Source organism: Pseudomonas brassicacearum subsp. brassicacearum (assembly GCF_008801605.1).
GTDB classification, from domain to species: Bacteria; Pseudomonadota; Gammaproteobacteria; order Pseudomonadales; family Pseudomonadaceae; genus Aquipseudomonas; species Aquipseudomonas brassicacearum.
Window position 1 is genome coordinate 56,880 of sequence record NZ_VZPJ01000005.1, and the last position, 57,671, is coordinate 114,550.

General features: G+C 61.8%; 51 protein-coding genes (1 of these 51 only partly in view). 19 read left to right on the plus strand and 32 right to left on the minus strand.

All coding sequences use genetic code 11. The features are described from left to right. The 6 genes from F7R20_RS13485 to F7R20_RS13510 form a co-directional block, all read right to left on the minus strand. On the minus strand, positions 1-1,281 hold the 5' portion of the coding sequence (locus F7R20_RS13485; RefSeq protein ID WP_003198145.1) for a hybrid sensor histidine kinase/response regulator. It extends 984 nt beyond the left edge of the window; 1,281 of the gene's 2,265 nt are visible here — the first part of the coding sequence; the start codon lies at positions 1,279-1,281; its stop codon lies off the left edge, out of view. Further along, complete coding sequence (locus F7R20_RS13490) at positions 1,278-1,949, minus strand: chemotaxis protein CheW (protein WP_003198143.1); 672 nt, start codon at positions 1,947-1,949, stop codon at positions 1,278-1,280. Before F7R20_RS13490 ends, F7R20_RS13485 begins: the two co-directional genes overlap by 4 nt. Continuing rightward, entirely contained in the window at positions 1,946-3,211 is a 1,266-nt protein-coding gene (locus F7R20_RS13495; RefSeq protein WP_003198140.1) for a CheR family methyltransferase, read from the minus strand. The genes F7R20_RS13490 and F7R20_RS13495 overlap by 4 nt, the downstream gene beginning before the upstream one ends. Next, on the minus strand, positions 3,208-3,744 hold the full coding sequence (locus tag F7R20_RS13500; RefSeq protein WP_003198139.1) for a chemotaxis protein CheW: 537 nt from the start codon (positions 3,742-3,744) through the stop codon (positions 3,208-3,210). Before F7R20_RS13500 ends, F7R20_RS13495 begins: the two co-directional genes overlap by 4 nt. Continuing rightward, positions 3,744-5,366 carry a methyl-accepting chemotaxis protein gene (locus F7R20_RS13505; RefSeq protein WP_003198136.1) on the minus strand — a complete coding sequence of 541 codons (1,623 nt, stop codon included), beginning with the start codon at positions 5,364-5,366 and terminating at the stop codon, positions 3,744-3,746. The genes F7R20_RS13500 and F7R20_RS13505 overlap by 1 nt, the downstream gene beginning before the upstream one ends. 235 nt (positions 5,367-5,601) lie before the next feature. Further along, on the minus strand, positions 5,602-6,312 hold the full coding sequence (locus tag F7R20_RS13510) for a tellurite resistance TerB family protein (protein ID WP_003198134.1): 711 nt from the start codon (positions 6,310-6,312) through the stop codon (positions 5,602-5,604). Positions 6,313-6,494: 182 nt separating this feature from the next. Here F7R20_RS13510 and F7R20_RS13515 point away from each other — a divergent pair, with 182 nt between their 5' ends. The 9 genes from F7R20_RS13515 (at position 6,495) to F7R20_RS13560 (ending at position 15,532) form a co-directional block, all read left to right on the plus strand. Beyond that, the gene (locus F7R20_RS13515) at positions 6,495-7,409 is read left to right on the plus strand and encodes a LysR family transcriptional regulator (protein ID WP_003198132.1); all 915 of its coding nucleotides are present in this window, start codon (positions 6,495-6,497) and stop codon (positions 7,407-7,409) included. Between the two features lie 193 nt (positions 7,410-7,602). After that, positions 7,603-9,060, plus strand: coding sequence for a gamma-aminobutyraldehyde dehydrogenase (locus F7R20_RS13525; RefSeq protein ID WP_003198130.1), 1,458 nt, complete (start codon positions 7,603-7,605; stop codon positions 9,058-9,060). Between the two features lie 90 nt (positions 9,061-9,150). After that, on the plus strand, positions 9,151-10,302 hold the full coding sequence (gene ydcS, locus F7R20_RS13530; RefSeq protein WP_003198128.1) for a putative ABC transporter substrate-binding protein YdcS: 1,152 nt from the start codon (positions 9,151-9,153) through the stop codon (positions 10,300-10,302). Between the two features lie 191 nt (positions 10,303-10,493). Beyond that, on the plus strand, positions 10,494-11,531 hold the full coding sequence (locus F7R20_RS13535; protein WP_003198125.1) for an ABC transporter ATP-binding protein: 1,038 nt from the start codon (positions 10,494-10,496) through the stop codon (positions 11,529-11,531). A gap of 1 nt (position 11,532) precedes the next feature. Then, positions 11,533-12,480 carry an ABC transporter permease gene (locus F7R20_RS13540; protein WP_003198123.1) on the plus strand — a complete coding sequence of 316 codons (948 nt, stop codon included), beginning with the start codon at positions 11,533-11,535 and terminating at the stop codon, positions 12,478-12,480. After that, positions 12,470-13,288, plus strand: a complete 819-nt coding sequence (locus tag F7R20_RS13545; RefSeq protein ID WP_003198122.1) for an ABC transporter permease — start codon at positions 12,470-12,472, stop codon at positions 13,286-13,288. Before F7R20_RS13540 ends, F7R20_RS13545 begins: the two co-directional genes overlap by 11 nt. Before the next feature lie 147 nt (positions 13,289-13,435). After that, positions 13,436-14,860 carry a gamma-aminobutyraldehyde dehydrogenase gene (locus F7R20_RS13550; RefSeq protein ID WP_003198121.1) on the plus strand — a complete coding sequence of 475 codons (1,425 nt, stop codon included), beginning with the start codon at positions 13,436-13,438 and terminating at the stop codon, positions 14,858-14,860. A 146-nt stretch (positions 14,861-15,006) separates the two neighbouring features. Then, the gene (locus tag F7R20_RS13555; protein WP_003198119.1) at positions 15,007-15,270 is read left to right on the plus strand and encodes a CopG family ribbon-helix-helix protein; all 264 of its coding nucleotides are present in this window, start codon (positions 15,007-15,009) and stop codon (positions 15,268-15,270) included. Continuing rightward, positions 15,233-15,532, plus strand: a complete 300-nt coding sequence (locus F7R20_RS13560; protein WP_003198117.1) for a type II toxin-antitoxin system RelE/ParE family toxin — start codon at positions 15,233-15,235, stop codon at positions 15,530-15,532. Before F7R20_RS13555 ends, F7R20_RS13560 begins: the two co-directional genes overlap by 38 nt. Before the next feature lie 45 nt (positions 15,533-15,577). Here F7R20_RS13560 and F7R20_RS13565 read toward each other — a convergent pair whose 3' ends face one another. After that, the gene (locus F7R20_RS13565; RefSeq protein ID WP_003198116.1) at positions 15,578-15,763 is read right to left on the minus strand and encodes a hypothetical protein; all 186 of its coding nucleotides are present in this window, start codon (positions 15,761-15,763) and stop codon (positions 15,578-15,580) included. 361 nt (positions 15,764-16,124) lie between these two features. On the opposite strand from F7R20_RS13565, the gene F7R20_RS13570 reads away from it, so the two are divergent. Beyond that, positions 16,125-17,753: a glucan biosynthesis protein D gene (locus tag F7R20_RS13570; RefSeq protein ID WP_003198114.1), complete on the plus strand. Its 1,629-nt coding sequence runs from the start codon at positions 16,125-16,127 to the stop codon at positions 17,751-17,753. Positions 17,754-17,955: 202 nt separating this feature from the next. Here F7R20_RS13570 and F7R20_RS13575 read toward each other — a convergent pair whose 3' ends face one another. The 3 genes from F7R20_RS13575 to F7R20_RS13585 all read right to left on the minus strand — a co-directional run bounded on the left by F7R20_RS13575 (position 17,956) and on the right by F7R20_RS13585 (position 21,651). Continuing rightward, entirely contained in the window at positions 17,956-19,062 is a 1,107-nt protein-coding gene (locus F7R20_RS13575) for an NADH:flavin oxidoreductase/NADH oxidase (RefSeq protein WP_003198112.1), read from the minus strand. 247 nt (positions 19,063-19,309) lie between these two features. After that, complete coding sequence (gene recJ / locus F7R20_RS13580) at positions 19,310-21,019, minus strand: single-stranded-DNA-specific exonuclease RecJ (protein WP_003198111.1); 1,710 nt, start codon at positions 21,017-21,019, stop codon at positions 19,310-19,312. 89 nt (positions 21,020-21,108) lie between these two features. After that, positions 21,109-21,651 (minus strand): YaeQ family protein, encoded by a 543-nt coding sequence (locus tag F7R20_RS13585; protein WP_003198109.1) that lies wholly within the window; start codon positions 21,649-21,651, stop codon positions 21,109-21,111. Positions 21,652-21,798: 147 nt separating this feature from the next. Here F7R20_RS13585 and F7R20_RS13590 point away from each other — a divergent pair, with 147 nt between their 5' ends. Then, a complete protein-coding gene (locus tag F7R20_RS13590; protein ID WP_003198107.1) occupies positions 21,799-22,998 on the plus strand; it encodes a CaiB/BaiF CoA transferase family protein in 1,200 nt (399 codons plus the stop codon). A 483-nt stretch (positions 22,999-23,481) separates the two neighbouring features. On the opposite strand, the gene F7R20_RS13600 is transcribed toward F7R20_RS13590, so the two are convergent. The 11 genes from F7R20_RS13600 to ffh form a co-directional block, all read right to left on the minus strand. Next, positions 23,482-23,769 carry a DUF3509 domain-containing protein gene (locus F7R20_RS13600; RefSeq protein WP_003198105.1) on the minus strand — a complete coding sequence of 96 codons (288 nt, stop codon included), beginning with the start codon at positions 23,767-23,769 and terminating at the stop codon, positions 23,482-23,484. Positions 23,770-23,953: 184 nt separating this feature from the next. Then, entirely contained in the window at positions 23,954-25,324 is a 1,371-nt protein-coding gene (locus F7R20_RS13605; protein ID WP_013692360.1) for a transporter substrate-binding domain-containing protein, read from the minus strand. Positions 25,325-25,444: 120 nt separating this feature from the next. Next, the gene (gene thrC / locus F7R20_RS13610; RefSeq protein WP_003198101.1) at positions 25,445-26,854 is read right to left on the minus strand and encodes a threonine synthase; all 1,410 of its coding nucleotides are present in this window, start codon (positions 26,852-26,854) and stop codon (positions 25,445-25,447) included. Positions 26,855-26,959: 105 nt separating this feature from the next. Then, positions 26,960-28,264 carry a homoserine dehydrogenase gene (locus tag F7R20_RS13615; RefSeq protein WP_003198098.1) on the minus strand — a complete coding sequence of 435 codons (1,305 nt, stop codon included), beginning with the start codon at positions 28,262-28,264 and terminating at the stop codon, positions 26,960-26,962. A 132-nt stretch (positions 28,265-28,396) separates the two neighbouring features. Then, entirely contained in the window at positions 28,397-29,128 is a 732-nt protein-coding gene (locus F7R20_RS13620) for a DsbC family protein (protein WP_003198095.1), read from the minus strand. A 285-nt stretch (positions 29,129-29,413) separates the two neighbouring features. Beyond that, positions 29,414-30,310: a site-specific tyrosine recombinase XerD gene (gene xerD, locus F7R20_RS13630; protein WP_003198093.1), complete on the minus strand. Its 897-nt coding sequence runs from the start codon at positions 30,308-30,310 to the stop codon at positions 29,414-29,416. 132 nt (positions 30,311-30,442) lie between these two features. Beyond that, the gene (rplS, locus tag F7R20_RS13635) at positions 30,443-30,793 is read right to left on the minus strand and encodes a 50S ribosomal protein L19 (RefSeq protein ID WP_003175895.1); all 351 of its coding nucleotides are present in this window, start codon (positions 30,791-30,793) and stop codon (positions 30,443-30,445) included. 45 nt (positions 30,794-30,838) lie between these two features. Further along, entirely contained in the window at positions 30,839-31,612 is a 774-nt protein-coding gene (gene trmD / locus F7R20_RS13640; RefSeq protein WP_170845966.1) for a tRNA (guanosine(37)-N1)-methyltransferase TrmD, read from the minus strand. Next, positions 31,594-32,130 carry a ribosome maturation factor RimM gene (gene rimM / locus F7R20_RS13645; RefSeq protein WP_003198090.1) on the minus strand — a complete coding sequence of 179 codons (537 nt, stop codon included), beginning with the start codon at positions 32,128-32,130 and terminating at the stop codon, positions 31,594-31,596. Before rimM ends, trmD begins: the two co-directional genes overlap by 19 nt. Before the next feature lie 5 nt (positions 32,131-32,135). After that, a complete protein-coding gene (gene rpsP, locus F7R20_RS13650; protein WP_003198088.1) occupies positions 32,136-32,387 on the minus strand; it encodes a 30S ribosomal protein S16 in 252 nt (83 codons plus the stop codon). Between the two features lie 251 nt (positions 32,388-32,638). Beyond that, entirely contained in the window at positions 32,639-34,015 is a 1,377-nt protein-coding gene (gene ffh, locus F7R20_RS13655) for a signal recognition particle protein (protein WP_003198085.1), read from the minus strand. A gap of 206 nt (positions 34,016-34,221) precedes the next feature. On the opposite strand from ffh, the gene F7R20_RS13660 reads away from it, so the two are divergent. The 8 genes from F7R20_RS13660 (at position 34,222) to cmoB (ending at position 43,602) form a co-directional block, all read left to right on the plus strand. Beyond that, complete coding sequence (locus F7R20_RS13660; RefSeq protein WP_003198083.1) at positions 34,222-35,034, plus strand: cytochrome C assembly family protein; 813 nt, start codon at positions 34,222-34,224, stop codon at positions 35,032-35,034. A 12-nt stretch (positions 35,035-35,046) separates the two neighbouring features. Then, positions 35,047-36,288 (plus strand): HlyC/CorC family transporter, encoded by a 1,242-nt coding sequence (locus tag F7R20_RS13665; protein WP_003198082.1) that lies wholly within the window; start codon positions 35,047-35,049, stop codon positions 36,286-36,288. A 315-nt stretch (positions 36,289-36,603) separates the two neighbouring features. After that, positions 36,604-37,917 carry an MFS transporter gene (locus F7R20_RS13675; protein WP_003198081.1) on the plus strand — a complete coding sequence of 438 codons (1,314 nt, stop codon included), beginning with the start codon at positions 36,604-36,606 and terminating at the stop codon, positions 37,915-37,917. Between the two features lie 208 nt (positions 37,918-38,125). Continuing rightward, complete coding sequence (gene lon / locus F7R20_RS13680; RefSeq protein ID WP_003198079.1) at positions 38,126-40,540, plus strand: endopeptidase La; 2,415 nt, start codon at positions 38,126-38,128, stop codon at positions 40,538-40,540. A gap of 216 nt (positions 40,541-40,756) precedes the next feature. Then, complete coding sequence (locus F7R20_RS13685) at positions 40,757-41,149, plus strand: protease inhibitor I42 family protein (RefSeq protein WP_003198077.1); 393 nt, start codon at positions 40,757-40,759, stop codon at positions 41,147-41,149. A 2-nt stretch (positions 41,150-41,151) separates the two neighbouring features. Beyond that, positions 41,152-41,787, plus strand: coding sequence for a lysoplasmalogenase (locus tag F7R20_RS13690; protein WP_003198074.1), 636 nt, complete (start codon positions 41,152-41,154; stop codon positions 41,785-41,787). A 118-nt stretch (positions 41,788-41,905) separates the two neighbouring features. Beyond that, positions 41,906-42,649, plus strand: a complete 744-nt coding sequence (gene cmoA / locus F7R20_RS13695) for a carboxy-S-adenosyl-L-methionine synthase CmoA (protein ID WP_003198073.1) — start codon at positions 41,906-41,908, stop codon at positions 42,647-42,649. Further along, the gene (gene cmoB, locus F7R20_RS13700) at positions 42,646-43,602 is read left to right on the plus strand and encodes a tRNA 5-methoxyuridine(34)/uridine 5-oxyacetic acid(34) synthase CmoB (protein ID WP_003198070.1); all 957 of its coding nucleotides are present in this window, start codon (positions 42,646-42,648) and stop codon (positions 43,600-43,602) included. Before cmoA ends, cmoB begins: the two co-directional genes overlap by 4 nt. 186 nt (positions 43,603-43,788) lie before the next feature. Here cmoB and tadA read toward each other — a convergent pair whose 3' ends face one another. From tadA to treP, 11 genes are all read right to left on the minus strand, one after another. After that, the gene (gene tadA / locus F7R20_RS13705; RefSeq protein WP_003198069.1) at positions 43,789-44,286 is read right to left on the minus strand and encodes a tRNA adenosine(34) deaminase TadA; all 498 of its coding nucleotides are present in this window, start codon (positions 44,284-44,286) and stop codon (positions 43,789-43,791) included. Beyond that, a complete protein-coding gene (locus F7R20_RS13710; RefSeq protein WP_003198067.1) occupies positions 44,286-45,662 on the minus strand; it encodes a multicopper oxidase family protein in 1,377 nt (458 codons plus the stop codon). The genes tadA and F7R20_RS13710 overlap by 1 nt, the downstream gene beginning before the upstream one ends. Positions 45,663-45,885: 223 nt before the next feature. After that, complete coding sequence (locus F7R20_RS13715; RefSeq protein ID WP_003198065.1) at positions 45,886-46,704, minus strand: helix-turn-helix transcriptional regulator; 819 nt, start codon at positions 46,702-46,704, stop codon at positions 45,886-45,888. A gap of 5 nt (positions 46,705-46,709) precedes the next feature. Beyond that, the gene (locus F7R20_RS13720) at positions 46,710-47,249 is read right to left on the minus strand and encodes a kinase inhibitor (RefSeq protein WP_003198062.1); all 540 of its coding nucleotides are present in this window, start codon (positions 47,247-47,249) and stop codon (positions 46,710-46,712) included. A 135-nt stretch (positions 47,250-47,384) separates the two neighbouring features. Beyond that, the gene (locus tag F7R20_RS13725; protein ID WP_003198061.1) at positions 47,385-47,780 is read right to left on the minus strand and encodes a DUF6632 domain-containing protein; all 396 of its coding nucleotides are present in this window, start codon (positions 47,778-47,780) and stop codon (positions 47,385-47,387) included. A 124-nt stretch (positions 47,781-47,904) separates the two neighbouring features. Further along, the gene (locus F7R20_RS13730; RefSeq protein WP_003198059.1) at positions 47,905-49,890 is read right to left on the minus strand and encodes a tetratricopeptide repeat protein; all 1,986 of its coding nucleotides are present in this window, start codon (positions 49,888-49,890) and stop codon (positions 47,905-47,907) included. Between the two features lie 285 nt (positions 49,891-50,175). Continuing rightward, the gene (locus F7R20_RS13735; RefSeq protein ID WP_003198057.1) at positions 50,176-50,463 is read right to left on the minus strand and encodes a PTS transporter subunit EIIB; all 288 of its coding nucleotides are present in this window, start codon (positions 50,461-50,463) and stop codon (positions 50,176-50,178) included. A gap of 2 nt (positions 50,464-50,465) precedes the next feature. Beyond that, a complete protein-coding gene (gene ptsP, locus F7R20_RS13740; RefSeq protein ID WP_003198055.1) occupies positions 50,466-53,000 on the minus strand; it encodes a phosphoenolpyruvate--protein phosphotransferase in 2,535 nt (844 codons plus the stop codon). A 74-nt stretch (positions 53,001-53,074) separates the two neighbouring features. Then, entirely contained in the window at positions 53,075-54,298 is a 1,224-nt protein-coding gene (locus tag F7R20_RS13745; protein ID WP_003198053.1) for a maltoporin, read from the minus strand. 143 nt (positions 54,299-54,441) lie between these two features. Then, a complete protein-coding gene (gene treC / locus F7R20_RS13750) occupies positions 54,442-56,088 on the minus strand; it encodes an alpha,alpha-phosphotrehalase (protein WP_003198052.1) in 1,647 nt (548 codons plus the stop codon). 72 nt (positions 56,089-56,160) lie between these two features. After that, positions 56,161-57,603 carry a PTS system trehalose-specific EIIBC component gene (gene treP / locus F7R20_RS13755; protein ID WP_003198050.1) on the minus strand — a complete coding sequence of 481 codons (1,443 nt, stop codon included), beginning with the start codon at positions 57,601-57,603 and terminating at the stop codon, positions 56,161-56,163. Between the last annotated feature and the right edge of the window lie 68 nt (positions 57,604-57,671).

The window sequence follows — 57,671 nt, forward strand, 5'->3', positions numbered from 1 at the left end:
GCGCAGGCTGAAACCGGGCAGGAACAGGAAGGTCAGCAGTTCCTCCTCGCTGAGGCTGGCGGCGGTTTGCTCAGGGGAAAGGCCACGCTCGACGATGCTGCGGCGTACCCGATCCAGGTCCACCCCGGCGCCGTCGTCCGCCAGCTCCAGCACCAACAGGCCAGCCTGATGGGAAGCCCGCAGGCGGATCAGGCCTTCGGCGGGCTTGCCGGCCAGTATTCGTTGCTCCGGGGATTCGATGCCATGGTCCACGGCATTGCGCAGCAAATGCGTCAGCGGCGCTTCGAGCTTTTCCAGCACATCGCGGTCGACCTGGGTCTTCTCGCCTTCAATCTCCAGGCGCACCTGTTTGCCCAGGCTGCGGCCCAGGTCACGGACCATGCGTGCCTGACCCGAAAGCACATCGGCGAACGGGCGCATGCGACAGGCCAGCGCCGTGTCATACAGCACCTGCGCCCGCTGACTGGCCTGCCAGGCGAATTCATCCAGCTCGGCGGTTTTCTGCGCCAGCAATTGCTGGGTTTCGGCGAGCAAACGGCGAGCATCGCCAAGGGCTTCCTGGGCTTGCAGGCTCAGGGCATGGTCCTTGAGGTGCACGTTCAGCTCTTCAAGGGCGCGCAAACCGCTGCTTTGCTGGCGCTTGAGCCGCTGCATCGTCGCCAGCCAGGGCTTGAGGCGCTGGGTCTCCACCAGGGACTTGCTCGACAGATCGAGCAAGCTGTTGAGGCGTTCGGCCGTGACCCGCAAGACCCGCTCGCCGCCTTCGGTGACCCGTTTGCGCTTGGGGGCCGGCTCCGTTGCCGGGAGCGGTTCCACTTCCGGCAGCTCGATGCGTAGCGGCTCGACCGGTGTCTCGACGCTTGGTAAGACCACTGCCGGGGCCTGTGGCGCGTTGGGATCAAGCAGACGCCCCATCAACGCCACATAGGCGTCGATGTCCGGGGCGCCGACGCTGTTGCCCGGGGTGGCGATGCGCGTCAGCAGGTCAGTACCTTGCAGCAAGGCATCGATGTGTTCAGCGCCCAGCACCAGGCGCCGCTCCTGGGCGCTGACCAGGCAATCTTCCATCACATGGGCCACGCTAACCCCGGCGTCCACCCCGACTATGCGTGCCGCACCCTTGAGGGAATGCGCCGCGCGCATGCACGACTCCAGGTAATCGGCCTGGGTCGGATCGCGCTCCAGGGCCAGCAGGCCGGCACTCAACACCTGGACCTGGGCTTCGGCTTCCAGGCTGAACAGCTCCAGCAACGAGGCGTCGCGCATCTGATCAGGGGTCATGACAGGCTCCGAGCCACGGCGGACAGCAGTTGTTCTTCATCCAGCCAGCGCAGGCTGCGGCCCTTGAAGGGCAGCACACCACGGGTGTACTTGCCCGTCGATTGCGAAGCGCTCGCCAGGATGCGCTCATCGATGGCGTGGATGCCGTCCACCTCATCCACCGGCACCACCACCGGCCCGCCCTTGGCCGCGACAATCAACATGCGCGGCATCACCCGTGCGCCGGAAACCACCGCCGCGCCGGGCTCCAGGTCCAACAGCTCCACCAGCGACAGGCAGGCCACCAGCGCCCCGCGTACATTCGCCACGCCCAACAAGGCCCGCGAGCGCTGGTGGGGCAAGGAATGGATCGGCTGCAACGGCGCCACTTCCACCAGGCTGCGCGTCGTCAGGCCCAGCCATTCCTCGCCGAGGCGGAACATCAGCAGCGAGCGCGTGACCACATCGGTGTCCGCGGGGGCAAGGGACAGATCCCGCTGATCCTGCGGCAAGGCATAACGGTCGAGCAGCCGGGTGGCGGCCGCCGAATACACCGAGCAATTGCGGCAATGGATATGCTCGACCAGCAAAGGACAGGATTTGTCGCCATGCACCCCGATGCGATTCCAGCAGTCGTCGATAGCCTGGGCATCGTCATGGGTGACGGTATAAGAAGCCGAACCGCTCATCGTTTGTGCTCACTGTCTGCCGCGCGCCCGCTACGGGCGGCGCGTTCCTGCAATCGACGGGCTCCGGCCGCGTCTCCCTGGGAAGCCAGCAGCGCCGCCAGATGCACCAGGGCCTCGGCGTGTTGCGGTTCAAGATAAAGCGCCTTGCGATAAAAACCCTGGGCTTCAAGCGCGCTGCCAGCCATGTCGCTGAGCAGGCCCAACCAATAGAACACCTGGGCGTTTGGCGCGTGGCTGCGCAAGTAGGCTTCGCAAGCCACGCGGGCCTCGGCGCTTTTACCACCGTTGGCCAGGGCAGCGATATTGGCCAGCAAGGTCGCGGCGTCGCTGCTTTTGGGCTCGACAATCGGCGTCACGCTCGCCGCAAACGGTCGCGGCCGAATCACCGGCGCAACGACACGGGGCGGAGGCTGACGAACCGGCAGCGGGGTCGGCATCAAGGCCGGTAACGGTTGCGGCTCGGGTGCCCCCTGGCGGCTGAAGGCGAACGATTGGGCGACCCCGATCGAGCGCATGCCCAGTCGGCCGAGCAAGCTGCCCTCGGCGGGGCCGATAAACAGCACACCGTCCTGATGGGTCAGGCGCTTGAGCACCTCGAACACCTGCTGCTGGGTCGGCTGGTCGAAATAGATCAACAGGTTGCGACAGAACACAAAGTCGTAAGGTGCCTCGTTCGCCAACAAAGCCGGATCCAGCAGGTTGCCCACTTGCAAACGCACCTGTTCGCGCACCCGCTCGCTGAGGCGGTAGCCCTCGTCTTCGGCGTCGAAGTAACGCTCGCGAAAACCCAGCTCCGCGCCACGGAAGGAATTCCTGCCGTAACGCGCTTCCTTGGCCCGCGCCACCGACAGCGGGCTGACGTCCAGGCCGTCCACCTTGAACTGATGTGGCCCCAGGCCTGCGTCGAGCAAGGCCATGGCAATCGAATAAGGTTCTTCGCCGGTGGAACACGGCAAGCTGAGGATACGCAGCGCGCGCAGGTGCTTGATCTCGGCCAGGCGCTTGACGGCCAGCCTGGCGAGGGTCGCGAAGGATTCGGGGTAGCGGAAGAACCAGGTCTCCGGGACGATCACCGCTTCGATCAGCGCTTGCTGCTCCTGGGCCGAATGCTGCAGGCCTTGCCAGTACTCATCGGCGGTTCGCCCGGGCACGGCAATGATGCGTTGGCGCACGGCCCGCTCAATGATCGCGGTGCCGACGGAGGTCACATCCAGGCCGATGCGCTCCTTGAGAAAATCGAAAAAACGCTGGTCGTTGTTCATGGTGTTGCCTCGAGGTCGTCGAGGTTCAGCGGCGGCGCAGGAAACAGCAGCGCCCGAACGGATTCATCGAGCAGGTCATTGACCCGCACCCATTGCAGCAACCCGTGGGCATCTTCGCGCACCGGGCCGAGGTACGGCGCCTGCCGGTTGTCCAGACCATAGGGTTTGAAATCGGCCGGGTCACAGCGCACGGTGTCGGTCGCCTGTTCCAGGATCAGGCCCAGCACCTGTCCCGTTTGTTGCGCGTCGCCCTGATAGCGCACCAGCACCAGTCGCGTACTGGTCCGGGCCTGTGCGCTCTGGCCAAAGGTCAAGGCGCACAGGTCGATCACCGGCACCACCGTGCCACGCCAGGCAAACACCCCCGCCACCCAGGACGGCGCCCGGGCAATCGGCTTGAGGGGCAGGCGCGGCAGCACTTCCACCACATCGATGGCCTGCAGGGCGTAACGTTCGTTGCCGATGCAGAACACCAGGAACAACGACTGGCGGGCCGTCGGTGCGGCGCCACGCCGGGTCTCGAGTTCGCCCATCAGACTTTGAAACGCGAGACGCCGCTGCGCAGCCCTACGGCTACCTGGCTCAGCTCGTCGATGGCGGAACTGGCCTGGCGCAGGGAATCCACGGTCTGGCTGCTGGCATCGCCCAGTTGCACCAAGGCGTGGTTGATCTGCTCGGCACCGGTGGCCTGGGCCTGCATGCCTTCGTTGACCATCAACACCCGCGGCGCCAGGGCCTGGACCTGATGGATGATCTGCGACAGTTGCTCACCCACCTGTTGCACTTCGGCCATGCCTCGACGCACTTCTTCGGAAAACTTGTCCATGCCCATCACCCCGGCCGATACCGCGGACTGGATCTCGCGCACCATCTGCTCGATGTCATAGGTCGCTACGGCGGTCTGGTCAGCCAAGCGTCGTACTTCAGTGGCGACAACGGCGAAACCACGACCGTACTCGCCGGCCTTTTCGGCCTCGATGGCCGCGTTGAGGGACAACAGGTTGGTCTGGTCGGCCACTTTGACGATGGTCACCACCACCTGGTTGATGTTGCCGGCCTTCTCGTTGAGGATCGCCAGCTTGGCGTTCACCAGGTCGGCGGCGCCCATCACCGAATGCATGGTTTCCTCCATGCGCGCCAGGCCTTGCTGACCGGAGCCGGCGGCCACCGAAGCCTGATCGGCGGCGGTGGACACTTCGGTCATGGTGCGCACCAGGTCTCGGGAGGTGGCGGCGATTTCCCGGGACGTCGCGCCGATCTCGGTGGTGGTGGCGGCGGTTTCGGTGGCCGTGGCCTGTTGCTGGCGCGAGGTGGCGGCGATCTCGGTCACCGAGGTGGTGACCTGCACGGAGGAGCGTTGGGCCTGGGACACCAGTGAGGTCAGCTCGGCCATCATGTCGTTGAAGCCGGTTTCCACTGCACCGAATTCGTCTTTGCGCGCCAGGTTCAGGCGCCCGCTCAGGTCGCCGCTGCGCATGATCTCGAGGATCTCGACGATGCGGTTCATCGGTCCCATGATCGCCCGCATCAACAGCAGGCCACAGAGTACGGCGACGATCAACGCGACCAGGAACGACAGGCCCATGGCGACCTTGGCCGCCGTTACCGCATCGCCGATGGTCTGGGTGGCGTTTTCCGCCAGCTCACGATTGCGCTCGATGATGTGATTCAAATGCCCGCGGCCGCCGATCCATTCTGGCGTCAGCTCTTTGTCCAAAGCCTGCCGCGCCCCTTCGTAGTCCTTGCGCTGGTACAAGTCCAGGACCTTTGCCATAGCCTGGTTGAACGCCAGGTGATTGGCCTCGAACTCGTCGAAAGAGGCTTGGTCGGCGGGGTTCTGGATCAGTTTTTGATAGTTCTGCATCTCTTCGCGCAGGTGCTGCTCGAAGCCCTGGTAGCGGGCCTTATCCTCAGCGGTGATTTCCCGGTTGCCCGAAAGGCCGACGATTTGTTGGGTCAAGACGTAGCTGTCAACCCAGCCACCGCGAATCATGGAGCTGTAATACACCCCTGGCACCGCATCGACCCGGACGTTTTCTTCACTGTCCTCGATCTTCAACAACCGTGAATACGAGACAACCACCATCAACAGCATGATGGCGATGATCACCGCAAAACTCGCCAGGATGCGTTGGCGCAATGTCCAATTCTTCACGGTAAAACCTCGGGCATTTGAAATGCTGGGGAGTATAGCCGAGGGCGGCACCGGGCCTGTATGGCGGTGTGAGGGGATTTTTGACGAAGGCGAGGCTCGTAGTTTTCTCAAGATGAGCAATGCCCCCGTGGGAGCGAGCTTGCTCGCGATAGCGGCGTGTCAGACCACGCGGCTGTGACTGACCGAACCCCATCGCGAGCAAGCTCGCTCCCACAGGGAATGAGGTGGGACTGATCTATACAGTCGCCTGGCGCACCTGTTTCTCCAACTCCACCTTCAGCCCCGGCTCCAGCTTGAGTTGGCGCGCCAGTTCATCGAGGTAGGACTTCTCCATGAAGTTTTCCTCGTCCACCAGCATCACGCTGGCGATGTACATTTCCGCCGCCATTTCCGGGGTGCTGGCAGCGCGGGCGACGTCGGTGGGGTCCAGGGGCTTGTTGAGTTCGGCGTGCAGCCAGTGTTGCAGTTCCTGGTCGTTGTCGAGCTTGGTGAATTCGCCTTCGATCAACTGCCGCTCGCGCTCGTCCACATGGCCGTCGGCCTTGGCCGCCGCCACCAGCGCCTTGAGGATCGCCTGGCTGTGCTGCTCGACCTGCGCCGGGGGCACGCGGTCGAGGGTCTGCGGTTCGGTTTTCGGCGCGGTGCCTTGCTGGGCCTGCCAATTGCCGTAGGCCTTGTAGGCGATCACGCCCAAGGCCGCGAGACCACCATAGGCCAGGGCCTTGCCACCGAAGCTGCGGGCTTTCTTGTTGCCCAGCAACAGGCCCATGGCCCCGGCGGCCAGAGCGCCGCCGCCCGCACCGGAAAGCATCCCGCCAAGGTTGCCGGAGCCGCCGAGCAAACCGCCCAGACCGCCGGAGGACTTGCCTTGGGACCCGCCAGCCTTGTTCTGCAACATTTCCTGGCCGGACTTGAGAAGCTGATCGAGCAATCCACGGGTGTTCATTTGTTGTCTCCACATTTCGGGTCAACGTAAGGCCACCAGCCTAGATCGAAAGTGCCCCGGCGCCGTTGGCGAGATTGCTTCCAGATGTTGCCTGGCTCATTCCAAGACACACTCCCCTTCCATTCAAAAAAAACGATATACACTCCAGTACATCGATAAAACCGCCCACCGGATATTCGACCATGATGACCCTGCGCCAGATCCGCCATTTCATCGCCGTGGCCGAAACCGGCTCCATCTCTGCCGCTGCGCAAACGGCGTTCATTTCCCAGTCGACCTTGACCCTGGCCATCCAGCAACTGGAGCAGGAAATCGGCGTCAGCCTGTTCAACCGCCACGCCAAGGGCATGACCCTGACCCATCAGGGTCATCAATTCCTGCGCCAGGCCCATTTGATCCTGGCCACCGTCGACAACGCCAAGCGCAGCCTGCAACAGAGCACCGACCAGGTCGCCGGCCAGGTCACCATCGGCGTCACCAGCCTGGTCGCCGGCTATTACCTGGCGGACCTGCTGACCCGTTTCCAGCGCGCCTATCCCAACGTGGAGATCCGGGTGATGGAGGACGAGCGGCCGTATATCGAGCATTTGCTGGTCAGCGGCGAAATCGACGTCGGGGTGTTGATCCTGTCCAACCTGGAAGACCGCCACGCCTTGCAGACCGAAGTGCTGACGCATTCACCACACCGTTTGTGGCTGCCAGCGCAGCACCCGCTGCTGGAACACGACAGCATCAACCTGGCCGACGTGGCCCGCGAGCCGCTGATCCAGCTGAACGTCGATGAAATGGACCGCAACGCCCAGCGCCTGTGGCGCGGTGCCGGTCTGCAACCCAGGGTCACCCTGCGCACCGCCTCGACCGAAGCGGTGCGCAGCCTGGTGGCGGCAGGCTTGGGGGTGTCGATCCAGCCGGACATGACCTACCGCCCTTGGTCGCTGGAAGGCGACATCATCGAAGCGCGACCGATTGCCGACCTCAACCAGACCCTCGACGTCGGCCTGGCCTGGCGCCGGGGCACGGCGCGACCGGCGTCGGTCGACCCGTTCCTGGCCGTCGCCCGGGAACAACCCCATGGCGGACGAAAGCCATCTATTTAATCGAATACAGCCTTGAGTATTTCGAATTTGTCGGCCTCGGATCTGAGCACTAATCTGACTGCACGCCTCTTTCCTGTGGGAGCGAGCTTGCTCGCGATAGCGGTGGGTCAGGCAACATAGATTCGACTGACAAACCGCTATCGCGAGCAAGCTCGCTCCCACAGGTTCTTTGTTTCAACTGAGACCTATAAAAATGGCTGGTACGCAAACCCCGTTGTGCACCGCGTTGCTGATCGACGGGGAACTGGTTCCCGGTGAAGGCATTGTCGAGCCGATCCTCAACCCGGCCACTGGCGAAGTGGTGGCTCACATCGCCGAGGCCAGTACCGAGCAGGTCGAAGCCGCGATCCTCGCCGCCCACCAGGCCTTCGACGGCTGGTCGCGCACCACGCCGCAACAACGCTCTAACCTGCTGCTGGACATCGCCAGCGCCATCGAAAAGAACGCCGATGAGCTGGCCCGCCTCGAATCCCTGAACTGCGGCAAGCCGCTGCACCTGGCGCGCCAGGACGACCTCAGTGCGACGGTGGATGTATTCCGTTTCTTCGCTGGCGCCGTGCGCTGCCAGACCGGCCAGCTCAGTGGCGAATACCTGCCCGGCTACACCAGCATGGTGCGCCGCGACCCGATTGGCGTGGTGGCGTCCATTGCACCGTGGAATTACCCGATCATGATGGCCGCGTGGAAAATCGCCCCGGCCCTGGCTGCCGGTAATACGCTGGTGTTCAAGCCGTCGGAACACACACCGCTGTCGATCCTGGCCCTGGCGCCGACACTGGCCCAGATCCTGCCACGGGGCGTGATCAACATCCTCTGCGGGGGCGGCGAAGGTGTGGGCAGCCATCTGGTCAGCCATCCCAAAGTGCGCATGGTCTCGTTGACCGGCGATATCGTCACCGGGCAGAAGATCCTCCAGGCAGCGGCGAAAACCCTCAAGCGCACGCACCTGGAACTGGGCGGCAAGGCGCCGGTGATCGTGTGCAACGACGCCGACATCCAGGCCGTGGTCGAAGGCGTGCGCACCTATGGTTATTACAACGCCGGGCAGGATTGCACGGCGGCGTGTCGGATCTACGCCCAAGGCGCGATTCACGACCGCCTGGTGGCCGAACTCGGCGCGGCGGTCAGCAGCCTGCGCTTTGCCGGCAAGCGCGACGCCGACAATGAGATCGGCCCGCTGATCAGCACCCGCCAGCGCGACCGGGTCGCCAGTTTTGTCGAGCGCGCCCTCGGCCAGCCACACATCGAACGCATTACCGGCGCGGCGGTGCATTCCGGCGCCGGTTTCTACTACCAACCCACGCTGCTGGCCGGCTGCAAGCAAAGCGATGAAATCGTCCAGCGCGAAGTGTTCGGCCCGGTCGTCACCGTGACCCGCTTCGACGAACTCAGCCAGGCGGTGGACTGGGCCAACGATTCCGAATACGGCCTGGCTTCTTCGGTATGGACCCAGAACCTCGACAAGGCCATGCAAGTGGCGGCGCGGCTGCAATACGGCTGCACCTGGATCAACAGCCATTTCATGCTGGTCAGCGAAATGCCCCACGGCGGCCTGAAACGTTCGGGCTACGGCAAAGACCTATCCAGCGATTCGCTCCAGGACTACAGCGTGGTGCGCCACATCATGGCCCGCCACGGCCAGCATCTGTAGATAACAGCACTACTCTAATAACAGGCCATCCATGGCGCTTCACCCTGTTCGAACACTGCCCCGACCATAATTAAAGCAAGAGGGATTTCCATGTACGCGCACAAGACCGTATTGCTCAGTGCAATCACCACGGCGCTGCTGACCAGCGTCAGCCTCCAGGCCGCCGAACCGCTCAAGGCCGTTGGCGCCGGTGAGGGCCAACTGGATATCGTCGCCTGGCCGGGTTACATCGAACGCGGCGAAAGCGACAAGGCCTACGATTGGGTCACCGGTTTCGAGAAGGAAACCGGTTGCAAGGTCAATGTGAAAACTGCCGCTACGTCCGACGAAATGGTCAGCCTGATGACCAAGGGCGGCTACGACCTGGTCACCGCCTCGGGCGACGCCTCGTTGCGGCTGATTGCCGGCAAGCGCGTGCAGCCGATCAACACCGCGCTGATCCCCAACTGGAAAAACCTCGACCCGCGCCTCAAGGATGCACCGTGGTACGTGGTCAACCAGCAGACCTACGGCACCCCGTACCAGTGGGGCCCGAACGTGCTGATGTACAACACCGACGTGTTCAAGCAGGCGCCCGCCAGTTGGAGCGTGCTGTTCAGCGCCCAGAACCTGCCCGACGGCAAGCCGAACAAAGGCCGCGTGCAAGCCTACGATGGCCCGATCTACATCGCCGACGCGGCGCTCTACCTCAAGACCGCCAAGCCTGAGCTGGGCATCAAGGACCCATACCAACTCGACGAAGCCCAGTACAAGGCCGTGTTGGAATTGCTGCGGGCCCAGCAGCCGCTGATCCACCGCTACTGGCACGACACCACCGTGCAGATGAGCGATTTCAAGAACGAAGGCGTGGTGGCCTCTGGCGCCTGGCCATATCAGGTCAACGGCCTGATGAACGAGAAGCAACCGATCGCCTCGACCATTCCGAAAGAAGGCGCCACCGGGTGGGCCGACACCACGATGTTGCACGCCGAGGCCAAGCACCCCAACTGCGCGTACAAGTGGATGGACTGGTCGCTGCAACCGAAAGTCCAGGGTGACGTGGCGGCGTGGTTCGGCTCGTTGCCGGCGGTGCCCGCGGCGTGCAAGGGCAGCGAACTGCTGGGCGCCGAAGGCTGCAAGACCAACGGTTTCGATCAGTTCGACAAGATCGCCTTCTGGAAAACCCCACAGGCCGAGGGCGGCAAGTTCGTGCCGTACAGCCGCTGGACCCAGGACTACATTGCGATCATGGGCGGGCGCTAAGCCCAATCAGTCGGTGTAGTTCACTGTGTGGGAGCAAGGCTTGCCTGCGATGAAGATGATGCGGTCTCCCGGGGAACCGAGGCGCCTGTATCGCGAGCAAGCTTTGCTCCCATAGCGTTGCTCTCACAGGTCTGGTGCACGGCAACCCACCCACGATCCAATAGAAGTCGCACTTTTTGGAGCCCCGCACCATGACGCTTGCAGTCCAATTCACCCAGGTATCCCGTCAGTTCGGCGATGTGAAGGCCGTTGACCGGGTTTGCATCGACATCCAGGACGGCGAGTTCTTTTCCATGCTGGGCCCGTCCGGTTCGGGCAAGACCACCTGCCTGCGACTGATCGCCGGGTTCGAACAACCCAGTGCCGGCTCGATCCGCATCCACGGCGAAGAGGCCACCGGGCTTGCGCCGTACCAACGGGACGTCAACACGGTGTTCCAGGATTACGCCCTCTTCCCCCATATGAACGTGCGCGACAACGTGGCCTACGGTCTGAAAGTCAAAGGCGTCGCCAAGGCCGAGCGCATCCAGCGCGCTGACGAAGCGCTGGAGATGGTTGCCCTGGGCGGCTACGGCGAACGCAAGCCGGTGCAGCTCTCCGGCGGCCAGCGCCAACGCGTGGCCTTGGCCCGCGCGCTGGTCAATCGCCCGCGGGTGTTGCTGCTCGATGAACCCTTGGGCGCCCTCGACCTGAAGCTGCGTGAGCAAATGCAGGGCGAATTGAAGAAGCTGCAACGCCAGTTGGGCATCACCTTCATTTTCGTCACCCACGACCAGACCGAAGCGCTGTCGATGTCCGACCGCGTGGCGGTGTTCAACAAGGGCCGCATCGAACAAGTCGATACCCCACGCAACCTGTACATGAAACCGGCGACCACCTTCGTCGCCGAATTCGTCGGCACCTCCAACGTGATCCGTGGCGAGCTGGCCCGGGAACTGAGCGGTTATCCACAACCGTTCTCGATTCGCCCGGAACACGTGCGTTTCGCCGAAGGTCCGTTGGCCAGTGGTGAGATCGAAGTCCACGGCCTGCTGCACGACATTCAGTACCAGGGCAGCGCCACACGCTACGAGTTGAAACTTGCCAACGGCCAGACCCTGAACCTCAGCCAGGCCAACACCCAGTGGCTCGACAACACAGCCCAGCACCAGACCGGCCAGCACCTGAGCGTACGCTGGGCGCGGGAGGCGATGGTCGCGCTGCACGACACTGTCAGTGGCGAGGTGTGAGATGAACACCCTGGCCATCGCTCAAACGCCCACACCCGGTTCACCGTTGCGACGATTTTCCAACCTGCTGTACCGGCGCCCCAACCTGTACCTGTCGATGTTGCTGGTGCCACCGCTGATCTGGTTCGGCGCGATCTACCTGGGCTCGCTGCTGACCTTGCTGTGGCAGGGTTTCTACACCTTCGACGACTTCACCATGGCGGTCACGCCGGACCTGACCCTGGCGAATTTCGCGGCGCTGTTCCAACCGTCGAACTTCGACATCATTTTGCGCACCCTGGGCATGGCGATAGCGGTGTCCATCGCCAGCGCCATCGTCGCGTTCCCGATTGCCTACTACATGGCGCGCTACACCAGTGGCAAGACCAAGGCGTTTTTCTACATCGCGGTGATGCTGCCGATGTGGGCCAGCTATATCGTCAAGGCCTATGCCTGGACGCTGCTGCTGGCCAAGGGTGGCGTGGCGCAGTGGTTCGTCCAGCACCTGGGCCTGGGGCCGGTGTTGCAGTTCGTGCTGGGAATCCCGGGCGTGGGTGGCAGCACCTTGTCCACCTCACACCTGGGGCGTTTTCTGGTATTCGTCTACATCTGGCTGCCGTTCATGATCCTGCCGATCCAGGCGTCCCTGGAGCGCCTGCCGCCATCGTTGCTGCAAGCCTCGGCAGACCTGGGCGCCAGGCCACACCAGACGTTCATGCAGGTGATCCTGCCGCTGTCGATCCCCGGCATCGCCGCCGGCTCGATCTTCACCTTCTCGCTGACCCTGGGGGATTTCATCGTGCCGCAACTGGTGGGCCCGCCGGGCTACTTCGTCGGCAGCATGGTCTACGCCCAGCAAGGCGCCATCGGCAACATGCCCATGGCCGCGGCGTTCACCCTGGTGCCCATCGTGCTGATCGCCATCTACCTGTCTATCGTCAAGCGCCTGGGGGCTTTCGATGCACTCTGACTCTCAAGACCGGGCCTCGTGGGGCTTGCGGATCGCGGCGTGGGGCGGGCTGGTGTTCCTGCATTTCCCGATCCTGATCATCTTCCTCTACGCCTTCAATACCGAGGACGCCGCGTTCAGCTTCCCGCCCAAGGGCCTGACCCTGAAGTGGTTCAGCGTCGCCTTCGCGCGCCCGGATGTGCTGGAGGCGATCAAGCTGTCGTTGCAGGTCGCAGCCATCGCCACGCTGATCGCCATGGTGCTTGGCACGCTGGCCTCGGCGGCGCTGTACCGGCGCGATTTCTTCGGCAAGCAAGGCATTTCGCTGATGCTGATCCTGCCGATTGCCTTGCCGGGCATCATCACCGGCATTGCGCTGCTGGCGACCTTCAAGACCCTGGGCATCGAGCCCGGCATGTTCACCATCATCGTCGGCCATGCCACTTTTTGCGTGGTGATCGTCTACAACAACGTCATCGCCCGCCTGCGCCGTACCTCCCACAGCCTGATCGAGGCTTCGATGGACCTGGGGGCCGACGGTTGGCAGACCTTTCGCTACATCATCTTGCCCAACCTCGGCTCGGCGTTGCTGGCCGGCGGAATGCTGGCGTTTGCGCTGTCATTCGACGAGATCATCGTCACCACCTTCACCGCCGGCCACGAACGCACGCTGCCGCTGTGGCTGCTCAACCAACTCAGCCGCCCTCGCGATGTACCAGTGACCAACGTGGTGGCAATGCTGGTGATGATGGTCACGATGTTGCCGATATTGGGCGCGTATTACCTGACCCGAGGCGGAGAGAGCGTGGCCGGTAGCGGCGGGAAGTAGAAGGGCTTTTTGTGGGAGCGAGCTTGCTCGCGATGACTGACAAATATTCAACACAGATGTCGACTGTAAGACCGTTATCGCGAGCAAGCTCGCTCCCACAGGGATCGGTTCCAGCAGACACAAGACTGCTTCGATGAGGACAATGCTATGCAAACCAAACTGCTGATCAACGGCCACCTGGTGAACGGCGAAGGCCCTGGCCAAGCGGTGTTCAACCCGGCGCTGGGCCGGGTGCTGGTGGAAATCAATGAAGCCAGCGAGGCCCAGGTCGATGCCGCCGTGCGCGCCGCCGACACCGCCTTCGAGTCTTGGTCGCAAGTGCCGCCCAAGGACCGTTCGCTGTTGCTGCTCAAGCTGGCCGATGCCATCGAAGCCCACGGCGAGGAACTGGCGAAGCTGGAGTCGGACAACTGCGGCAAACCCTTGAGCGCCGCACTGAATGACGAGATCCCGGCGATTGCTGACGTGTTCCGTTTCTTTGCCGGCGCCAGCCGCTGCATGAGTGGTTCGGCGGGCGGTGAATACCTGCCGGGGCATACCTCGATGATCCGCCGCGACCCGGTGGGCGTCATCGCCTCCATCGCGCCGTGGAACTACCCGTTGATGATGGTCGCCTGGAAAATCGCCCCGGCCCTGGCCGCCGGTAATACCGTGGTGCTCAAGCCATCGGAGCAGACTCCGCTGACCGCGCTGCGCCTGGCAGAACTGGCGTCGGAAATTTTCCCAGCTGGCGTGCTCAACGTGATATTCGGTCGTGGGCAAACCGTCGGCAACCCGCTGGTCACCCACCCGAAAGTGCGCATGGTGTCGCTGACCGGCTCCATCGCCACCGGCTCGAACATCATTTCCAGCACGTCCGACAGCGTCAAGCGCATGCACATGGAGCTGGGCGGCAAGGCCCCGGTGATCATTTTCGACGACGCCGACATTGACGCGGCCGTGGAAGGCATCCGTACCTTCGGTTTCTACAACGCCGGCCAGGACTGCACCGCAGCCTGCCGCATCTATGCCCAGCAAGGCATCTACGACCAGTTCGTCGAGAAGCTCGGCGCCGCGGTGGGCAGTATCAAGTACGGCCCGCAAACCGCGCCAGACACCGAGATGGGCCCACTGATCACCGCCCAGCACCGCGACCGCGTGGCCGGTTTTGTCGAACGGGCCATTGCCCAGCCGCATATTCGCCTGATCACCGGCGGCAAGGCCGTGGACGGCAACGGGTTCTTCTTCGAGCCGACGGTGTTGGCCGACGCCCAGCAGGATGACGAAATCGTCCGTCGGGAAGTCTTCGGGCCTGTGGTGTCCGTCACGCCGTTCCTCGACGAGGCACAAGTGCTGGCGTGGGCCAACGATTCGGACTACGGCCTGGCCTCATCGGTATGGACCGCCGACATCGGCCGAGCCCATCGTCTGTCGGCACGCCTGCAATATGGCTGCACCTGGGTGAATACCCACTTCATGCTCGTCAGCGAAATGCCCCATGGCGGTCAGAAACGTTCCGGCTATGGCAAGGACATGTCCATGTATGGACTGGAGGATTACACGGTAGTGCGGCATGTGATGTTCAAGCATTGACGACAAGACAACCTTGGCAACACATGCCTGCGCTTGCCCTGCGTTCGTCCTGCTAAGGTTTTCGTCGATCGGTGCACGCTCGCCGGTTGACGGAAATCCTGGCAGCACCTAGGGTGTCTACAACGTATACACCCTGGAGATCAGCCATGGCCTCGCCCGTTTTGTCCTTTCGTGTGGAAGAAGGTCTGGCCCAACAGCTGGACTTGCTGGCTGCCGCCACCGACCGCGACCGTCAGTATCACCTCAAGCGTGCATTGGTCCGATATGTGGAGGCCGAATCCTGGCATCTGCAAGCCATCAGCGAAGGCATAGCCGATGCCGACGCTGGAAACCTGACCGATCTGGACGCCGTGAAGGCTAAGTGGGCAAAACGTGCCGAGCATCGTACTGACCGACAAAGCACAGAGTGACCTCGACTCGATCCACGAACATTACCAAAGCGCCATCGGTGCAGAAGGCGCCGATGATGTCATCAGCGCCATCCTGGAGACACTGCGCCAACTGCAACGCTTTCCCGGCTCGGGGCGTCCGTCAGTCGCTCCTGATATTCGAGAGCTGGTACTGACGCGCTACCCATTCGTAGCCCCCTACCGGCTCAAGCATGGACAACTGCAGGTCCTGCGGATACTGCACCAGCGCACCGAACGCCTCCAGGACTGGTCGGTGGAGTGATGTAGGCCGGTGCTCCCCGCCCCGACCGCTCACCTGCGCCACGCTTCAAAACCGCGAAACACTGCGCATCGCATCCACCAGATAGCGCATGGCGATGCGGTCGTTTTCCGACAACTCCCGATAGCGCTCTACCAGTCTCAATTCTTCCAGGCTGAGCCGGCGTGTCCTGCGCGGGTTGGTCAGGCCTGGAAAGATCCCCAGCATTTCGGTAATGCCCTGTATTTTTGTCATGAGTTGTCCTTCTTTACGTCGAGGTTGACCTGATAGCGCCGTCTGAATCCGGGCCAGATCGCCTATCACGCTAAAGAATAGGGAGGATTCAAAGCGTGAAAAGGGAGTTTTAGAGTAATTAGTCAAAAAAAGTCGGAATCGACATAAAAAAAGAAATAACTGTAAGAAAATTTGACCAAGCCACGCTTTCCTTTCTCTCAAAGCCCTTATTTCCCCTATGATTTTGCCCCTCGGTGAACCGATCCAGCTCTCAGGCATCTGTTTTAACGTTCGTCGCGTTTGGCCAATGGCATGTCCGAACTCCCTTATCAGTCTCTGTTGCCAGGATCGGCTCGGGACTGTTTCGAGAAAGGTTGTATTTATGCACCGCAGGAATCTGCTCAAGGCCTCCATGGCCTTCGCCGCCTACACTGGGCTATCGGCCTCCGGACTCATGGCCGCACGCGCCTGGGCCGCCGATCAGACCGCCGACGGCGAAGCCCGTCCTTTCGACTTCAACGGTTTGAAAGATCAAGCCCGGCGGCTGGCCGAGAGCCGCTATGTCGACACCAAGCAAGTCCTGCCAGAAACCTTGGCCCAGATGTCGCCGTTGCAGTTCAACGCCATCCAGTACGACGTCAACCACTCGCTGTGGAATGACCTCGACGGGCGGCAACTGGACGCGCAGTTCTTCCATGTCGGCATGGGCTTCAAGCAGCCGGTGCGCATGTACAGCCTCGATCCGAAGACGCGTATGGCCCGTGAGGTGCACTTCCGCCCGGAACTGTTCAACTATCAGAAAACCACGGTCAACACCGCGCAATTGAAGGGTGACCTGGGTTTCGCCGGCTTCCGCGTCTTCAAGGCGCCGGAGCTGGACCGGCACGACATCGTTTCGTTTCTGGGGGCCAGCTACTTCCGCGCCGTGGATGCCAGCGGCCAGTACGGGCTATCGGCCCGCGGCCTGGCCATCGACACCTATGCGAAGAAGCGTGAGGAGTTCCCGGACTTCACCAAGTTCTGGTTCGAAACCCCGGAAAAGAACAGCACCCGGTTCGTGGTCTATGCCCTGCTCGACTCCCCCAGCGCCACCGGTGCCTATCGGTTTGACATCGATTGCCAGCCGACCCGGGTGGTGATGGAGATCGACGCGCACATCAATGCCCGTACCGCAATCGAGCAGCTGGGTATCGCGCCCATGACCAGTATGTTCAGCTGTGGCACCGTCGAACGGCGCATGTGCGACACCATTCACCCGCAAATCCACGATTCCGACCGGCTGGCCATGTGGCGCGGCAATGGCGAATGGGTGTGCCGTCCGTTGAACAACCCCGCCACCCTGCAATTCAACGCCTTCGCCGACAAGGACCCGAAAGGTTTCGGCCTGGTACAGACCGACCACGACTTTGCCAGCTACCAGGACACCGTGGACTGGTACAGCAAGCGCCCAAGCCTGTGGGTCGAACCGACGACGGCCTGGGGCGAAGGCTCGGTCGACCTGCTGGAGATTCCTACCACCGGCGAAACCCTGGACAACATTGTCGCGTTCTGGACGCCGAAAAAACCGGTGGCCGCCGGCGACTCGCTGAACTATGGCTACAAGCTCTACTGGAGCGCGCTGCCGCCAGTCAGCACGGACCTGGCCCACGTCGACGCCACCCGCTCAGGCATGGGCGGTTTCATCGAAGGCTGGGCCCCGGGCGAGCATTACCCGACCGTCTGGGCCCGTCGTTTTGCCGTGGACTTCAGCGGCGGCGGCCTCGACCAACTGCCGCCGGGCACCGGCATCGAACCGGTGGTGACCTGTTCCCACGGTGAAGTGAAAGACTTCAACGTGCTGGTGATGGATGCAATCAAGGGCTACCGCATCACCTTCGACTGGTACCCGACCGACGACAGTGTGGAGCCGGTGCAGATGCGCCTGTTCATTCGCACCAAGGACCGCACCTTGAGCGAGACCTGGTTGTACCAGTACTTCCCGCCAGCGCCGGATAAGCGCAAATATCCCTGAGCCCTGCTGCGTCAGGGATGACGCCTTCGCGAGCAGGCTCGCTCCCACATTGAGCCTTGTTGTGAACGCTATCCACGCCACACAACAGATCCACTGTGGGAGCGAGCCTGCTCGCGATGAGGCCGGTACAAGCACCAATTTTTTTCAAACAAACAAAAAGCCCCGGCCAATGACGACCGGGGCTTTTTGTTTTACCAAGCACTCAATCGCGCAAATCCGACTCATGAATCGGCTGGTCCCGATGCGTTGCCCGCTGGTACTGCGCCGGCCACGTGGCCTTGCGGCCGCCCAGGTCATCATCGGCATGCAGGGCCCAGTACGGATCGCGCAACAATTCGCGCGCCAGGAAGATGATATCGGCCTGGCAGGTGCGCAGGATGTGTTCGGCCTGGGCCGGTTCGGTGATCATGCCGACGGTGCCGGTGGCGATTTCCGACTCCTTGCGCACCCGCTCGGCAAAGCGTGTCTGGTAACCCGGGCCGGTGGGAATTTCCGCATTGGCCGCCGTGCCACCTGATGACACGTCGATCAAATCCACCCCCAGGGCCCTGAATCGCCGCGCCAGCTCCACGGTTTCGTCCGGGTTCCACCCGTCCTCGACCCAATCGGTGGCGGAAACGCGAACGAACACCGGCAGTTCTTCAGGCCATACGGCCCGCACCGCTTCGGTGACTTGCAGCACCAGGCGGATGCGATTCTCGAACGAGCCGCCGTATTGATCGCGGCGCTGATTGCTCAACGGCGAGAGGAATTGATGCAGCAGATAACCATGGGCAGCGTGAACCTCGACCACTTTGAAGCCGGCCGTGAGGGCGCGCTTGGCCGAATCCACGAAGGCCTGGATCACATCGGCGATCTGCCCTTCGTCCAACTGCACCGGCGGGGTGTGTTGCGGGTCGAAGGCAATCGGCGACGGGCCGACCGGAACCCAGCCGCCGTCCGCCGGTTTTACGCTGCCATGCTTGCCCAGCCAGGGTCGCCAGGTGCTGGCCTTGCGTCCGGCATGGGCCAGTTGTATGCCCGGCACGGCCCCTTGGGCGGTGATGAACCGGGTGATGCGTTGCAAGGGTTCGATCTGTTCATCATTCCACAGCCCCAGGTCCTGGGCGGTGATGCGACCGTCGGCGGTGACGGCGGTGGCTTCGGTGAACACCAGGCCGGCACCGCCCACGGCACGGCTGCCCAAGTGCACCAGGTGCCAATCGTTGGCCAGGCCATCGGTGCTCGAATACTGGCACATCGGCGATACCGCGATGCGATTGGGCAGGGTCAATTGGCGAAGGGTATAGGGTTCCAGCAGCAGACTCATGGGGCACCTCTCGAATCAGTGGGCAGGCTCCAGGGTTCTGTTTGAAAAGTCGACGAGTGACAAAAGGTGCAACACCCGCCCCCGCGGGCAAAAAATTCGACAAGACGTCACAAGGGCTATCAAGCAGTGCTTAGAGCCTAGTCGACAACCCGCAAGGACGGAGGGTTCAGAACTTAAAAACCGACGGTGTGGCGCACTGCAGTTCACTTAAGGCGACCCTCGCCACAAAGGCCGATCGGCGTATCGGCTACCGCGGCTCGATATGGGCAATCATCAACTGCACCGTTTCCTGGCCGCGGAACTCGTTGAGGTCGAGCTTGTAGGCCAGTTCCACCCAGCGCACGGTAGGGTTGGGCCAGATCTCGCGGTCGATGCCAAAGGCGATGCCATCGAGCTTCACCGAGCCGCACTCGCTCTTGAGGATGACCTTCAGGTGCCGTTCGCCCACCACGCGCTGTTCGACCAACTGGAACAGGCCGTGGAACATCGGCTCAGGAAAATGCTGGCCCCAGGGGCCGGCGTGGCGCAGTGCCCGGGCCAGCTCCAGGTGGAACTCCTCCACCGCCAGGGTGCCATCCGACAACAGCCGGCCGGTCAGGTCTTCTTCGCGCAACTGCCGGCGCACTTCCGCATCGAACGCTTCGGCGAACAACGGAAAATTAGCCTCCGGCAGCGTCAGCCCCGCCGCCATGGCGTGACCACCGTACTTGCTGATCAGGGTGGGATGCTGCGCCGCCACCACGCTCAGCGCATCGCGAATGTGAAAGCCCGGCACCGAGCGACCCGAGCCCTTGAGCAAACCGTCCCCGGCATCGGCAAAAGCAATGGTCGGACGGAAATAGCGCTCTTTCATTCGCGAGGCGAGAATGCCGATGACTCCCTGGTGCCACTGCGGATCGAACAGGCACAAACCGAATGGCATCGACTCCACCGGCAGGTCCTTGAGCTGGGCCAGGGCTTCGCGCTGCATGCCCTGCTCGATGGACTTGCGGTCCTGGTTCATGCCGTCCAGTTGCGCCGCCATCTCCCGCGCCAGGGCCGGATCGTTGGTGAGCAGGCATTCGATGCCCAGGCTCATGTCGTCCAGGCGCCCTGCCGCATTCAGACGCGGCCCGAGGATAAAACCAAGGTCGGTGGAGGTAATCCGTGACGCATCGCGCTTGGCCACTTCCAGAATAGCCTTGATGCCGGGCCGGGCACGTCCGGCGCGAATCCGTTCCAGGCCCTGGTGCACCAGGATCCGGTTATTCGCGTCCAGGGGCACCACGTCGGCCACGCTGCCCAGGGCCACCAGGTCGAGCAATTCGCCGATGTTCGGCTGAGGTGTGCTGGCATACCACCCCAGGCTGCGCAGACGCGCCCGCAGGGCCATCAGCACATAAAAAATGACGCCGACACCGGCCAAGGCCTTGCTCGGAAACTCGCAGCCCGGCTGGTTCGGATTGACAATGGCATCGGCTGCCGGCAGCTCGAGGCCGGGCAAGTGGTGGTCGGTGACCAGCACCTGAAGTCCCGCCGCTTTCGCCGCCGCCACGCCTTCCACGCTGGAAATACCGTTATCCACAGTGATCAGCAACTGCGGTTCGCGAGCCAGGGCGACTTCGACGATTTCCGGGGTCAGCCCGTAGCCATATTCGAAGCGATTGGGCACCAGGTAATCGACATGGGCCGCACCGAGCAGGCGCAGCCCGAGCATGCCCACGGTGCTGGCGGTCGCGCCATCGGCATCGAAGTCGCCCACGATCAGGATGCGCTGGCGTTGCTCCAGCGCCGTCACCAGCAGATCCACCGCGGCGTCGATCCCCTTGAGCTGCTGGAAGGGAATCAAGCGCGCCAGACTCTTGTCCAGTTCAGCCTCGGACTGCACGCCACGCGCTGCGTACAGGCGGGTCAACAGGGGCGGCAGGTCACCGAGGAATGGCAGGGTGTCGGGCAGTTGGCGGGGTTCTATGCGCATGGGGTGACAAAGTTTTCTCTGGAAATCGTGAAGATTGTGGCAAGGAGAGCTCGCTCCCACAATGGCTCATTCAATACCGGGTCAATGGCTCAACCACGCTCGCCCAGCAACCATTGCAGCTGGACTTCATGCTGGCCACGGTCGTCGGTCACGAAAATCGTGCCCTCGCTGATCATCACATCCCACTTGATCACCCGGGGCATGTCCTGGGCCAGGGTTTCTAGCACTTCCTGGGGCACCGCGGCGATGTTGACGTTTTTCAGGTTCTTGACCGCCGGGATCACCTTGCCTTCCCAGACCCGCAGGCTGCCGTAAGCCAGCAGGCTGGTGCGCTCGGTCCGGCGCGAGCACCAGGTCAGGCGATCGGCATCCGGCTGGCCGACTTCGATCCAGTGCAGCACACGGTCATCCAGGCTTTTTTCCCACAGCGCAGGCTCGTCGACGTCTGACAGACCACGACCAAACGCCAGCAGCTCGTTGTACCAGAACGCGTAAGCCAGCAGGCGCACAGTCATGCGCTCTTCGGTTTCCGAAGGGTGGCGGGCGATGGTCTGCTTCACATTCTCATACACATTGCGGTCGAGATCGGTGAGGTTCAGTTCAAACTTGTAAGTCGTGGACGGCTGGGCCATGAACGGGCTTCTTGATACGAGGAAAGGCGGCAAGTCTAACCGATGACGCGGGCAATCCACGAATTGCCGACCATCAACCTGCGGCGACTGACCTTGGCCTATGATAAAACGCTCTATTCGTTCTGCCTTTGTCCTACAGGATCTGTCATGTCGCTTACTGCCAAACCCCTTGCCGGTGTCAAAGTCATCGAACTCGGCACCTTGATCGCCGGGCCCTTCGCCTCGCGCATCTGCGGTGAATTCGGTGCCGAAGTCATCAAGGTCGAATCGCCCGACGGCGGCGACCCCCTGCGCAAGTGGCGCAAGCTGTACGAAGGCACCTCGCTGTGGTGGTTCGTCCAGGCTCGCAACAAGAAGTCCCTGACCTTGAACCTCAAGCACCCTGAAGGCCTGGCGATCCTGAAAAAACTGATTGGCGAAGCCGATATCCTGATCGAGAATTTCCGCCCCGGCGTACTGGAAAAGCTCGGCCTGGGCTGGGATGTATTGCACGCACTGAACCCGAAACTGGTGATGGTGCGGCTTTCGGGCTTCGGCCAGACCGGGCCGATGAAAGATCAACCGGGGTTTGGTGCGGTGGGCGAGTCCATGGGCGGCCTGCGCTACATCACCGGCTTCGAAGACCGCCCGCCGGTGCGCACCGGGATTTCCATCGGCGACTCCATCGCCGCGCTCTGGGGCGTGATCGGCGCATTGATGGCCCTACGTCACCGCGAGATCAATGGCGGAACCGGGCAAGTGGTGGACGTGGCCTTGTACGAGGCGATTTTCGCCATGATGGAAAGCATGGTGCCGGAGTTCGACGTGTTCGGCTTCATCCGCGAGCGCACCGGCAATATCATGCCCGGCATCACCCCCTCGTCCATCCACACCAGCGCTGACGGCAAGCACGTGCAGATTGGGGCCAACGGCGACGCGATCTTCAAGCGCTTCATGCAGATCATCGGCCGTGACGACCTGGCCAATGACCCACAACTGGCCAGCAACGATGGCCGTGACAGCCGACGTGACGAGCTGTACGGCGTCATCGATCGCTGGGTCAACTCGCTGCCGCTCGACAGCGTTATCGACCAACTGAACCAGGCCGGAGTGCCGGCCAGTCGGATCTTCAGCGCCGAGGATATGTTCAGCGACCCGCAGTTCCTGGCCCGTGAAATGTTCCTGCAGGCCAAGTTGCCCGACGGCAAGGCATTCAAGATGCCGGGGATCGTACCGAAGCTCTCCGACACCCCGGGCACCTCCGAATGGGTCGGGCCGGCGCTGGGTGAACACAACGCACAAGTGCTCGGCGAACTTGGCTACGATGCACAGCAGATCGCCAAGCTGCGCAGTGACGGGGCCATTTGACACACCGCAACGGGCAGTCACTGAAGATCAAACTGTGGGAGCGAGCTTGCTCGCGATAGCGTCCGTTCAATCGATTTGATGCTGACTGACACACCGCAATCGCGAGCAAGCTCGCTCCCACATTAAGCTTGGCTTCATCCGGGAGAATCAGGCCGGCTGTCGGGCCGCCTCGCGAGCAAGCTTTGCTCCCACAGGTCCTGCTCAAACAGATCTGATGGGTGTACGACCGGGAGAACCAGGCCGGCTGTCAGGCCGCCTCGCGAGCAAGCTTTGCTCCCACAACGGCGCCAACACCTGACAAACCACGCTAAAACCACAAAAGCCAGGCAAAAAGAAACCCCGAGAAGTGGGGAGACGACTCGGGGTTAAACGTGACCACTCATGGTCCGTACAACAAGCGACAAGCACCGGAGCACAATGCTCGCTCTTGTTGGTAAAGAGTCTGACTCATCAGGACGTAGGAAGGTTCCCACAAAACCCCAGTCAATTCGCCCCGACCATGACCTTGTCGCGCGCCAGATTGCGCAGCGCCGCAATCACACAGGGCTCCAGGCGCCCCTCGGCAATCAGCACATCGCGATGCAGGCCATCGACCACATCCGTCAACTGACGCTTGTCGGTCAATTGGGCCTGATTGAACACTCGCTCGACCATGATGGCCCCGGAGGCATTCTTCAGCGTCACCAGGCATTCGCCCTTGGCGCCGGAGGGAGTCAGCGTGACCTGATACGGGCTCAAAGCCTCACCCAGCAATAGGCTGATACTTTCCATTCGCTCACCCTTCAATAGTCCGAAAACAACTGCATGTTCACAGTAAGTGACCGTGAGCCGCAGCAGAAAGTTCGTCAGCGCACCGAACCGGCACGCCTTCAACCTGTTCAACCGAGCATGCGCGCCCAATATGACAGGCAAACAACAGCCTTTTCTTGAAACCTTGGCGTGGTGACGGTCGGCGTCAGGCCATCAACTTGTCGCAACGGCGCCACCGACGCCCGGCATCGGTCCAGCCCCCCAGAATGCCGCGTAACTGCCCGTCGGCTCCATAAAAGGGTACCGACCAATGATAGATTTCCCGCAAGCCGCTGCTGAACATCAATTGCCGGTCGACGAACCGAGACTGGCCGGTGCGCAATTGCTCCATCACCTCCCCATGGAGCAACTCGGCGGTGGCCGGTGGGAATGCCGCCGAATCTGTCAGCCGCGTGCCCCGCAGCTTTTCGAAGCGGGTCGCAAACTGGTCCTCGTAGCTTTTGTTGCACATGATCAGGCGCCCTTCCAGATCCCGGATGAAAATCGGGTCGGGAATGGCATCCATCAAGGCCCGCTGGAGCATCAACTGGTCCTTGAGGATCGCCTCGGCCTTGAGGCGCTGATCGATCTGTATCTGCAGGCGGCGGTTCCATAGCAGGGACAGGAGGCCGAACACCACGACCACGACCACGCACCAGTAACCCCAGCGGGACACCCGCTCCCAGATCGATGGCGCCTGGACGGGTGTGATACCGGCCACCCATTTGGAACGCAGCGCGCGCATGTCCTTGGCCGGGAAGGCTTCCAGCGCTTTATTCAAGATACCCAGCAGCACGGTCAGGTCTTGGCGTACCGCGAGGTAATCGGGTTCCCACTTGCCCTCCAGGCCCCTGCCTACTTGCAATTGACCCGCCGGATAGAGATGCACCCCGGTTTCATTTTCGATGGTGGCATAGGCTTCCCGGCTCTCGACCAATGCCCGCGCTTCGCCATAGGTCTTGGTCGTGCGCAATTTGATGGCCGGGTAGTCGCGCCTGATCTCCGCTTCCAAGGCATGCCGCGCCGGCAACGCCAGGACCTTCCCTTCCAGCTGCTCCAGCGAATGGAGGATCGATTCTCCGTCACGGCCAACAAATACCCAGCCCGAGCCACCAAATGCATGGCTGAAACTCAGGAAATCCCTGCGTTCATCATTCATCGCCAGGAGGGTTGTCATGTCGGCTTCGCTGTTTTCCAGCAGCGTCAGCAACTCGCCGGGGGAGAACGACTCCCGATGCACGAACTCAAGGCCCGTCATTTGCGTAATGCGTTGGAGAATGTCGTGGTTCAGACCGCTCCACTGCCCCAGCTCATCCTTGAACAGGTACAACGGAAACTGCATCGTGGCCACGATGACGCGGGGGTTATCCTTGATCCACTTCAATTCCTGCGCATCCAATACCAGCCGCTCGCCAGGATTGAACGGCGGCGTTTCGAAAGCCGCCAACTGCGCCGCATCGCCCCCTTGCGCCCAGTACATCAGGGCCAGGCCCATTACCCAGCCCAAGGCTGGCTTGCCTTTGCTAAAAAACGACATCTGCATTTCCTTCGAGATGACTCGCCCGTTCCTCCAAGGGCGAAAACCCGACCAGTTTGGCATGCAGAAACAAGAAAGCCCGTCAGGAGACGGGCTTCAAAATGTGACAGGTTTACGCGCTCAGAGCGGCTTGCCGCGGTTGCCATGCTGGCTGACAAAGGCCTGCACAGCCTTCAAGTCGTTGGGCAACACGGTGCAACGCTCATCTCGCTCAAACAAATCAGAAAGATGTGCAGGTAGTTCAAGCGCTTTTCCTACACCGGCTTTCTCCACGGCTTCCGGGAACTTGACCGGGTGAGCCGTGCCCAGGATCACCATCGGGATGTCCAGGCTACGACGGCACTCACGAGCGGCCCTGACACCGATGGCCGTGTGCGGATCGAGCAACTCACCGCTCTGCTCGAACACCTCGGCGATGGTTTCGCAAGTCTGCTCATCGTCCACGGCCAGGGAGTCGAACAACTTGCGGGCTTCGGTCCAGCGCTCAGGCTCGACGCTGAAACCGCCGCCCTGGCGGAAGCTGTCCATCAGGCCGGCAATCGCCGCACCATTGCGACCGTGCAGGTCGAACAGCAGGCGTTCGAAGTTCGACGACACCATGATATCCATCGACGGCGACAGGGTGGCGTGCAGGGTTTCCTTGACGTACTGGTTGCCGCTCATGAAGCGGTGCAGGATGTCGTTGCGGTTGGTGGCGACGATCAATTGATTGATCGGCAGACCCATGTTGCGCGCCAGGTAGCCGGCGAAGATATCGCCGAAGTTGCCGGTCGGCACCGAGAACGACACGGAGCGGGCCGGGCCGCCCAATTGCAGGGCCGCGTGGAAGTAATAAACGATCTGGGCCATGATCCGCGCCCAGTTGATCGAGTTCACCGCCACCAGCCGCGTGCCCTTGAGGAAGCTCTGGTCGGCGAAACTGGCCTTGACCATTTCCTGGCAGTCATCGAAGTTGCCTTCGATGGCGATGTTGTGGATGTTATCGCCGAAAATCGTCGTCATCTGCCGACGTTGCACTTCCGAAACCCGGTTGTGCGGGTGCAGGATGAAAATGTCGACGTTCTCGCAATGCTTGCAGCCTTCGATGGCCGCCGAACCGGTGTCGCCAGAAGTGGCACCGACGATCACCACACGCTCGCCACGCTTTTGCAGCACGTAGTCCAGCAGGCGACCGAGCAATTGCAGGGCGAAGTCCTTGAACGCCAGGGTGGGGCCGTGGAACAGCTCCATGACCCATTCGTTACCGTTGAGCTGACGCAGCGGTGCGATGGCGTTGTGGGAAAAGGCGCCATAGGTCTCTTCGAGGATTTTCTTGAAATCGGCGTCCGGGATGCTGCCGGTGACGAACGGGCGCATGACCCGGAACGCCAGCTCGTGATACGGCAGGCCGGCCCAGGAAGCGATTTCTTCCTGGGTGAAGCGCGGCAGGTTTTCCGGCACATAGAGACCGCCGTCCGTGGCCAGGCCGGCCAGGAGGACATCTTCGAAATTCAGGGCCGGTGCCTGGCCGCGGGTGCTGATATAGCGCATGGGGCAAACCTTCGGTTTGGGCTTCAAGCGTTGAAGCTGCAGGCGACACACTCAAAGGCAAGTTTGCCTTCGTTCGCAGCCTGCAACTTACCGCTTGCCGCTAAATTAATTCAAATGTTCGACGCGGATACGGACCACCGGGCCAACGACACCCTGGAGCGCTTCCAGCGCCGCAATCGCGTCGTTGATGCGCTGCTCGACCACACGGTGGGTCAGCAGGATCATCGGCACCAGGCCGTCGTGTTCCTCGACTTCCTTCTGCATGATCGACTCGATGTTGATGCCGCGTTCCGAAAGGATACTCGCCACTTGGGCCAGCACACCTGGATGGTCCTTGGCCTGGATGCGCAGGTAGTAGGAGCTTTCGCATGCCTCGATCGGAAGAATCGGGTGAGCCGACAGCGAGTCTGGCTGGAAGGCCAGGTGTGGCACACGGTTTTCCGGGTCCGAGGTCATGGCGCGAACCACGTCCACCAGGTCGGCGATCACCGAGGAGGCCGTCGGCTCCATGCCCGCACCGGCGCCGTAGAACAGCGTCGAGCCGGAGGCGTCGCCGTTGACCATCACCGCGTTCATCACGCCGTTGACGTTGGCGATCAGGCGATCGGCCGGGATCAAGGTCGGGTGCACGCGCAGCTCGATGCCGTTGGCGGTGCTGCGCGCCACGCCCAGGTGCTTGATGCGATAGCCCAAGGCTTCGGCGTAGTTCACGTCAGCGGTGGTCAGCTTGGTGATGCCTTCGGTGTAGGCCTTGTCGAACTGCAACGGAATGCCGAACGCAATGGAGGCCAGGATCGTCAGCTTGTGCGCTGCGTCGATGCCTTCCACGTCGAACGTCGGATCAGCCTCTGCGTAGCCCAGGGCCTGGGCTTCGGCGAGCACGTCTTCGAAGGTGCGACCCTTCTCGCGCATCTCGGTGAGGATGAAGTTACCGGTGCCGTTGATGATCCCCGCGACCCAGTTGATGCGGTTGGCCGACAGGCCTTCGCGGATCGCCTTGATCACCGGGATGCCACCGGCCACGGCGGCTTCGAAAGCCACGATCACGCCCTTCTCGCGGGCCTTGGCGAAAATTTCATTACCGTGAACAGCGATAAGCGCCTTGTTCGCGGTGACCACATGCTTGCCATTCTCGATGGCCTTGAGTACCAGCTCACGGGCAACGGTGTAGCCGCCGACCAGCTCTATGACGATGTCGATCTCAGGGTTCGTGGCCACTTCGAAGACATCGTTGGTAATCGCAATACCGGTCGTCTGGAACTGAGGCTTTGGCGTGCGCATGGCAATTTGTGCCACTTCGATCCCACGCCCGGCACGACGAGCAATTTCCTCGGCGTTGCGCTGAAGTACGTTGAAGGTGCCGCCACCGACGGTACCTAACCCACAGATGCCTACTTTGACCGGATTCACTCTTGACTCCCCATGAAACGGCCGACGCAAGGTCGGCCGTGAAATACAGCCGCGCAGCAACGCGACTTTGTGTTTAACGGCCCGACGAAGGTTTTCGCCGAGCCGTGATCTTCAGAAGCGGATCGCCCATGATCATTTTGCGCCCAGGGCCAGTTTGGCGACTTGTGGCGCCGGCTGGTAGCCCGGAATCACCTGGCCGTCAGCCAAAACGATGGCCGGCGTGCCGTTCACTCCAATGGACTGGCCAAGGGCGAACTGCTTGGAAACCGGGTTCTCGCACTTGGCGGCCTTGATTTCCTTGCCATCGACCATCTTGTCCATGGCCGCTTTCTTGTCCTTGGAGCACCAGACCGCCTGCAACTGCTCATCGCCCGGCGAGCCCAGGCCCTGGCGCGGGAACGCAACATAGCGCACTTCGATGCCGCGCTTGTTCAGCTCCGGCACTTCGGCGTGCAGCTTGTGGCAATACGGGCAGGTGGTGTCAGTGAACACGGTGATGTGCGACTTGGTTTCGCCAATCGCCGGATAGACCACGGTTTCAGCGACTGGAATGCCGTTGATCAACTTGGAAATGCCCTGGCGCTCGGTCATCTCGGTGAGATTGACCGGCTTGCCGTCCTTGAGCTCGAACAGGTTGCCCTGGACGATGTACTGACCGTCGGCGCTGGCGTAAAGCACGCGGCTGCCCTTGAGCTTGATCTCATACAGGCCGGCCATGGGACTGGCCGAGATGGTTTCGATCGGCACTTCGAGCTGAAGGTTTTCCAGGCTCTTGCGGATAGCCTTGTCGGCCGCGTCGTCGGCGATGGCAAAGGTACTGGCCAGCGCAATGGCGGCGGCGGTGAACATCTGGATCAAACGCATGGGGACTCCTGAGGCGAACAAATGAGACGGGAAACGCCGACCCGCAGATTCGGGTTCCAACCGCCCACTGTGCAAACCGGGAAAGCCTACCACATAAGGCCCGCGTGACCGAATGCCGCTGATGCAAGACGCTTTGAAGATTGATGCAGGCTTTTCTGTGGGAGCTGTCCTGTGGGAGCAAGGCTTGCCCGCGATGGCCGCGCCGCGGTGTAACAACTACACCGCGTTATCGTTCATCGCGGGCAAGCCTTGCTCCCACAAGCTCGCTCCCACAGGGGATTTCATTCAACCGCGAGGGTGGTGTTTGGCATGCAGGTCCTGCAGCCGTGCCCGGGCGACGTGGGTGTAGATCTGGGTGGTGGAGAGGTCGCTGTGGCCGAGCAGCATCTGTACCACCCGCAGGTCGGCGCCGTGGTTGAGCAGGTGCGTGGCGAAGGCATGGCGCAGGGTGTGGGGCGAGAGGGATTTGTTGATCCCGGCCACCTTGGCCTGGTGCTTGATCCGGTGCCAAAAGGTCTGGCGGGTCATCTGCTCGCCGCGCAGGCTGGGGAACAGCACGTCGCTGGGGCGCCCGCCCAGCAGTTCGTGGCGGGCATCGCGCATGTAGCGCTCGACCCAGACGATCGCTTCCTCACCCATCGGCACCAGGCGCTCCTTGCTGCCTTTGCCCATCACACGCAGCACGCCCTGGCGCAGGTTGACCTGCTCCAGCGTCAAGCTGATCAACTCGGTGACCCGCAGGCCGCAAGCGTACAAGACTTCCAGCATGGCCCGGTCGCGCTGACCGATGGCTTCGCTGAGGTCGGGTGCCGCCAGCAGCGCTTCCACATCGGCTTCCGAGAGGGACTTGGGCAATGGACGCCCCAATTGCGGCATTTCCACGCGCAAGGTCGGGTCCACCGCGATCAGCTTTTCCCGCAGCAAATAGCGATAGAACCCACGCAGGCCGGAGAGAAACCGAGCCGTCGAGCGCGGTTTGTAGTTCTGCTCCAGGCGCCACGCCAAGTGATCGAGGATCAGCTCCCGGCCGGCATTGATCAGTTCCAGGTGGTTTTCCTGCAGCCAACCGTTGAACAGCGCCAGGTCACTGCGATAGGCATCGCGGGTGTTATCGGACAGGCCCTTCTCCAGCCACAGGGCGTCGAGAAACTGGTCTATCAGCGGATGATCGATGGCTGGCATAAAAACTCTTGAAGGATGCGGGCACACACAGCATCAAAATGGCAAATGAAGCTATGCAGGGTGCTCAAAGAGCAAATCGCAGGCAACAAAAAAGCAGCCCGCAGGCTGCTTTTTTTGCATCGGAAGCTGGACTTAAGCCAGTTTTTCCTTGATGCGAGCTGCTTTACCCGACAGGTCACGCAGGTAGTACAGCTTGGCTTTACGTACGTCACCGCGACGCTTGACAGCCATGCTGTCGATTTGCGGGCTGTAGGTCTGGAAAGTACGCTCTACGCCAACACCGTTGGAGATTTTACGAACGGTGAATGCACTGTTCACGCCACGGTTACGCTTGGCGATAACGACGCCTTCGAACGCTTGCAGACGGGAACGGTCGCCTTCCTTCACTTTCACCTGAACGACAATGGTGTCGCCTGGGGCAAAGGTAGGGATTTCTTTGGTCATCTGCTCTGCTTCGAGTGCAAGGATGATTTTGTTAGTCATGCTGTGCTCCTAAGGCAAGTCGTCGGACTCACCATCGATACGTTGTTAACTATCGTCCCGCTCGCGGATGTATTCCTCGAGCAGCTTCTTCTCTTCTCCAGAAAGCGAGCGGCTTTCCAGAAGATCGGCGCGTCGTTCATAGGTCCGACCAAGGGACTGCTGTAAACGCCAACGCCGGATGTGCGCGTGGTTGCCACTTAGCAACACGTCGGGAACACGCTGATCCGCATACACCTCCGGTCGGGTGTAGTGCGGGCAATCCAGCAGACCATCCGTAAAGGAATCTTCCTCAGCGGAATCTGCATGCCCTAAAGCTCCAGGCAGCAGTCGTGTAACCGCATCGATCAGGACCATCGCCGGCAGCTCGCCGCCAGACAGTACATAGTCGCCAATCGACCACTCTTCATCGACATGAGCTTCAATGAAACGCTCGTCAATGCCTTCATAACGGCCGGCAATCAGGATCAATGCATCCGAATTCGCCAGCTCGCGTACCGCCGACTGAGTCAGTTGGCGGCCTTGGGGCGACAGGTAGATCACCTTCGCACCCTCCCCGGCTGCCGTCCTGGCCTGAACCAGCGCATCTTCCAGGGGCTTGATCTTCATCACCATGCCCGGACCACCGCCAAACGGGCGATCGTCCACAGTGTGATGTCGATCCGTGGTGTAGTCCCGCGGATTCCAACAGGTGAGCTGCAACAGCTCCTGTTTCACCGCGCGGCTGGTTATGCCGTACTCGCTGATGGCGGAAAACATCTCGGGAAACAATGTGATGACTTCAACGCGCAAGTTAGCCACGTTTAGAAATCCGCATCCCATTCCACCTTCATCTCGCCTGCGGCAAGGTCGACGGCCAACACGCATTGCTCGGTATAGGGCAACAGGCGTTCGCGATCATCCAGGCTGCCGACGCAAGGCTTGACCACCATGACATCGTTCGAACCGGTCTCGAGCAGGTGATCGATTTTCCCGAGCAATTGCCCGAGGTGGTCGATGACCTTCAGACCCACCAGCTGGTACCAGTAGTACTCGCCGTCGGTCAGTTCAGGGAACAGGTTGCGCGGCACGCAGATCTCATAACCGGCCAGAAGACGCGCTTCTTCACGATCATCGAGATCCTTGAGCTTCGCGACCAGGAACTTGTCGTTCCCGCGTCCGCTGACCAGCTCCACCTGTTTCACGCTACCTTCGCGCTTGAGCGTCCAGGTTTTGTAGTCCAACAGGTTCTTGATCGGATCAGTAAAGGAATACACCTTCACTTCGCCGCGAACGCCATGTACAGAGTAGATCTTGCCGACAACGATCAAATCATCAGCATCTTTTGGCGTCGCGTTCATATTGCTCAGGCCGCAGCCTTAGCCGATTCCTTCAACAACTGAGCAACGCGCTCAGAAGGTTGTGCACCAACGCTCAGCCAGTAGGCTACGCGCTCTTGGTTCACGGACAGACGTACTTCCTGACCACGGGCAACAGGGTTGAAGAAACCAACCTGTTCCTTGTGGGAACCGTCACGCGGGTTGCGGCTGTCGGTTACGGTCAGGTGGTAAAACGGGCGCTTTTTGGAGCCGCCAAGGGCAAGACGGATTGTTAGCATGTGAACATCGTTCCTGTAGTCGGTGCTGCAAATCTAAATGCACAGCGGGCATAGGTGCCCGAAAGGCCGCATATTCTAAGGAATATCCGGACTTTTGCAAATGTCTTTTTCCGGCGCCTGGCGCCATGCGATCAAGATTTGCCATAGAGCCGTCATGAAAAACGGCAAGTCAGCTCCCGCGTAGCGCGGGTTTGCTGGAGATCCCCGCATCCGTGCGGGGCAACGCCGACATGACAGCCGGCGCAGATTCTTTACATTTTCGGCATGCCGCCGCCGGGCAACATACCGCCCATGCCGCGCATCATCTTGGCCATTCCGCCCTTGGCGGAGAATTTCTTCATCATCTTCTGCATCTGCTTGTGCTGCTTGATCAAGCGACCGATGTCCTGCACCTGGGTGCCGGAACCCATGGCGATACGGCGTTTGCGCGAACCGCTGATCAGCTCAGGGTCGCGGCGCTCGGCCGGGGTCATGGAGTTGATGATGGCTTCCATCTGCTTGAACTGCTTTTCAGCCGCACCCTGGGCATTGCCCATCTGCGCCAGGTTCACGCCACCGATGTTCGGCAGTTTGTCCATGAGGCCGCCAAGGCCGCCCATGTTCTTCATTTGTTGCAGCTGGTCGCGGAAGTCTTCGAGGTCGAAGCCCTTGCCCTTCTTCAGCTTCTTGGCCAGTTTGTCGGCCTTGTCCTTGTCGAGGGTCTGTTCGGCCTGCTCGATCAGGCTGAGCACGTCCCCCATGCCGAGGATGCGCGAAGCGATACGCTCGGGGTGGAACGGCTCGAGCGCTTCGCTCTTCTCGCCCATACCGATGAACTTGATCGGCTTGCCGGTGATGGCGCGTACCGACAGCGCGGCACCGCCACGGGCGTCACCGTCGACCTTGGTCAGGATCACGCCGGTCAACGGCAGTGCATCACCGAACGCCTTGGCGGTGTTGGCCGCGTCCTGGCCGGTCATGGCATCGACCACGAACAGGGTTTCCACCGGGTTGATCGCGGCATGCAGCGCCTTGATCTCGCCCATCATTTCTTCATCGATGTGCAGGCGACCGGCGGTATCGACGATGACCACGTCGATGAATTTCAGTTTTGCTTCTTTAATAGCCGCCTGGGCGATGTCCACCGGCTTCTGGCTCAGGTCGGACGGGAAGAACGTCACGCCGATGTCGTTGGCCAGGGTTTCCAGTTGCTTGATCGCCGCCGGACGGTAGATGTCCGCCGACACCACCATCACCGACTTCTTCTTGCGCTCTTTAAGGAAGCGCGCCAGCTTGCCGGCTGTCGTGGTCTTGCCCGCGCCCTGCAGACCAGCCATCAGCACCACCGCTGGCGGTACGGCGCTCAGGTTCAGGTCTTCGTTGGCGGCGCCCATCAGGCTTTCGAGTTCGGCCTGGACGATCTTCACGAACGCCTGGCCCGGTGTCAGGCTGCGCGACACTTCGGTGCCGACGGCGCGTTCCTTGACCGAATTGACGAAGTCCTTGACCACCGGCAGGGCGACGTCGGCTTCGAGCAACGCCATGCGCACTTCGCGCAGGGTGTCTTTGATGTTGTCCTCGGTCAGTTTCGCCTTGCCGGTGACATGGCGCAGCGTCTGCGAGAGACGGTCGGTTAGGTTTTCAAACATGCGCGATCCTTTCAGGCCCAGATGAGACCGGGATAATGGCGGCCCAGACCGTGAAAAATGTGCTCGGCGAGCCTGCGGCGTGGGCAGGTCGCGGATTATAGCGAAGAAGCGGGCTACGTACACCTTACTGTCAGTTGCTGTGGTCTTTCGTGCGGAGGGGGTTCTATGCCAAACTCAGCGCCTTTCGGGCTTGCCTAACAGGATTTATGCTCCCCTTGTCACCCAGCTTGCTTGCCACGCTCGCCGCCGCCTGCCTTTATGCCGCTGCGACCCTCTATCAAGGCACCCGTCTGGCCACCGGCGCCAAGGCGAACAAACGCCTGCTGGTCACGCTTGGCGTGCTGGCGGTGCTCGGCCACGCGGCCAGCCTTTATACCCACCTGATGACGCCGATCGGCCTGGGCCTGGACTTTTTCAACGCCGCCAGCCTGATCGCCGTCGCCGTGATCGCCCTGACGCTGCTGGCCTGCTCGCGCATCCCGGTGGAAAACCTGCTGGTGCTACTGTTCCCGCTGGGGCTGGCCACGGTGCTGCTGGCGCAGTTCGCGCCGTCGGGCACGGTGCAGATCATCGACGAAGAGCCGGGCATCCTTGCCCATATCCTGCTGTCGATCCTTGCCTATGGCCTGTTCACCATCGCGGTGTTCCAGGCCTTGCTGCTGCTGGTGCAGGACCACCAGCTCAAAAACAAGCACCCGTCCGGACTGATCCGCAATTTCCCGCCATTGCAAACCATGGAAAGCCTGCTGTTCGGCTTCCTCTGGGCCGGCTGGAGCCTGCTGTCGCTGTCGCTGATCTCCGGCTGGCTGTTCGTCGAGAACCTGTTCGCCCAGCACCTGGTACACAAGACCCTGCTGGCCTGCCTGGCCTGGATAGTCTTCAGCGTGCTGCTGTGGGGCCGCAACCGCCTCGGCTGGCGCGGCCACAAGGCGATTCGCTGGACCCTGGCTGGTTTCTGCCTGCTGATGCTCGCGTACTTCGGCAGCAAGCTGGTTCGCGAATACATCCTGCATGTGTGACGGACGGCCCTGATGGATACGTTGCCCGTGGCGCCGCTGTTTGCCGTGCTCGTGGTGCTGATCCTCTGGTCGGCCCTGTTCACCGCCATCGAAGCCGCCCAGCAGCACCTGCTGGCCCAGCGCACGGCCTCGCGCGCCAGTGACAAACCGCTGGCAACGCTGACATTCCCGCTGGCCAGCCTGATCCTGTGCAATACCCTCTGTCGCACCCTGGCCGTGGTCATCGGCACCTTGCTGGCGATTTTTACCTGGCTGGAAAACGGCCCTTGGGTAGCCTGGCTCGGCACCAGCGCCGCCCTGCTGGTATTTGCCGACTACCTGCCGCGCACCTTGGCCACCCGCCAGCCCGAAGCGGTGCTGGCGCTGGGCAACGCCTTGCTTGGCATACCGTTGAAGATCCTCTATCCGTTTGCCTGGCTGTTGAATGGTGCCAGCCAATTGTTGCTGCGCCCCTTTGCGCGCAAAGCCAGCATGGTGCAACAGAGCGACGACGAAATGCCCGCGCCACCGCGCAGCGAGCACGAACCTGAGCACGGCAGCAGCCGACTGCATCCGATTTCCGGCATCCACGCCCTGGACAACATCACCGTCAACGATATCCTCGTGCCCCGCAGCGAGGTCGACGGAATCAACCTCGACGACCCCATCGGCGAGATCATCGAACAGCTGCGCCTGAACCGTCGCACCCGCCTGCCGGTGTTCCACAGCGACATCAACCAGGTCGAAGCGGTGCTCAACACGCGCCAGATCCGTCATTTGCTGGCGGATGCGAGCCTGACCCAGGAAGCGCTACTGGCCGCCTCCCACGAGCCCTACTTCGTCCCTGAAAGCACGCCACTGCAACTGCAATTGCTGAATTTCCACAAGCAGCAGCGGCGCCTGGGCATGGTGGTGGACGAATACGGCGAAGTGCTGGGTATCGTCACCCTGGAAGACATCCTCGAAGAAATCGTCGGCGAATTCGAAAGCGAGCACAGCCTCGACAACCCCCACGTGCACCCCCAGCCCGATGGTCGCCTGATGATCGATGGCGCGGCGTCGATCCGCGAATTGAACAGGACCCTTGGCTGGCATCTGCCTTGCGACGGCCCCAAGACCCTCAACGGGCTGGTGACCGAAGCCCTGGAAACCATCCCCGAAAGCCCGGTGTGCCTGAAGATCGGTCGTTATCGACTGGAAATCATCGAGACCGTGGACAACCGTGTCAGCCAGGTGCTGGCGTGGCATAACAGTTCGGTGCCCACGGCTTCCTGAATCCCCCCAGGCTCAAGGTAAAACACAGTTGTGCCGAGGGGATTTATCCCCTCGCCACAAAAAGCCCAGCGCACGCTTCAATATTGTGGGCCAGCTCACTTGTTGAATCGTTAGCCTCCTTCCTATACTCAATCCGCTTACCCAGCCCCGCCCGAACCTCGTGCTTACCCGCACCCAGCCGGTTCATCGGCAAAATCCGCATCAGTCCTGCGACTGTTCCTACCCGAAACAGCGAAAGGATACCCGCCCATATCCCTGGGTGTTCGACCATAATAATTCGCTCCAATGGAGCACATGACTGTCAGGGATAACCGCATGACGACCGCTACCTGCAACGAGGCTGTGTCTGCCCAGCCGACAAACTCGACCACACGCGTGGCCACCGCGAGTTTCATCGGCACCGCCATCGAGTTCTACGATTTCTACGTCTACGCCACGGCTGCGGCCCTGGTGATCGGGCCGGTGTTCTTCCCGCAAACCTCAGGCACGGCACAGATGCTGTCGTCCTTCCTGACGTTCGGCATCGCCTTCCTTGCCCGCCCGCTGGGCTCTGCGCTGTTCGGCCATTTCGGCGACCGGATCGGGCGCAAGTCGACGCTGGTGGCGTCCCTGCTGCTGATGGGCGTGTGCACCACCCTCATCGGCGTGCTGCCCGGCTACGCCAGCATTGGCGCCTGGGCGCCGATCCTGCTGTGCGTGCTGCGTTTCGGCCAGGGCCTGGGGTTGGGCGGTGAATGGGGCGGCGCGGCGCTGCTCGCCACCGAGAACGCGCCCAAGGGCAAGCGCGCCTGGTTCGGCATGTTCCCCCAACTGGGGCCCTCCATCGGCTTCCTGGCGGCCAACGGGCTGTTCCTGACCCTGGCCATGAGCCTGGACGATGAGCAATTTCGCGCCTGGGGTTGGCGGATTCCGTTCCTGCTCAGTGCAGTACTGGTGATCGTCGGCCTCTATGTTCGACTCAAGCTCCATGAAACCCCGGTGTTCGCCAATGCCATGGCCCGCCAGGAGCGGGTGAAAGTGCCGTTGGTCGAGCTGTTCAGCCAGTACTGGGCGCCAACCTTGCTGGGCGCGGCGGCGATGGTGGTGTGTTACGCGCTGTTCTATATCTCGACGGTGTTTTCCCTGAGCTACGGCGTGTCCACCCTCGGCTACAGCCGCGAGACCTTCCTGGGCCTGCTGTGCTTTGCCGTGCTGTTCATGGCCGCCGCTACGCCCCTGTCGGCCTGGGCCAGCGACCGCTACGGGCGCAAACCGGTGCTGATCGTCGGCGGCGTGTTGGCGATTGCCTCGGGTTTCCTCATGGAACCCTTGCTGACTCACGGCTCGACCGGCGGCGTGGCGCTGTTCCTGTGCATCGAGCTGTTCCTGATGGGCGTGACCTTCGCCCCCATGGGCGCCTTGCTGCCGGAACTGTTTCCCACCCACGTGCGCTACACCGGCGCCTCGGCGGCCTACAACCTGGGCGGCATCGTCGGCGCCTCGGCCGCGCCGTTCTTCGCCCAGAAACTGGTGGCAATGGGTGGTTTGAGTTATGTCGGGGGCTACGTTTCAGCGGCCGCGCTGCTCAGCGTGATCGCCGTGCTGTGCTTGAAGGAAACGCGTCATAACGACTTGAACCGGGTTGCCTGACGCGAACCCGCAGGCGCGGCTGCAGGCTGCGATCTTTTGAGCTTTCGCTTGAGATTCAAGCGTCAGGGGAAAGATCGCAGCCTGGCTTCGCTCGGCAGTTCCTACGGGGCAAAACCGGTCAATGAAATAACCGCTAACAATCACCCGCCATTGAAACCACCCCCCACCTGCCCCATCTAAGACCCATACTCCATTGCGCAGGTGCCCCATGAGCGACCAGCACTCTACCGAAGCCACCAACGAATACGCTGACTCCGAACACATCGAACACACCTCCTCCGGCACCGGCCTGGCCCTGCCTGGACAGAACTTGCCGGACAAGGTCTACATCATCCCGATCCACAATCGTCCGTTCTTCCCAGCCCAGGTGTTGCCGGTCATCGTCAACGAAGAACCGTGGGCCGAGACCCTGGAGCTGGTGGCCAAGTCCGACCATCACTCCCTGGCGCTGTTCTTCATGGACTCGCCCCAGGAAGACCCGCGTCATTTCGACACCTCGAAACTGCCGCTGTATGGCACGCTGGTGAAGGTGCACCACGCCAGCCGGGAAGGCGGCAAACTGCAATTCGTCGCCCAGGGCCTGACCCGCGTGCGTATCCGCACCTGGCTCAAGCACCATCGCCCACCGTACCTGGTGGAAGTCGAATATCCACACCAGCCGAGTGAGCCGACCGACGAGGTCAAGGCCTACGGCATGGCGCTGATCAACGCGATCAAGGAACTGCTGCCGCTCAACCCGCTGTACAGCGAAGAGCTGAAGAACTACCTCAACCGCTTCAGCCCCAACGACCCTTCGCCACTGACCGACTTTGCCGCTGCGCTCACCTCCGCTACCGGCAATGAGCTGCAGGAAGTGCTCGACTGCGTGCCCATGCTCAAGCGCATGGAAAAAGTCCTGCCGATGCTGCGCAAGGAAGTCGAAGTGGCGCGGCTGCAGAAAGAGATTTCCGCCGAGGTCAACAACAAGATCGGCGAACATCAGCGCGAGTTCTTCCTCAAGGAGCAGCTCAAGGTCATCCAGCAGGAGCTGGGGCTGACCAAGGACGACCGCAGCGCCGATATCGAACAGTTCGAGCAGCGGCTCGAAGGCAAGGTGCTGCCGGCCCAGGCACAGAAGCGCATCGAAGAGGAAATGAACAAACTCTCGATCCTGGAAACCGGTTCGCCGGAATATGCCGTCACCCGCAATTACCTGGATTGGGCAACTTCGGTGCCGTGGGGCGTGTATGGCCAGGACAAGCTTGACCTCAAGCACGCGCGCAAGGTGCTCGACCAGCACCACGCCGGCCTGGACGACATCAAGGACCGCATCCTGGAGTTCCTCGCCGTCGGCGCCTACAAAGGCGAGATCAGCGGCTCCATCGTACTGCTGGTCGGCCCGCCGGGCGTGGGCAAGACCAGCGTCGGCAAATCCATCGCCGAATCCCTGGGGCGGCCGTTCTACCGCTTCAGCCTCGGCGGCATGCGCGACGAAGCCGAGATCAAGGGCCATCGGCGCACCTACATCGGCGCCCAGCCGGGCAAGCTGGTGCAGGCGCTGAAAGATGTCGAAGTGATGAACCCGGTGATCATGCTCGACGAGATCGACAAGATGGGCCAGAGCTACCAGGGCGACCCGGCCTCGGCCCTGCTGGAGACCCTCGACCCGGAGCAGAACGTCGAATTCCTCGACCACTACCTGGACCTGCGCCTGGACCTGTCGAAAGTGCTCTTTGTCTGCACCGCCAACACCCTGGACTCGATCCCCGGCCCGCTGCTGGACCGGATGGAAGTGATCCGCCTGTCGGGCTACATCACCGAAGAAAAAGTCGCCATCGCCAAGCGTCACTTGTGGCCCAAGCAACTGGCCAAGGCTGGCGTGTCCAAGGGCAGCCTGAGTATCAACGACAGCGCCCTCAAGGCCCTGATCGACGGCTATGCCCGTGAAGCCGGGGTGCGACAGCTGGAGAAACAGCTGGGCAAACTGGTGCGCAAGGCGGTGATGAAGCTGATCGACGACCCCAAGGCCGTGATCAAGCTCGGGCCGAAGGACCTCGAAGCCTCCCTGGGCAAACCGGTATTTCGCAACGAGCAGGTGTTGTCCGGCATCGGCGTGATCACCGGCCTGGCCTGGACCAGCATGGGCGGCGCGACCTTGCCGATCGAGGCGACGCGCATCCACACCCTCAATCGCGGCTTCAAGCTGACCGGGCAACTGGGGGACGTGATGAAGGAATCGGCGGAAATCGCCCACAGCTATGTCAGTTCGCACCTGAAGCAATTTGGCGGCGATCCGAAGTTCTTTGACGAGGCCTTCGTTCACCTGCACGTACCGGAAGGCGCCACGCCCAAGGACGGACCGAGCGCCGGCGTGACCATGGCCAGCGCATTGCTGTCCCTGGCCCGCAACCAGCCGCCGAAAAAAGGCGTGGCCATGACCGGCGAACTGACCCTCACCGGGCACGTCCTGCCGATTGGCGGGGTGCGCGAGAAGGTCATCGCGGCGCGGCGGCAGAAAATCAACGAGCTGATCCTGCCGGAAGCCAACCGGGGCAACTTCGAAGAACTGCCGGACTACCTCAAGGAAGGCGTCACGGTGCACTTTGCCAAGCGGTTTGCGGATGTGGCCAAGGTGTTGTTCTGATGTTCCTCTAGCGCTTGTGCGGGCCCCATCGCGGGCAAGCCTTGCTCCCACCGGGTTAAATGTCGCTCACAGATTTTGTCTGCAACAAAGATCCATTGTGGGAGCAAGGCTTGCCCGCGAAGGCGGCATCAGCAACAACATATGCCCAGCTGACACACCCAGTATCATCTTCGGTTATGCTCGCCGTTCGTCGTAAATGCCGGAGCCACCACCCTTATGTCCCTCACCCGCCTGCTCGTCCCCCTCAGCCTCGCCCTGCTGAGCGCCTGCGCCACGCAAACCGGCAACAACGTGACCGTGGAAAAACTGAGCCAGTGCCCGGTAAGGCTCAATAACGGGCAGAACCTGATCCTGAGCTTGCCCAGCAACCCCACCACCGGTTATCGCTGGGCGATCCAGGATTCGGCCGGTGGCGTGCTCAAAGGCTTGGGTCCGGAGGTTTATCGCAATCCTGAAGACGCCGGCATTGTTGGCGCCGCGGGTGTCTCGACCTGGCGCTTCCAAGCGTTCAGTACCGGCACCGGGCGCTTGCGCCTGACTTATCAACAGCCCTGGGCCCCGGAAGTGCCGCCCGTGGAAACCTTTGACTGCGCCATTTCGGTGAATTGACCGTGGGCTGGCTGATCCTTGCACTGATGGGCGCAGCCACCTACCTGTACGGCCTGAGCGTGCACGCCACACTCTTGTGCCTGCTGGTCAAGCCCATGCCGGTCCTGGCCCTGCTCGGCTGGCTGCACGATGCGCCGCCCAGTGACTATCGGCGCTGGATCAGCCTCGGGCTGATTTTTTCGCTGGTGGGTGATGTGTTGCTGGCCTGGCCGGGGGATCTGTTCGTGTTCGGCCTCGGCGCGTTTCTGCTGGCGCACCTGGCCTACCTGAAAGCCTACCTCAGCGACTGCCGCCGCCCGGCACTGCTGCCATTGGCCCTGGCCTTGGGCATCGGCGCGGTGCTATTGGGGATTCTGGTCTCGAACGGCCTCGGGCCGTTGCTGGTGCCGGTGATTGTCTACGGCCTGGCCATCAGCGCCATGCTTTGGCGAGCGTTGGCGCGGCTGGGCAGCGGCGTGCCGAAACGCTCGGCCTGGCTGGCCGCCGCCGGGGCACTGGCGTTTGTGTTCTCCGACAGCCTGATCGGCATCAACCGGTTCGTGCAGCCCTTCCATGCCGCGCCTTACCTGATCATCGTCAGTTATTGGCTGGGCCAATGGGGGATTACGGCGTCGGCGTTTATCCAAAAGCGGCACTGAGCAAAGATAAATGTGGGAGCAAGGTCTGTGGGAGCAAGGCTTGCCCCACAAAGCTCGCTCCCACAGTTTTTTTGGTTAAAATGCCGGCCTTTTCACCACCCATGCCGCTGGAACCGCCGTGAGCAAAGACCCCGATCGCCTATTCGCCCAACCCCTGGCCCAAGTGCCGGACTTCGCCTTCAACGAGGACGTGGTGCGGGTGTTTCCGGACATGATCAAGCGTTCGGTGCCGGGCTACCCGACCATCGTCGAAAACCTCGGCGTGCTCGCCGCGCAATTCGCCCAGCCCAATAGCGTGCTCTACGACCTGGGCTCGTCCCTGGGCGCCGTGACCCAGGCCCTGCGCCGCCACGTGCGCACCGACGGTTGCCGGGTAATCGCTGTGGATAACTCGGCGGCCATGGTCGAGCGCTGCCGCGAATACCTCAACGGCCAGGACTCGATGTTCCAGGAGCTGCTGCCGGTGGAAGTGATCGAAGGCGACATCCTCGCCCTGACGTTCCAGCCGGCCTCGGTGGTGGCACTGAACTTCACCCTGCAATTCATCGCGCCGGACCAACGCACCGCATTGTTGAGCCGCATTCGCCAGTCCTTGCTGCCCGGTGGCGCCCTGATCCTGTCGGAAAAGTTGCGTTTCAACGATGCCGAGGAACACGCCCTGCTCACCGACCTGCACGTGGCGTTCAAGCGCGCCAACGGCTATAGCGAGCTGGAAATTGCCCAGAAACGCAGCGCCATCGAAAACGTCATGAAGCCCGACAGCCTCGAAGAACACCGCGAACGCCTGCTGGCGGCCGGGTTCTCGAAAGTCGTGCCGTGGTTCCAGTGTCTTAACTTCGCCTCGTTGATTGCCCTGCCATGATTGATCTGTCCCCCCTCGCCCGCCATCTGGCCGGCACGCCCCTGGCCGATTGGGCCGCGACGCTGCAGACGCAACTCGACAGCAAGATGGAAAAGGGCCATGGCGATCTGGAGCGTTGGCAAAGCGCACTCGATGCGCTACCGGCCTTGCAACCCACCACGGTCGACCTGCTGAACTGCCTGACGCTCGACACCGATTGTTCCGACGAAACCCGTGCGCAAATGCGTACCGCGTTGATGGGCCTGTCGCCATGGCGCAAAGGACCTTTCGACCTGTTTGGCGTGCACGTGGACACTGAATGGCGCTCGGACTGGAAGTGGTCACGAGTGGCCCCGCACCTGGACCTGAAAGGCAAACGCATCCTCGATGTGGGCTGCGGCAACGGCTATTACATGTGGCGAATGCTCGGCGCCGGAGCTGACACGGTGATCGGCGTCGACCCCAACTGGCTGTTCTTCTGCCAGTTCCAGGCGGTGCAGCGCTACCTGTCGCAGCCCAACGCCTGGCACCTGCCGTTCCCGTTCGAGGCCCTGCCAGCGGAGCTGGAAGGTTTCGACACGGTGTTCTCCATGGGCGTGTTCTACCACCGGCGCTCGCCGATCGAGCACCTGCTGGCTTTGAAGGACTGCCTGGTCAAGGGCGGCGAACTGGTGCTGGAAACCCTGGTGATCGAGGGCGACGAACACCAGGTGCTGGTGCCCGAGGACCGCTACGCGCAGATGCGCAACGTGTGGTTCCTGCCGTCGGTCCCGGCCCTGGAGCGCTGGCTGCGCCGCGCCGGGTTCAGCGATGTGCGTTGCGTGGACGTGAGCCTGACCACCGTAGAGGAACAGCGCAGTACCGAGTGGATGAAGTATCAGTCGCTGAGCGACTTCCTCGACCCCACCGACCACAGCAAAACCATCGAAGGGCTGCCGGCGCCGATGCGGGCGGTGATCGTGGCGCGCAAGTAAATCGCCCAAGCTGAATCACCCAAGCACCACAAAACCCCTGTGGGAGCAAGGCTTGCCCGCGATGGAGGCACCGCGGTCTATAGCAAGGCCGCGTTATCGTTCATCGCGGGCAAGCCTTGCTCCCACAAAGGTTCACTCCCACAAAGGTTCACTCCCACAGAGGTTCACTCCCACAGAGGGACGGTGTCAGTCTGAGGGCTTGGCTCTTCGGGCCTTGAAGAACTCACTCAGCACGGTGCTGCATTCCTCCGCCAGCACCCCGCCCTCGTACATCACCCGATGGTTCAGGAAACCCTGGCTGAAGAACTGCCCCTGGCTCTGCACGATGCCGGCCTTGGGCTCCAGGGCGCCGTAGACGACCCGGGCGATACGCGAATGGACGATCAGGCCAGCGCACATGCTGCATGGCTCCAACGTCACATACAGCGTGCTGCCGGGCAGGCGATAGTTGCTCACCGCCTGGGCGGCGGCGCGGATGGCGACCATTTCCGCATGGGCACTGGGGTCGTGGCCGCTGATGGGGCAGTTGAAGCCGCGCCCGATGATCTCGCCGTCCTGCACCAGCACTGCGCCCACCGGCACTTCGCCCAGGGCTGCGCCTTGTGCGGCGAGGGCCAGGGCTTCGCGCATGAAGTCCTGGTCACGGCTGCGGTCGATGATCCTGGCAGGGCGAATCTGGCGCATCAAGCCACCTCGATGGCGGCCATCAGGCCGGTTTCCATGTGGTCGATCACATGGCAGTGGAACATCCACACGCCTGGATTATCCGCCACCAGCGCCACCTGCGCCCGTTCGTTCTTGCCCAGCAGGTAAGTGTCGGTGAAATACGGCACGACCTTGTGCCGGTTCGACGCGATCACCTTGAAACTCATGCCGTGCAAATGGATCGGGTGCTGGTACTGGGTCATGTTCTTCAATTCGAAAATGTAGCTCTGGCCTTTCTTCAGCGTGGCGATCGGCCGGTCGGCGCAGGTCTTGTCGGTGATGTCCCAGGCCTTGCCGTTGATCTGCCACAGGCTCGGCGGCTTGCCATTGTCGACATTGACCGACACCGAGCCGACCCATTCGAAATTGAAGTTGAGTTTTTCGGCATTGGCCAGGTCCGGCTCCGACACCGGGTTGGGCGGCAGCGCCGGCGGCCATTGGCTCGGCGCGTCACTGTTAGGCACCGAACGCAGGGTGCCCAGGCGCACCGGGCCATTGCGCAACGACAACTCTTCACCGGCTGGCGGTGCCTTGATCGCCAGGCAAATGCGCATGCCCGGGCCGAGCCAGTATTCCTTGCCCAACGGGCGCGGTTCGATGGGGTTGCCGTCCAGCGCATAGATCTGCGCTTCTACGCCTGGGATGTTGATGCGATACGTCAGGGTGTTGTCCAGGTTGAGCAAGCGCACCCGGGTGATCTGCCCGGCCGGCAGGTCAATCACCGCTTGCGCCACGCCGTTGATGGTCGCCAGCCGGCCGGCCGTGCCACCACGCGCCGCTTCACGGGGAATGCTGAACGCGACGAACTCGCCCTGCTCGTCCACATGCCAGCTCTTGAGGCTCAGGGTCTGCTCGTATTTGAAGCCGGTGGGCTCACGCTCTTCGATGATCAACGGTCCCACCAGCCCCCGCCCAAGCTCTTCGCTGCTGTTGACGTGAGGGTGATACCAATAGCTGCCGGCGTCTGGCACACGGAACTTGTAATCGAAATACTCGCCCGGCAACACCGGCAATTGCGAGACATACGGCACGCCGTCCATCTCCAGCGGCAAACGGATCCCGTGCCAATGAATGGTGGTGGCGACCGGCAGGTGATTGATAAAGCGTACCCGCAACCATTCGCCCTGGCGCACCCGCAGCTCGGTGCCCGGCGCCGAGGGGCCAAACGCCCAGGCCTGGGTCTTGTGCCCGGCCACCAGCTCGACGTCCAGCGGAGCGGCGATCAATTCATAGTCATGACCGGCCTCGGCATCGGCGCGCTTGCCCAACCAATACCGTGACGCACCTCCCGCACCCACGCCAACGACAACAAGACCGGCCAGGCCACCGAGTATTTGGCGACGGGTAAAGGACATGAACGCAACCACCTATTGAATCCGCGGCGAACCGTTGGGCCCGCAAAAGGCGAATACGATACACCCGCAGATGAGAAACGGTAAGGGCTGTAAAAATGAAAAAACCTATAGAAATTATCCACAGGTCTTCTCAGTCCCTATCAGCTCAACTTTCAGGGTTTCGACATCTCGGGCGCTTGATGTTGGTACCACCCCTGTGTTCCAAAGGTGACCTCCGGAAAGCTTAAATCCCGTCCCGCAATTCACGTGGCGACAGCCCATAGCGTGAGCGGAAGCGCACTGCAAAACGTGAGGCCGAGGCGTAACCACAGGCCCCGGCAATTTCACCGATCGGCCGAGAAGTGGTCTGCAGCCATTGCAACGCGGTCGCCAATCGAACGCCCTCCAGAATATTGCGGAAACTGTCCTCCTCATTCGCCAACTGGCGACGCAACGTCGACTCCCCCAGGTTCAGGTGCTGTGCGACATCCGCCACCGTCCAGTCTCTCTCCGGGCTGCCCATTACCAACTGCTGCACACGTTCGCAAAGTGGATCGTTGCGCCCCATCAGCAAGGGGCCGAGTTGGCCGCCAAGGCACAGGCCCAGGAGAACCGCTTCCCCATAATGTGTGCGTAACACCTGGGGGGCGTCATCCCTGATAGCAGTCAGCAACTGATCCCATGCCTGTATCGTGTGCCTGTCCAGGGGAACGCATAGATCACTCTTCAGTGCACCGCGACGGCTCATGATCTGCTGGCTATAACGGGTACTGAAGCTGCGCAATGTCGAGGCGGGAAAGGTCACCGCATCGGCGATGTAGTGGCCGTGGAGACCGGGCAGGTTTGAGAGACCCAACTCGCGCCCGGCCGGCATCAGTATCAGATGTTGCGGCCCGGCGCGCATCTCCCGGCCATCCCACTGCAACAGCTTTTCCCCTTGGCGCACTCGACACAAAGTCGTCACGAACACCGGCACCCTTGACAAGGTCAGGGGCTGGCGCGCCCGAATGACACACGCATCGATAATGCTCTCCCGGTGCTGTATGCCCTCACAAGGGTGCATCGTGTTTAACGTCCGTAAGTTGAAGTAATGGTCGCTTTGGCCAAGGCGTTGGCATTGAGCATGTACCCTACCAACGCCCCGCTGGCCTGGTTGTCGAGCGCTAGCTTATCGACTTTCAATGCCCATACGGTGAATTGATAGCGATGGGGTTTATCCCCTACTGGAGGACAGGCGCCGCCAAACTCGGATTGACCAAAGTCAGTTCGCCCTTGAACTGCACCGGCAGGCAAACTTGGCCCTGCCCCTCTTGGCAGGCTATGGACAGAAGCGGGCAGGTTAAAGACCGTCCAATGCCACCAACCGCTACCCGTCGGCGCATCGGGATCGTAGACCGTGATCGCGTAGCTTTTAGTGCCGGTGGGGGCGTATATCCAGGAAAGCTGCGGGGAGGTGTTGCCGCCTTCGCAACCGAAGCCTTGGAACACTTCCCGCCGGGTCAATGGGCGATTGTCAGCAATGTCCTGGCTGGTCAGTGAAAAGTCGGCGGCATGTCCACTGAATACCACAGCCATGGAAAGTGCAGGCAGGATTGATCTGATGTTCATCGCGACTCCGTTTGAGGCTGAAAATGAAGCCAGAGTCTAGGTTGAACGCCAAATGGTCAGTGTGCCGAAACGCTCGACAATTGTGCCGAAATGCTCGATATCCGGAAGAGAGCACCATCGCCCCACTCGAAGCCGCTAGTGCGTCGGGTTACCGCGTGGCATGAAAAAAGCCAGCGCCACCGCGGCAATGAACAGCGCCGGCACATCGCCGAGTAAATGCCCCATATGCCGGGTCCCATCCATCTCGACGTCGAAGGACTGCACGGCCATGATCGCGCCGTGCACGATGCTCGACCATACCGTGAACCAGATCAGGCTCAGGTGTTTCATCGGATCGCGCGACGCCTTCAGCAGGAACACTCCGAGGGTGGCGTAGATTCCGACAATCATCAGCGGATAGTGGGAATGGCCGCTGTGCCACGCCCAGCCAGACGGCCACAGGTTCATCAGCGGCCAGAACGCGAAGACGGCGATCAGGCCGACAACGATCAAAACCATACGCAAGGCGGCGAGTCGTTGGGTGTCGTTCATGGCTGGCTCCTTGTTTCGGCGTGGCTGTCGCCGCAATGGGTGCCAGGAGTATAGAACGCGCCTGTAACGCACACCGGCCACCCCATGCCGTCAGTCGCCTGGGCCCTCCCGAGCGACTTGTCGATCATCCAGCCTCGCTCACCCGCTCCAGCCAGGCCTTGTGCGCAGCACTGGTATCGTCGGGCAAGTGGCGCAGGTAAGCCTGTAGCTCCACCTGCATACCGAACACCTTCCATATCAACGGCGCCAAGCGCGATGCAGGGTTGCCCGCCTGCTCCAACTCGCGCAGCCACTGCAGGCTGCGCTCCTTGTATTCGGCGAGTACGTCCGACTGGTAATCGTGGGCCTTGCCCAACCCGGAGATGTACATCAGCTTGGCGACCTCCACCGTGGGCCAATGAAGGGCCATGTTGAGCGGCCAGTCGAGCATGGCACGCTCCCCCCACATCGCGGATTTGGGCATGCGCCCGTTCGCCAGCAGCGTCAACATGAAGGCCTGGCCCAGCTCGGTCAGGTAGACCGGCAGGACCTCGGCGGTGGGGTGCAGGTAGAACGAATCCACGGGCGTCTCGCGACTCAGGCCAATGCGCGCAAGCAAGCGCTGCTCAAGGTCAAGTACCAGCGCACCGATATCAGCCTTCACCGCGCTGCCGCTTTCGGTAGTTTGCCTGGTGCGGGTCGCGCAGTCCCAGAGGCTCAGGGAAAGCTGCCATTGGGCTTGATCACCCTCACCCGAACAGCCGATCTCGCCGGTGATGAAGGACTTCATCGTCGGCGGCACGATATCGAAAAGCGCTTGGCCGTCGGCTTCACACCCCGACAGCACCGGGCCGCCGCCTTCCACGATTTGGATATAGCAAGTGCCTACATGGTCGCTCCAGTAGTGCACGGCTTCGGCCAGGTATAGAGGAATCGCGCGCGAGAAGCGTCCCAGTTCATCCTCCCGTTGCGATTCGGCGCGTACTGCCCCGTCTGTGCTTTTGGACAGCGCGAAGAAACCGATTTCCGATGCCCCTTCCGGTTTCTGCGCGAAGAACCAATCGGCGTTGCGCAAACCGTAGTGCCAGATCGGCTGGCTCAATGCCAACGTCGCGAACTGCAGGTTTTCAGGATCCACCGGCACGCCTTGGGCGTCCTGCTTGTGCATTTGCTGGAAGGCTTGGGCAAACTGGTCGAGCTGGCTTTTGATCGGCGCAAAACCCAGGGCATACAGGCGGGCGAGCAGCGCCTCGCCTTCGGCCGCTTGGCCAAGTTCCTGATAGGCGCGCAGCAAGTTGATACCGGCCATGGGGTCGTGTTTGTGCTCATCGTAGACGGGCTCGACCAACTCGATGATCAGTGGAATCTGGCCGTTGTTACCCAAGTCGCCCGAGATCATCATCAGCGCGCTGCCGTCGAACGTACCCGCCGTCAGCACCTGCGTGTAAAACACGCGTGCCGATTCGACATCCTTCTGTTCCAGGCAATGACGCGCCAGCCACAAGGGCGCACGCCAACTGCCGGGTAACGCAGCCACGGTACGCAGTGCTTCGAGATAACCCGCCTCGCCGGCCTTTTCCCGCTGAATGGCCGCCCACCACAACAGGCCATTCTCTTGATTCGGGTCGGCTTGAACCGCGTGCCAAAGCGTTTCGTCGGCAAGCGCCTGCTCGCCTCGGTCGCTGAAGACCTTGGCCAGGTTGGTCAGCAAGGTGCCTGTCGCGCCCACTTTCGCCATCCCCGTGCGCAGCGCGTTTTCGGCGGCAGCGAGTTGGCCGTTCTCCAGCAACACAATGCCCTGGATGACATGGCTGCGCTCGGGATTGCTGTCGATCTCGACCAGTTGTGCCGCGGCCGGGATCAAGTCAGCGACAAAACCATCATTCAAACCCGAGATGATCAGGCTGTAGAGCTCGTCGGCAGAATTCCATTTCTCTCGCAGGTTTGGCAGGAAGACGTTGTTGCGCCACTCGTTGCGGGTGATCTGCATCTCGCGACCGTAGCTGTCGTAGACCGTGATCAATTCACTCTCGTCCGGCTGGGGCGGTGGCGCGTCAGTGTGCGCGGAAGAAACCGGTGTCGACGTGCTGGATTTCTTGCCGCTCAGAGCGGACAGGATGCGTTTGAACATAAGGGCAGTGACACCGTTTCTGAGTTTGTCGGCACGGTGTTCTTGGGATGGAAGTTTGCAGTCTTGTTGTGAGCGGCCGACAGCTTTGCGCATTCACTTGCAGAGAGCGACGGACAAACGTGGACAAGCCAAGAGCAACGATGGGGAAGTTGGCATTTAAGCACAATTTAAAACCCGACTTTGCGCAGAGCCTGGGCGTTGATCGTTCCCCCGTGGCGAGGGGATTTATCCCCGTTGGGCTGCGCAGCAGCCCCAGAACCGTCTTCGCGGTGTGCCAGCTTCGGTTCAGCCTCGCAAACCAGTGATCAGATGCACCACACCGTTGTCCAGCGTCATCACGCCTGCCACACCGGCGGCACTCAAGCCCATCCGATCGATCCGCGCCACATCCCGCAGTTCCACCCGCAGCCGCGTCAGTGCCACGGGCTGATGGGTCTTGAGGTTTTCCGCACCGCCCAACGCAGCGATGATAGCCGGCGCCAGCCCATCTACCGAGGCCGGTCGCTTGGGCTCTTCCGGCACCAGGTCCGGGGTCAGGGCTTTCCAGAATGCCTGTTGCAGTTTGTCGAACATGTTCAATGCTCCATGGCCAGGGTGGCCGGGGTGGCCGTGGATGAATGAGTACGCAGGAGGTCACGCACCTGCTCGGCGCTTTCCTGGCCCAGGGCCTGTTGGGCCAGCGTACGGCACTCGCTAAGGTTCCATTCACGCACGCAGGCCTTGATCGCCGGAATCAGCGGCACACTGACCGATAGCTCATCCACGCCCAGCCCCAGCAGCACCGGCACCGCCAGGGGTTCCGAGGCCAGCGCACCACACACACCGACCCATTTGCCATGGGCACGGGCGGCCTCGGCCGTACGGGCGATCAGGCGCAACACCGAGGGATGCAGGCTGTCGGCCTGGCTGGCCAGGCGTGGGTGGTCACGGTCCATGGCCAGGGTGTATTGGGTCAGGTCGTTGGTGCCGATGGAGAAGAAATCCACTTCTGGGGCAAACAGGTCAGCCATCAGCGCCGCCGCCGGCACTTCGATCATGATGCCCAGCTTCGGCGCCTGTTTGAGTCCCAGGTGGCGGACCTCTTCGCCCAGCATCTGCCGCGCCAGGCGCAGCTCTGCCAGTTGCGTGACCATGGGCAGCATGATGTGCAGCCGCGCCAGCCCCGAACAGGCGAGAATGGCCCGGAACTGTTCACGCAACAACTGGGGGCGCTCCAGGCACAGGCGAATACCGCGCATGCCGAGGAAGGGATTGGCCTCATGAGCCATCGGCACATAGGCCAGCGGTTTGTCCCCGCCCACATCCAGGGTACGTACCACCAGATTGCGCTCAGGCCCCAGGGTCCGGGCGACGGCGCTGTACAGGGCCGCTTGCTCGTCATGGCCAGGAGGGTGTGCGCGATCCAGGTAAAGCAGTTCGGAGCGCAACAGCCCGACACCTTCGCCGCCCAGGCTCATGGCCTGCTCCACGTCCCGCAGCGACCCGACATTGGCGCTGACCTCGACTCGATGACCGTCAAGGGTGCGAGCCGCCTGGGCCGATTGTTCGAGGTCACGCTGGTGCCGCTGGCGCTGCCGGTCACGAGTGGCCTGGAGTTGCTCGACCAGGGCTTGATCCGGGTTCACGTGCAGTTCGCCATTGTCGGCATCCAGCAACACCCGGGTGCCGTTATCCAGGGCCAGCACGGGGTGCGCCACGCCACACAACGAGGGCAGGCCCAGCGCACGGGCGAGGATCGCAACATGGCTAGTGGCGCCGCCACCCACGGTGACGAAACCGGCGATGCGTGAAGTGTCGAGGCTGGCGGTCTGAGAAGGCGTCAGTTGCTCGGCCACCAGGATCGACCGTTCGGGCAGGTTCCAGGCGTTGTCCTGAACCCCCAGGATCAGCTTGAGCACCCGTTGCCCGACGTCGGCCAGGTCCGCTGCGCGCTCGGCCAGCAAAGCGCTGCCCAATTGCTGGAACAGCGCAGCGCTCGCCTCGGTAGCGGTCCTCCAGGCGAATGCCGCGCTCTTGCCCTCGGTGATCAAGGCTTGGGCCTGCTCCAGCAAGGTGGGGTCTTCCAGCAACTCTTGATGGGCGCGAAAAATCTGCGCCTGAACGCTGCCCGCCGCCTCGTCCTGCAGCGCCTTCAAGGCTTGCATTGCCTGCTTCAGCCCTTGATCCAGGGCGGCCTGCTCAACCTCGATGCCGCCCCCCGCCTCCTCGATCTCCAACACCTGGGAGGCGACCTGGACCACTTCACCAAACGCCGAACCGGGCGACGCACAGACACCCCGCAGCCGGCCAGGTATCGATGGCTCGTCGGTGACGGTCGGCGCCGGCGTCAGCGGCGCTTGCACCGTTTCGCCGCACCCCGACAACAGCAAGTGTTCCAACGCTTCGATGGCCTGTCCGGCCTGAGGGCCGGCGGCGCTGATCTGCACACTGTCGCCCTTGGCCGTCTGCAACGCCATGATCGCGACCAGTGATTTGGCATTGGCGCCGGCTTGCTGCTTATGCAGTTGGATATTGGCATCAAACCCCTTGGCCGCCTGGGCGAACACCGCGGCAGGACGGGCATGCAGGCCACTTTCATTGGGCACGATCAGCGGCTTGGAAAACAGCACCGAGCCCTGCTGCGCCTCGTCGACAGGCCCCTGTTCCGCTGGGCACACACGCAACAACGGAGCACCACTCTCGATACAGCTCGCCCCGTCCCCGAGCAGACTGAAGGGTTCGCCGCTGACCACCAGCATCAGCGTCAACAGGCTGCGCGCATGCAGGGCGATGTAATCGGCATCGAAATCGATCAGCGGCTGGCCGGCCTCGACCCGTTGCCCCATGGTCACCCGCGAGGTGAACCCCTTACCCGCCAGATTGACCGTGTCCAGGCCAATATGCATCAGCACCTGGACGCCGTTATCAGCGGTGACACTCACCGCATGGGCGCTGTCCTGAAGCGTGCCGATGACACCGGACAGCGGTGCGTAAAGGGTCTGCGAGGTCGGATCGATGCAGATGCCATCCCCCACTACTCGGCTGGAGAAGACCGGATCCGGCACGCTGTCCAAGGGCATCAAGACCCCGGACAACGGTGCGAGCAATTGCAAAGGTTGCGTTGTGTTCATGAGACTTCACCTGCTGCTGTCTGTTCTTTTTGGCATCGCGGGCACGCAGAGATCAGTGACCCGCGCTACACGGGTCATTTCCACCAGTATTCGACCTGCAGGCCCACGTTGGAACCATGTCGCGCACCGCCAAATACACCGGTGTCCGACAGCGCCGAACCGGCTGCCAGTTCATTGGCTGCACGCTTGGCCGCCTCGTTCCAACTGGCGTAGGTGTAGTAGAGGCGTATTTCCGGGCGAGCCCAGAATTCCGGGCCCTTGGGCGACCAGGTGGGCGCAAAGGTGAATTTGCTCAGCTTGCGAGTTCCATCGCTGGCCTGAACCTGGTCATGGCCCAGTTCAGCCACCAGCTTGAACTGATCGGTGATGGCGTATGCCGGGCGAACCCCCAACGACAGCCAGTCCTGGTCAGCACCATCGGGGTGGATGTCCTTCTGGTACACCGCTTGCACCTGCCCGCCGAAACGTGGCGTGACCTGCCAATCGAAAAACTCCACCAGACGATAACTCTTGTTGCTGTCGTCCAATCCGGTGTCGCCGGTATAACCCAGCCCGGTGCCGGGCCCCTCGCCATATTGCAAGGCCAGTTTATTCTTCCCACCCAGGAAGTCCTGTTGCACATGCTGGGCGGTCAAGGCCCAGCCGCGATGGGCGTCGCGACGGTCCGCCCGGTCGATGAAGCTCAGGCCAAACTCCAACTCGCCACCGGGGTTGGCCTTGAAACCGGCGACGTTGAAGTCATGCCGGTTGACCGGGTCTTTCTGGTACAGGTTGTCCTTGCGCGAGAAGGCGTAGCTGTATTTCAACCCGCCGATCAGCACGTCCTCGATCCCGCCACCGGTAGCACTCTGGTTCCAGTAGTAGAAATCCGAGATATGGATGTCGTTACGTTTGTAGTAACGCCGACCGGCCCACAGCGACCCGCCGTTCAGGCTGGGCATGTTCGACCATTGGGCATACATCTGCGGCATGCGTGCCGAGCCGTTTTCACCCTGGAAAGTCGGCGTGCGGTCATAGCGGTTGTACAGCGACGCCATGCCGTCCACGCTCAACACCGAGCCATCGTCGAGGGTGAAAAGATCCTGGCGCAGTTCCAGTTCCCCGTACTGCTCGCATTCATTGCCCAACCGATATTTAGTCTGCGCCCCGGGCAACTGGAAGCAGGATTGTGAACGACCATTGGTCGCGCTGCCGACGCCGCTGCGCAGATAACCGGAAAACTCCAGGGCCTGAACCGGGAACGGCAGCGCCAGGCAGATACAGGACGCGGCAAGGCCACGGTTTATTATTGTTTTCATACGCCTCTCCATTATTTCTTATTGTTTTTTTGCTCCATGACTTCCCCCCTTGGCCGCCATTTGGCTGACGAAAAAGGGCCCACGATGCGTCTGGCGCAACGTGTTCGCTGTCAGGCATTGCCTGGGTCAGGGGAAGTTTTTATTCAGTCGCTCAGGTGCAACACAAACGACTCGTAAGGCCGCAAGCGCAGCCGTCGGTATCGGTGTTCGCCGGCCTCGTAGTTGCCGATCACCCAGCGTTGTTTCGTGTCATGGGTGAGGACTCCTTCGGGCAGTTCCACCTCGCAGTCGCCTCCATAAAAATGGCTGACCACCAACAGGCGCTCGCCCTGCCCTTCGCGCAGGTACGCCCACACATGTGGATGTTCGGGCAATAGCAGGCGGTAGACGCCGTCCTGGATCAAGGCTTCGCTGCGGCGCAGGGCGATCAATTGACGGTAGTAATGCAGCACCGAGGTCGGGTCTTGCTGTTGCTGCTCGACGTTGATGAACGCGGCGTTGGCGGGCACGCCGATCCAGGGTTCGGCCCGGCTGAAACCTGCGTTCGGCCCGGCATTCCATTGCATCGGCGTGCGCCCGTTGTCACGGGATTTCTGCATGATCGATGCCATGGCGTTGGCCTCCGACACCCCGGCGTTGCGCTTGAGACGATAGATGTTCAGGGTTTCCACATCGCGATACTGCTCGATGTGCTCGAAGCCCGGATTGGTCATCCCCAACTCCTCGCCCTGGTACACGAACGGGGTGCCCTGGAGAAAGTGCAACGCCGTGGCGAGCATCTTCGCCGAAGGCTCGCGGTACTCGCCGTCATCACCGAACCGCGACACCACCCGCGGCTGGTCATGGTTACACCAGAACAGCGCATTCCAACCGTCACCGGCCTGCATGCCGACTTGCCAGTCGGACAGGATGCGTTTGAGTTCAAGAAAATCGAAGTCGGCCCGCACCCACTTTTGCAGGTTCGGGTAGTCCACCTTCAAGTGATGGAAATTGAACGTCATCGACAGTTCACGGGACGCCGGACACGAATAACGAACACAGTGTTCGAGACTGGTGGACGACATCTCGCCGACGTTGATCAGGTCGAACCCCTCGAAGACCTCCCGATGCATTTCCTGCAGGTAGCGATGCACGTTAGGACCGTCGGTATAAAAACGCCGGCCATCGGTATGATCGTCAGGGAAGTCGGCCGGCTTGGAGATCAGGTTGATCACATCGAGACGAAAGCCCCCCACCCCCTTGTCCCGCCAGAAACGCATCATCTTGAACACTTCGGCGCGCACCTGGGGGTTGTCCCAGTTCAGGTCGGCCTGGGTGTGGTCGAACAGGTGCAGGTAATACTGGCCGGTCTGCGCTTCGTACTCCCAGGCCGAGCCGCCGAACTTGGATTCCCAGTTGTTCGGCTGGTCCCGCCAGATATAGAAATCGCGGTACGGGTTGTCGAGGCTGCTGCGGGCGGCCTGGAACCAGGGATGCTCGATGGAGGTGTGATTGACCACGATGTCGAGCATCAGCTTGATACCGCGCTTGCTCGCTTCGGTAATCAATAATTCGCAATCGGCCATGGTGCCGTAGCTGGGGTCGATGGCGTAGTAGTCGCTGATGTCGTAGCCGTTGTCCCGTTGCGGCGAACGCAGGAACGGTGTCAGCCACAGGTAATCCACACCCAGCCAGTGCAGGTAGTCGAGCTTGTCCACCACCCCCAGCAAATCACCGGTGGCCTGGCCGCCATGGCTGTAGAAACTCTTGGGGTAGATCTGATAGATCACCGAGCGTTGCCAGTCTTGCATGTGCGTTTCCTTCAGTCTGTTTTGTACCGGCCTCACAGGCCTCATCGCGGGCAAGCCCGGCTCCCACAGGTGTCAGGCCACCCGATACCCCGGCCGGACGATCTTCATGCTCAACGCGCAGGTCAGGGCAAAGGGCACGCTCATGGCGATGACCATGCCGACCACGAACATCGGTATGTAATCGGGCACGATCGAAATGAAACCCGGCAGGCCCCCGACGCCAATCGCCGAGGCCTTGATCTTGTTCAGCGACAGGAAAATGCAGCCCAGGGCCGAGCCGGCCAGCGCGCAATAGAAAGGGAATTTGTAGCGCAGGTTGACGCCGAACATTGCCGGCTCGGTGATGCCGAAATAAGCGGAAATCGCCGACGTGGACGCCATGCTCTTGTCCCGCGCATTACGGGTCATGTAGAACACCGCCAGCGCCGCGCTGCCCTGGGCCAGGTTGGACATGACGATCATCGGCCAGATGAAGGTGCCACCCTGGGTCGAGATCAATTGCAGGTCCACCGCCAGGAACATGTGGTGCATGCCGGTCACCACCAGCGGCGCATAGAGCAGGCCGAAAATCGCCCCGCCAATCACCGGCGCCAGGTCGAACAGCGCCACCATGCCTTCGGTAATCAGGATGCCCAGGTGCCGGGTGACCGGACCGATGATGGCAAGGGCCAGTACACCGGTGATGACGATGGTGGTGATGGGGATCACGAGCAACTGGATGGCGTTGGGCACCCTGGCCCGCAACCATCGCTCGATCACGCTCATGACATAGGCCGCCAGCAGGATCGGCAGGATCTGCCCCTGGTAACCGACTTTCTCGATCCGGAACCAGCCGAAGATGTCGAAGTACGGCAGGCTCTGGCCTTCCAGCCCCGCCACGGCCTTGCCGTAGTTCCAGGCGTTGAGCAGGTCCGGGTGGACGAGCATCAGGCCCAGCACGATGCCAAGGATCTCACTGCCGCCGAAACGCTTGGCCGCCGACCAGCCCACCAGGGCCGGGAGAAAGACAAAGGAGGTATTGGCCATGAGGTTGATCAGGCTCCAGACGCCATCCAGGTGCGGATAGGCATCGAGCAACGTCTGCCCGGCAATGAACATGCCCTTGGCACCCAACAGGTTGTTGACGCCCATCAGCAGGCCGGCGATCACCAGGGCAGGCAAAATGGGCATGAACACATCGGACAGTACCCGCACCAGGCGCTGCATGCCGTTGCCCTTCTGCGCGCCCTGGCGCTTGACGTCGGCAATGGTCGCGGCGGCCAGGCCCGTCAGCTCGCGCAGGGCGGCATAGACCTTTTCCACCTCGCCCGGGCCAATGACCACCTGGAACAGGCCACCGGTAAAAAACGAACCCTTGACCAGGTCGATCTGGTTCAGCGTGGCACTGTCCACCCGGGCCGCGTCCTTGAGGGACAGGCGCAGGCGCGTCACGCAATGGGCCGCCTGCTCGATATTGTCGACGCCACCCAAGCTTTGCAGCAGCTCGCTGGCGATTTTGGAGTAATCGTGGCTCATGCTTTTTTCTTCCGCGTCATTCTTGTTATTGAGAGTCGACAGCACGTGGAAGAGAAAGTACTCGTCTG

Coding starts and splice junctions, on each gene's coding strand:
- F7R20_RS13490 (WP_003198143.1), bottom strand. CDS start 1,949: ATGAGCGGTTCGGCTTCTTATACCGTCACCCATGACGATGCCCAGGCT.
- F7R20_RS13495 (WP_003198140.1), bottom strand. CDS start 3,211: ATGAACAACGACCAGCGTTTTTTCGATTTTCTCAAGGAGCGCATCGGC.
- F7R20_RS13500 (WP_003198139.1), bottom strand. CDS start 3,744: ATGGGCGAACTCGAGACCCGGCGTGGCGCCGCACCGACGGCCCGCCAG.
- F7R20_RS13510 (WP_003198134.1), bottom strand. CDS start 6,312: ATGAACACCCGTGGATTGCTCGATCAGCTTCTCAAGTCCGGCCAGGAA.
- F7R20_RS13515 (WP_003198132.1), top strand. CDS start 6,495: ATGATGACCCTGCGCCAGATCCGCCATTTCATCGCCGTGGCCGAAACC.
- F7R20_RS13525 (WP_003198130.1), top strand. CDS start 7,603: ATGGCTGGTACGCAAACCCCGTTGTGCACCGCGTTGCTGATCGACGGG.
- ydcS (WP_003198128.1), top strand. CDS start 9,151: ATGTACGCGCACAAGACCGTATTGCTCAGTGCAATCACCACGGCGCTG.
- F7R20_RS13535 (WP_003198125.1), top strand. CDS start 10,494: ATGACGCTTGCAGTCCAATTCACCCAGGTATCCCGTCAGTTCGGCGAT.
- F7R20_RS13540 (WP_003198123.1), top strand. CDS start 11,533: ATGAACACCCTGGCCATCGCTCAAACGCCCACACCCGGTTCACCGTTG.
- F7R20_RS13545 (WP_003198122.1), top strand. CDS start 12,470: ATGCACTCTGACTCTCAAGACCGGGCCTCGTGGGGCTTGCGGATCGCG.
- F7R20_RS13550 (WP_003198121.1), top strand. CDS start 13,436: ATGCAAACCAAACTGCTGATCAACGGCCACCTGGTGAACGGCGAAGGC.
- F7R20_RS13555 (WP_003198119.1), top strand. CDS start 15,007: ATGGCCTCGCCCGTTTTGTCCTTTCGTGTGGAAGAAGGTCTGGCCCAA.
- F7R20_RS13565 (WP_003198116.1), bottom strand. CDS start 15,763: ATGACAAAAATACAGGGCATTACCGAAATGCTGGGGATCTTTCCAGGC.
- F7R20_RS13570 (WP_003198114.1), top strand. CDS start 16,125: ATGCACCGCAGGAATCTGCTCAAGGCCTCCATGGCCTTCGCCGCCTAC.
- F7R20_RS13575 (WP_003198112.1), bottom strand. CDS start 19,062: ATGAGTCTGCTGCTGGAACCCTATACCCTTCGCCAATTGACCCTGCCC.
- recJ (WP_003198111.1), bottom strand. CDS start 21,019: ATGCGCATAGAACCCCGCCAACTGCCCGACACCCTGCCATTCCTCGGT.
- F7R20_RS13585 (WP_003198109.1), bottom strand. CDS start 21,651: ATGGCCCAGCCGTCCACGACTTACAAGTTTGAACTGAACCTCACCGAT.
- F7R20_RS13590 (WP_003198107.1), top strand. CDS start 21,799: ATGTCGCTTACTGCCAAACCCCTTGCCGGTGTCAAAGTCATCGAACTC.
- F7R20_RS13600 (WP_003198105.1), bottom strand. CDS start 23,769: ATGGAAAGTATCAGCCTATTGCTGGGTGAGGCTTTGAGCCCGTATCAG.
- F7R20_RS13605 (WP_013692360.1), bottom strand. CDS start 25,324: ATGTCGTTTTTTAGCAAAGGCAAGCCAGCCTTGGGCTGGGTAATGGGC.
- thrC (WP_003198101.1), bottom strand. CDS start 26,854: ATGCGCTATATCAGCACCCGCGGCCAGGCACCGGCCCTGAATTTCGAA.
- F7R20_RS13620 (WP_003198095.1), bottom strand. CDS start 29,128: ATGCGTTTGATCCAGATGTTCACCGCCGCCGCCATTGCGCTGGCCAGT.
- xerD (WP_003198093.1), bottom strand. CDS start 30,310: ATGCCAGCCATCGATCATCCGCTGATAGACCAGTTTCTCGACGCCCTG.
- rplS (WP_003175895.1), bottom strand. CDS start 30,793: ATGACTAACAAAATCATCCTTGCACTCGAAGCAGAGCAGATGACCAAA.
- trmD (WP_170845966.1), bottom strand. CDS start 31,612: ATGGGATGCGGATTTCTAAACGTGGCTAACTTGCGCGTTGAAGTCATC.
- rimM (WP_003198090.1), bottom strand. CDS start 32,130: ATGAACGCGACGCCAAAAGATGCTGATGATTTGATCGTTGTCGGCAAG.
- rpsP (WP_003198088.1), bottom strand. CDS start 32,387: ATGCTAACAATCCGTCTTGCCCTTGGCGGCTCCAAAAAGCGCCCGTTT.
- ffh (WP_003198085.1), bottom strand. CDS start 34,015: ATGTTTGAAAACCTAACCGACCGTCTCTCGCAGACGCTGCGCCATGTC.
- F7R20_RS13660 (WP_003198083.1), top strand. CDS start 34,222: ATGCTCCCCTTGTCACCCAGCTTGCTTGCCACGCTCGCCGCCGCCTGC.
- F7R20_RS13665 (WP_003198082.1), top strand. CDS start 35,047: ATGGATACGTTGCCCGTGGCGCCGCTGTTTGCCGTGCTCGTGGTGCTG.
- F7R20_RS13675 (WP_003198081.1), top strand. CDS start 36,604: ATGACGACCGCTACCTGCAACGAGGCTGTGTCTGCCCAGCCGACAAAC.
- lon (WP_003198079.1), top strand. CDS start 38,126: ATGAGCGACCAGCACTCTACCGAAGCCACCAACGAATACGCTGACTCC.
- F7R20_RS13685 (WP_003198077.1), top strand. CDS start 40,757: ATGTCCCTCACCCGCCTGCTCGTCCCCCTCAGCCTCGCCCTGCTGAGC.
- cmoB (WP_003198070.1), top strand. CDS start 42,646: ATGATTGATCTGTCCCCCCTCGCCCGCCATCTGGCCGGCACGCCCCTG.
- tadA (WP_003198069.1), bottom strand. CDS start 44,286: ATGCGCCAGATTCGCCCTGCCAGGATCATCGACCGCAGCCGTGACCAG.
- F7R20_RS13710 (WP_003198067.1), bottom strand. CDS start 45,662: ATGTCCTTTACCCGTCGCCAAATACTCGGTGGCCTGGCCGGTCTTGTT.
- F7R20_RS13715 (WP_003198065.1), bottom strand. CDS start 46,704: ATGCACCCTTGTGAGGGCATACAGCACCGGGAGAGCATTATCGATGCG.
- F7R20_RS13720 (WP_003198062.1), bottom strand. CDS start 47,249: ATGAACATCAGATCAATCCTGCCTGCACTTTCCATGGCTGTGGTATTC.
- F7R20_RS13725 (WP_003198061.1), bottom strand. CDS start 47,780: ATGAACGACACCCAACGACTCGCCGCCTTGCGTATGGTTTTGATCGTT.
- F7R20_RS13730 (WP_003198059.1), bottom strand. CDS start 49,890: ATGTTCAAACGCATCCTGTCCGCTCTGAGCGGCAAGAAATCCAGCACG.
- F7R20_RS13735 (WP_003198057.1), bottom strand. CDS start 50,463: ATGTTCGACAAACTGCAACAGGCATTCTGGAAAGCCCTGACCCCGGAC.
- ptsP (WP_003198055.1), bottom strand. CDS start 53,000: ATGAACACAACGCAACCTTTGCAATTGCTCGCACCGTTGTCCGGGGTC.
- F7R20_RS13745 (WP_003198053.1), bottom strand. CDS start 54,298: ATGAAAACAATAATAAACCGTGGCCTTGCCGCGTCCTGTATCTGCCTG.
- treC (WP_003198052.1), bottom strand. CDS start 56,088: ATGCAAGACTGGCAACGCTCGGTGATCTATCAGATCTACCCCAAGAGT.
- treP (WP_003198050.1), bottom strand. CDS start 57,603: ATGAGCCACGATTACTCCAAAATCGCCAGCGAGCTGCTGCAAAGCTTG.